The 57,671-nt window shown below is 68.2% G+C and carries 49 protein-coding genes and 1 riboswitch (1 of these 50 running past the window's edge); of the genes, 23 read left to right on the top strand and 26 right to left on the bottom strand.

Going from position 1 to position 57,671, the window contains the following annotated elements:
- The 8 genes from IEW15_RS11295 to IEW15_RS11260 all read left to right on the top strand — a co-directional run.
- Positions 1-83, top strand: partial view of a B12-binding domain-containing radical SAM protein gene (locus IEW15_RS11295; protein WP_188577879.1) — the 3' portion only. 1,288 nt of this gene lie to the left of the window's left edge; only the last 83 of its 1,371 coding nucleotides appear in the window; its start codon lies beyond the left edge, outside the window; it ends in the stop codon at positions 81-83.
- A gap of 130 nt (positions 84-213) precedes the next feature.
- Positions 214-1,746, top strand: coding sequence for a B12-binding domain-containing radical SAM protein (locus IEW15_RS11290; RefSeq protein WP_188577878.1), 1,533 nt, complete (start codon positions 214-216; stop codon positions 1,744-1,746).
- A gap of 37 nt (positions 1,747-1,783) precedes the next feature.
- Positions 1,784-3,622, top strand: a complete 1,839-nt coding sequence (locus tag IEW15_RS11285) for an AMP-binding protein (RefSeq protein WP_188577876.1) — start codon at positions 1,784-1,786, stop codon at positions 3,620-3,622.
- A complete protein-coding gene (locus IEW15_RS11280; RefSeq protein WP_188577874.1) occupies positions 3,619-11,325 on the top strand; it encodes a type I polyketide synthase in 7,707 nt (2,568 codons plus the stop codon). The genes IEW15_RS11285 and IEW15_RS11280 overlap by 4 nt, the downstream gene beginning before the upstream one ends.
- A 36-nt stretch (positions 11,326-11,361) precedes the next feature.
- Complete coding sequence (locus IEW15_RS11275) at positions 11,362-11,796, top strand: PaaI family thioesterase (RefSeq protein ID WP_188577872.1); 435 nt, start codon at positions 11,362-11,364, stop codon at positions 11,794-11,796.
- Positions 11,797-11,868: 72 nt separating this feature from the next.
- Complete coding sequence (locus IEW15_RS11270; protein ID WP_188577871.1) at positions 11,869-12,123, top strand: acyl carrier protein; 255 nt, start codon at positions 11,869-11,871, stop codon at positions 12,121-12,123.
- A 16-nt stretch (positions 12,124-12,139) separates the two neighbouring features.
- Entirely contained in the window at positions 12,140-13,402 is a 1,263-nt protein-coding gene (locus tag IEW15_RS11265) for a beta-ketoacyl-[acyl-carrier-protein] synthase family protein (RefSeq protein ID WP_188577869.1), read from the top strand.
- 133 nt (positions 13,403-13,535) lie between these two features.
- Entirely contained in the window at positions 13,536-13,685 is a 150-nt protein-coding gene (locus tag IEW15_RS11260) for a hypothetical protein (RefSeq protein WP_188577867.1), read from the top strand.
- A gap of 328 nt (positions 13,686-14,013) precedes the next feature.
- On the opposite strand, the gene IEW15_RS11255 is transcribed toward IEW15_RS11260, so the two are convergent.
- The 11 genes from IEW15_RS11255 to dctP all read right to left on the bottom strand — a co-directional run bounded on the left by IEW15_RS11255 (position 14,014) and on the right by dctP (position 24,693).
- The gene (locus tag IEW15_RS11255; RefSeq protein ID WP_188577899.1) at positions 14,014-15,189 is read right to left on the bottom strand and encodes an MFS transporter; all 1,176 of its coding nucleotides are present in this window, start codon (positions 15,187-15,189) and stop codon (positions 14,014-14,016) included.
- Positions 15,190-15,201: 12 nt separating this feature from the next.
- Positions 15,202-15,954, bottom strand: coding sequence for an IclR family transcriptional regulator (locus tag IEW15_RS11250; RefSeq protein WP_188577863.1), 753 nt, complete (start codon positions 15,952-15,954; stop codon positions 15,202-15,204).
- A 77-nt stretch (positions 15,955-16,031) separates the two neighbouring features.
- Entirely contained in the window at positions 16,032-16,955 is a 924-nt protein-coding gene (locus IEW15_RS11245) for an HpcH/HpaI aldolase/citrate lyase family protein (RefSeq protein ID WP_188577862.1), read from the bottom strand.
- 66 nt (positions 16,956-17,021) lie between these two features.
- Complete coding sequence (locus IEW15_RS11240) at positions 17,022-18,209, bottom strand: CaiB/BaiF CoA transferase family protein (RefSeq protein ID WP_188577860.1); 1,188 nt, start codon at positions 18,207-18,209, stop codon at positions 17,022-17,024.
- A complete protein-coding gene (locus IEW15_RS11235; protein ID WP_188577858.1) occupies positions 18,206-18,685 on the bottom strand; it encodes a MaoC family dehydratase in 480 nt (159 codons plus the stop codon). Before IEW15_RS11235 ends, IEW15_RS11240 begins: the two co-directional genes overlap by 4 nt.
- A 10-nt stretch (positions 18,686-18,695) precedes the next feature.
- Complete coding sequence (locus tag IEW15_RS11230; protein WP_188577897.1) at positions 18,696-19,841, bottom strand: acyl-CoA dehydrogenase family protein; 1,146 nt, start codon at positions 19,839-19,841, stop codon at positions 18,696-18,698.
- A gap of 26 nt (positions 19,842-19,867) precedes the next feature.
- Complete coding sequence (locus tag IEW15_RS11225; RefSeq protein ID WP_188577857.1) at positions 19,868-20,350, bottom strand: MaoC family dehydratase; 483 nt, start codon at positions 20,348-20,350, stop codon at positions 19,868-19,870.
- 25 nt (positions 20,351-20,375) lie between these two features.
- Entirely contained in the window at positions 20,376-21,773 is a 1,398-nt protein-coding gene (locus IEW15_RS11220) for an MmgE/PrpD family protein (protein ID WP_229708023.1), read from the bottom strand.
- 26 nt (positions 21,774-21,799) lie between these two features.
- Positions 21,800-23,077, bottom strand: coding sequence for a TRAP transporter large permease (locus IEW15_RS11215; protein WP_188577855.1), 1,278 nt, complete (start codon positions 23,075-23,077; stop codon positions 21,800-21,802).
- Positions 23,074-23,580: a TRAP transporter small permease gene (locus tag IEW15_RS11210; RefSeq protein WP_188577853.1), complete on the bottom strand. Its 507-nt coding sequence runs from the start codon at positions 23,578-23,580 to the stop codon at positions 23,074-23,076. Before IEW15_RS11210 ends, IEW15_RS11215 begins: the two co-directional genes overlap by 4 nt.
- Before the next feature lie 90 nt (positions 23,581-23,670).
- Positions 23,671-24,693 carry a TRAP transporter substrate-binding protein DctP gene (gene dctP, locus IEW15_RS11205; protein WP_229708022.1) on the bottom strand — a complete coding sequence of 341 codons (1,023 nt, stop codon included), beginning with the start codon at positions 24,691-24,693 and terminating at the stop codon, positions 23,671-23,673.
- 426 nt (positions 24,694-25,119) lie between these two features.
- On the opposite strand from dctP, the gene IEW15_RS11200 reads away from it, so the two are divergent.
- Positions 25,120-26,307, top strand: coding sequence for a YbfB/YjiJ family MFS transporter (locus IEW15_RS11200; RefSeq protein ID WP_188577850.1), 1,188 nt, complete (start codon positions 25,120-25,122; stop codon positions 26,305-26,307).
- 10 nt (positions 26,308-26,317) lie between these two features.
- On the opposite strand, the gene IEW15_RS11195 is transcribed toward IEW15_RS11200, so the two are convergent.
- Positions 26,318-26,971, bottom strand: a complete 654-nt coding sequence (locus tag IEW15_RS11195) for an exopolysaccharide biosynthesis protein (RefSeq protein ID WP_188577848.1) — start codon at positions 26,969-26,971, stop codon at positions 26,318-26,320.
- A gap of 345 nt (positions 26,972-27,316) precedes the next feature.
- Here IEW15_RS11195 and IEW15_RS11190 point away from each other — a divergent pair, with 345 nt between their 5' ends.
- The 6 genes from IEW15_RS11190 to IEW15_RS11165 all read left to right on the top strand — a co-directional run bounded on the left by IEW15_RS11190 (position 27,317) and on the right by IEW15_RS11165 (position 32,869).
- On the top strand, positions 27,317-27,946 hold the full coding sequence (locus tag IEW15_RS11190; protein WP_188577846.1) for a DUF1007 family protein: 630 nt from the start codon (positions 27,317-27,319) through the stop codon (positions 27,944-27,946).
- 82 nt (positions 27,947-28,028) lie between these two features.
- The gene (locus IEW15_RS11185; RefSeq protein ID WP_188577843.1) at positions 28,029-29,030 is read left to right on the top strand and encodes a nickel/cobalt transporter; all 1,002 of its coding nucleotides are present in this window, start codon (positions 28,029-28,031) and stop codon (positions 29,028-29,030) included.
- Between the two features lie 198 nt (positions 29,031-29,228).
- Positions 29,229-29,843 (top strand): histidine phosphatase family protein, encoded by a 615-nt coding sequence (locus IEW15_RS11180; RefSeq protein WP_229708021.1) that lies wholly within the window; start codon positions 29,229-29,231, stop codon positions 29,841-29,843.
- 42 nt (positions 29,844-29,885) lie between these two features.
- Positions 29,886-30,407 carry a TspO/MBR family protein gene (locus IEW15_RS11175; protein WP_229708020.1) on the top strand — a complete coding sequence of 174 codons (522 nt, stop codon included), beginning with the start codon at positions 29,886-29,888 and terminating at the stop codon, positions 30,405-30,407.
- 150 nt (positions 30,408-30,557) lie between these two features.
- Positions 30,558-32,066, top strand: coding sequence for a sensor histidine kinase (locus tag IEW15_RS11170; protein WP_188577842.1), 1,509 nt, complete (start codon positions 30,558-30,560; stop codon positions 32,064-32,066).
- 155 nt (positions 32,067-32,221) lie between these two features.
- Positions 32,222-32,869: a nitroreductase family protein gene (locus tag IEW15_RS11165; protein WP_229708019.1), complete on the top strand. Its 648-nt coding sequence runs from the start codon at positions 32,222-32,224 to the stop codon at positions 32,867-32,869.
- Between the two features lie 4 nt (positions 32,870-32,873).
- Here the strand turns inward: IEW15_RS11165 and IEW15_RS11160 are convergent, their stop codons facing one another.
- The 7 genes from IEW15_RS11160 to IEW15_RS11130 all read right to left on the bottom strand — a co-directional run bounded on the left by IEW15_RS11160 (position 32,874) and on the right by IEW15_RS11130 (position 41,309).
- The gene (locus tag IEW15_RS11160) at positions 32,874-33,947 is read right to left on the bottom strand and encodes a glutathione S-transferase C-terminal domain-containing protein (RefSeq protein WP_188577840.1); all 1,074 of its coding nucleotides are present in this window, start codon (positions 33,945-33,947) and stop codon (positions 32,874-32,876) included.
- 37 nt (positions 33,948-33,984) lie between these two features.
- The gene (locus IEW15_RS11155) at positions 33,985-35,544 is read right to left on the bottom strand and encodes a 4-hydroxyphenylacetate 3-hydroxylase N-terminal domain-containing protein (RefSeq protein WP_188577838.1); all 1,560 of its coding nucleotides are present in this window, start codon (positions 35,542-35,544) and stop codon (positions 33,985-33,987) included.
- A gap of 56 nt (positions 35,545-35,600) precedes the next feature.
- A complete protein-coding gene (gene ilvE, locus IEW15_RS11150; RefSeq protein ID WP_188577836.1) occupies positions 35,601-36,560 on the bottom strand; it encodes a branched-chain-amino-acid transaminase in 960 nt (319 codons plus the stop codon).
- A gap of 25 nt (positions 36,561-36,585) precedes the next feature.
- Positions 36,586-37,254, bottom strand: coding sequence for a LysE family translocator (locus tag IEW15_RS11145; RefSeq protein WP_268237156.1), 669 nt, complete (start codon positions 37,252-37,254; stop codon positions 36,586-36,588).
- 55 nt (positions 37,255-37,309) lie between these two features.
- Positions 37,310-38,473: a 4-hydroxyphenylpyruvate dioxygenase gene (hppD, locus tag IEW15_RS11140; protein WP_188577833.1), complete on the bottom strand. Its 1,164-nt coding sequence runs from the start codon at positions 38,471-38,473 to the stop codon at positions 37,310-37,312.
- Between the two features lie 76 nt (positions 38,474-38,549).
- On the bottom strand, positions 38,550-40,319 hold the full coding sequence (locus IEW15_RS11135; RefSeq protein WP_188577831.1) for an FAD-dependent oxidoreductase: 1,770 nt from the start codon (positions 40,317-40,319) through the stop codon (positions 38,550-38,552).
- Positions 40,320-40,736: 417 nt separating this feature from the next.
- The gene (locus tag IEW15_RS11130; RefSeq protein ID WP_188577829.1) at positions 40,737-41,309 is read right to left on the bottom strand and encodes a D-glycero-alpha-D-manno-heptose-1,7-bisphosphate 7-phosphatase; all 573 of its coding nucleotides are present in this window, start codon (positions 41,307-41,309) and stop codon (positions 40,737-40,739) included.
- A gap of 148 nt (positions 41,310-41,457) precedes the next feature.
- Positions 41,458-41,630: riboswitch (FMN riboswitch) on the top strand.
- Between the two features lie 139 nt (positions 41,631-41,769).
- Between IEW15_RS11130 and IEW15_RS11125 the strand changes: the two genes are divergently transcribed.
- Together IEW15_RS11125 and IEW15_RS11120 are read left to right on the top strand one after the other, a co-directional pair.
- Entirely contained in the window at positions 41,770-42,345 is a 576-nt protein-coding gene (locus IEW15_RS11125) for a 6,7-dimethyl-8-ribityllumazine synthase (protein WP_188577827.1), read from the top strand.
- A gap of 93 nt (positions 42,346-42,438) precedes the next feature.
- On the top strand, positions 42,439-42,855 hold the full coding sequence (locus tag IEW15_RS11120) for a hypothetical protein (protein ID WP_188577825.1): 417 nt from the start codon (positions 42,439-42,441) through the stop codon (positions 42,853-42,855).
- Positions 42,856-42,864: 9 nt separating this feature from the next.
- Here IEW15_RS11120 and IEW15_RS11115 read toward each other — a convergent pair whose 3' ends face one another.
- Complete coding sequence (locus tag IEW15_RS11115; protein ID WP_188577823.1) at positions 42,865-44,160, bottom strand: MFS transporter; 1,296 nt, start codon at positions 44,158-44,160, stop codon at positions 42,865-42,867.
- Between the two features lie 257 nt (positions 44,161-44,417).
- Between IEW15_RS11115 and panC the strand changes: the two genes are divergently transcribed.
- The 3 genes from panC to IEW15_RS11100 all read left to right on the top strand — a co-directional run bounded on the left by panC (position 44,418) and on the right by IEW15_RS11100 (position 47,742).
- The gene (gene panC, locus IEW15_RS11110) at positions 44,418-45,365 is read left to right on the top strand and encodes a pantoate--beta-alanine ligase (RefSeq protein WP_188577821.1); all 948 of its coding nucleotides are present in this window, start codon (positions 44,418-44,420) and stop codon (positions 45,363-45,365) included.
- A gap of 220 nt (positions 45,366-45,585) precedes the next feature.
- Entirely contained in the window at positions 45,586-46,998 is a 1,413-nt protein-coding gene (locus tag IEW15_RS11105) for a hypothetical protein (RefSeq protein ID WP_188577819.1), read from the top strand.
- 42 nt (positions 46,999-47,040) lie between these two features.
- Positions 47,041-47,742, top strand: coding sequence for an extensin-like domain-containing protein (locus IEW15_RS11100; RefSeq protein WP_188577817.1), 702 nt, complete (start codon positions 47,041-47,043; stop codon positions 47,740-47,742).
- A gap of 19 nt (positions 47,743-47,761) precedes the next feature.
- Here IEW15_RS11100 and IEW15_RS11095 read toward each other — a convergent pair whose 3' ends face one another.
- Positions 47,762-48,313, bottom strand: coding sequence for a MarR family winged helix-turn-helix transcriptional regulator (locus IEW15_RS11095; protein WP_188577816.1), 552 nt, complete (start codon positions 48,311-48,313; stop codon positions 47,762-47,764).
- 225 nt (positions 48,314-48,538) lie between these two features.
- Between IEW15_RS11095 and IEW15_RS11090 the strand changes: the two genes are divergently transcribed.
- Together IEW15_RS11090 and IEW15_RS11085 are read left to right on the top strand one after the other, a co-directional pair.
- Positions 48,539-49,768: an ABC transporter substrate-binding protein gene (locus IEW15_RS11090; RefSeq protein WP_188577814.1), complete on the top strand. Its 1,230-nt coding sequence runs from the start codon at positions 48,539-48,541 to the stop codon at positions 49,766-49,768.
- An 83-nt stretch (positions 49,769-49,851) separates the two neighbouring features.
- Entirely contained in the window at positions 49,852-51,423 is a 1,572-nt protein-coding gene (locus IEW15_RS11085; RefSeq protein ID WP_188577812.1) for a class I adenylate-forming enzyme family protein, read from the top strand.
- Between the two features lie 103 nt (positions 51,424-51,526).
- Here IEW15_RS11085 and IEW15_RS11080 read toward each other — a convergent pair whose 3' ends face one another.
- The 3 genes from IEW15_RS11080 to aguB form a co-directional block, all read right to left on the bottom strand.
- Positions 51,527-51,892 (bottom strand): hypothetical protein, encoded by a 366-nt coding sequence (locus IEW15_RS11080; RefSeq protein WP_188577810.1) that lies wholly within the window; start codon positions 51,890-51,892, stop codon positions 51,527-51,529.
- A gap of 107 nt (positions 51,893-51,999) precedes the next feature.
- Positions 52,000-52,908 carry an EipB family protein gene (locus IEW15_RS11075; RefSeq protein ID WP_188577808.1) on the bottom strand — a complete coding sequence of 303 codons (909 nt, stop codon included), beginning with the start codon at positions 52,906-52,908 and terminating at the stop codon, positions 52,000-52,002.
- A 184-nt stretch (positions 52,909-53,092) separates the two neighbouring features.
- Positions 53,093-53,986 (bottom strand): N-carbamoylputrescine amidase, encoded by an 894-nt coding sequence (gene aguB / locus IEW15_RS11070; protein ID WP_188577806.1) that lies wholly within the window; start codon positions 53,984-53,986, stop codon positions 53,093-53,095.
- Positions 53,987-54,292: 306 nt separating this feature from the next.
- On the opposite strand from aguB, the gene IEW15_RS11065 reads away from it, so the two are divergent.
- Positions 54,293-55,675 (top strand): OmpP1/FadL family transporter, encoded by a 1,383-nt coding sequence (locus IEW15_RS11065; RefSeq protein ID WP_188577804.1) that lies wholly within the window; start codon positions 54,293-54,295, stop codon positions 55,673-55,675.
- 52 nt (positions 55,676-55,727) lie between these two features.
- Here IEW15_RS11065 and IEW15_RS11060 read toward each other — a convergent pair whose 3' ends face one another.
- Both IEW15_RS11060 and IEW15_RS11055 read right to left on the bottom strand, forming a co-directional pair.
- Positions 55,728-56,840 (bottom strand): agmatine deiminase family protein, encoded by a 1,113-nt coding sequence (locus IEW15_RS11060; protein ID WP_188577802.1) that lies wholly within the window; start codon positions 56,838-56,840, stop codon positions 55,728-55,730.
- A 272-nt stretch (positions 56,841-57,112) separates the two neighbouring features.
- Positions 57,113-57,583 carry an ISAs1 family transposase gene (locus tag IEW15_RS11055; protein WP_268237158.1) on the bottom strand — a complete coding sequence of 157 codons (471 nt, stop codon included), beginning with the start codon at positions 57,581-57,583 and terminating at the stop codon, positions 57,113-57,115.
- Between the last annotated feature and the right edge of the window lie 88 nt (positions 57,584-57,671).

Raw genomic sequence — 57,671 nt, 5'->3', positions numbered from 1 at the left:
GCCGGCCGTCGCGGCTGGGCCTTGGTGGCGGTGCCACCAGCGGAGGCATGGCGGCGGGCGCTTTCGGGTCACCCGACCGCTGATCTGAAGCCGGCCGCATTGGCCGATCACCCTGTTTTCCAGACAGCACGGCAACCTGCCGGCGGGATCGTGCCGACGCGGGCTCCTGGCGGAGACCCGCGCGCACATCCCCGCCCGTCCGAGGGACCGCTGATGAGTGCGCTTAAAGTCCTGGCCATCCAGCTTGGCTTTCATCCTGACTATCCGGATGTGTCGACCCTGGCCACCACCTATAATGACGGTATCTATTACGTCGCCTCGTTCATCGCCGATCAGCTTCCAGAAGCCGAGATCGAGATGTGCCAGATGTTCTGGGGCGAGAAGCCGGCGGATTTTCCGCTGGAAGACTATGACGTCATCCTGATCTCGGCGCTCGCCACCCATTTCTGGTCGAACATCCCAACCCTGGAGACGATCAGCCGCAGGCGGCGGCGGGATGCGCTGGTGATCATGGGCGGACCGCATGCCGCCTTCGCCCCGCATGAGGCGCTGAAATACGCCGACGTCGCGGTTCTGGGCGAGGGCGAGTTGCCGACACTGGAGTTGATCGCGCGTCGCGCATCCGGCGCGACGCTCGATCTGGACGGCATCCCCAACATCGCCTGGATCGGCACCGATGGCCGGCTCCGGGTCAACGATATCAAGCGGTTCGACAAGATCTCGACCAGCATCCGCCCGCAGCTTCTGGCCCGCGCGCCCAAGTTGCACTGGGCGACGGTGTCGATGTCGCGCGGCTGCCCGTTCGACTGTTCGTTCTGCTATGCGATCCGGCTGCTGGGCCGCAAGTTCCGCACCAAGACCATCCCCGACATCGTGGCCGAGCTGGACGGCATCCATGCCCAGACCGGCTGCACCCGGTTCTATGTCACCGACCTGAATTTCACCACCCGCCGCGATTTCTGCGAGCAGGTGGCGCGCGCGGTGCGTGACCGGCCCTATAAATTCATCTCGATGAGCCGCATCAACCACGCCGATGATGAGGATCTGGTGCTGGAGATGAAGGCATCGGGGTTCGATGAATACTGCCTGGGGGTCGAATCCGAGGATCCCGGCGTGCTGAAGGCCTTCAACAAGAAGGTCGATGCCACCGAGCAGACCCAGCGGCTGTGGAAGTTCGCCGAGAACGACATCTACATCCATTCGGCGATCATCTATGGCCTGGACGAACAGGACCGCGCGGCGATCGAGCGCACGGCGCGCTGGTGCGCCGATGCCCGCATCGTTCATCCGACCTTCGTCTGCCTTGCGGAATATCCGTTCCAGAATCTGCTGTTCGGCGCCCGGCAGGATGTGGAAGACCACCGGATCATCATGGAAGTGCCGACATACCAGCACTACTCGTTTGTCGGCATCTTCCCCCGCCACATGCGTCCGTCGGCATTGCAGCAGGCGATCCTCGACAGCTACGACATCTTCTTCGAACGGGCCTTCGAGGTGGAAACCCGCCCACAGCGCCGGATGCGTTTGAAGTCGTACCAGCGCAGCGTGGCGCTGGGGCGCGCGGGCATGGAGCGCCACATCGCCTTTCTGGAAAAGCTGGAGCAGCCCTATTACACCCGCGAGGGCAGCCTGCGCGAGGATCTGATCCGGTCCGATTTCGAGGACCGTCACGGCGCCACCCGCGACTGGCTGGCCGGCACCGCCCGCGGCGCCGAACCCGCCTTCGCCAAGGCCTATGCCAGATAGGCCGGCACGTCATGCCAACGAGGCCGGGGCCCGCCTGATGACTGCTGCAACTGCCATCCCGTCCCATCCCGACGACGCGGGCCGCCGCTTCGCGGGCTTCCTCGACGCTCTGCCCGCGCGCACCGCCTGGGCCGCCGTCGCCCGCATGGCCGAGACACATCCCCATGCGGCCGGCTTGCGCGTGATCGAGCGTGGCGGCGGCGAGGCGGTGCTGACCCGCGCCGATCTGGCGACGCTGGCCACCGCCGGCGCCCGGGCGCTCGCGGCGGCGGGGATCGTCGCCGGCGACCGGGTGGTCCTGGCACTGCCCGCCTCACGGTTGTTCCTGGCGTTCTATCTGGGCGCCGGCGCATCGGGCGTTCTGCCGGTGGTGGTGGCACCGCCACCGGTGCCTGTGCCGGCAGCCGCGCGCCAGCATCTGGCCGATATCGCGCGGCGGGCCGACGCCCGGTCGATCATCGCCGAGGCCGCCACCACGGCGGCCCTGGCGGCCGATGGCGACGGCGCGCTCGCCGACGCACCCGGCGCCCGGCTTGCCGCCGCCGATGCCCTGCTTTCAGCCGGCCTGAAGGCGCCGATGCCGGTGCTGGGGCATGATCCGCATGGCATCGCCCATCTTCAGCAGACATCCGGATCGACCGGCAGTCCGAAGCTCGCCGTGGTTCACCACGACCGGCTGGCGGCCAATCTGGCCCAGATCGGCGCCGCGATCTGTGCGACGCCCGCGGATGTGTCCGGCGACGTGCTGGTCTCGTGGCTGCCGCTGTCGCACGATATGGGGCTGGTGGGGCTGAATTATGCCCTGCATTGGGGCATCGGCATGGTGCTGGCCGACACGGCCGAATTCCTGCGCAACCCGATGAACTGGCCGGGCTGGATGTCGCGCCATCGCGGCACGCTGTCGCCGGCGCCCAACAGCGCCTTCCAGATGTGCGCGCGGCTGGCCCGGTTGCGGCCGCCGCGCGGGCTGGATCTCAGCGGCTGGCGGGTGGCGCTGTGCGGGGCCGAGCCGGTCCATGCCCGCACCCTGAACGGCTTCGCCCAGGCTTTTGGCGACCACGGTTTCGCGCCGGCGGCGCTGCGCCCGGTCTATGGGCTGGCCGAGGCGACGCTGGCCGTGGCGATTCCGCCCGTGGGCGGCTGTGTGGTCGACCGGATCGATGCCGATCGGCTGGCCGAGGGCGGCCGCGCGGTCGCCGCCGGCGACACGGTCGCGCGCCATCTGGACGCCGTGACCCTGGGGCCGGCGGTGCCGGGGGCGGGGCTCCGGATCACCGGCACCGATGGTCGCGATCTACCCGACCGGCAGGTGGGTGAGATCGAGATCTTCAGCCCGGCCGCGGTTCAGGGTTATTGGCTGGACCCGGCCGAAAGCGCCCGGCTGTATCGGCCCGACGGCTGGCTGCGCACCGGCGACCTCGGCTATCTGGCCAACGGACAACTCCATGTCACCGGCCGGGCCAAGGATCTGCTGATCTTAGGCGGGCGCAACTTCACCCCCGCCCAGATCGAGGATGTGGCCGAGGCCGCGGCCGATGCCGCGGTCACGCCGTCGGTGATCGCGGTCGGCCTGACGGATGAGACCATCGGCACCGAGGCACTGCACCTGCTGCTCGACACACGCCTCGGGCCCGAAGACGCGCGACCCGTGATCGCCCAGGCGATCCGCGATGCGCTGCACGAGGCCTTCGGCCTGACCGGCATCGGCACCCACTGGATCGCTGCCGGCCTGATCCCGCGCACCCCCAGCGGCAAGATCCAGCGCTTCCGCTGCCGCGAGATCGTCGCCGCCCGCCTTGCGGACCGTCAGCAATCGACACCCGCCAGAACGCCCCCCACGAAGACTGCCCCCACGAACGGGAGGATCACCGGATGAACGCGCCCAAAGACCCCACCTTCAAGGCCGAGCCGCTGATTCCTGCCGATGCCGGCGCCACCCCGCTTGAGCCGATCGCCATTCTGGGCATCGGCTGCCGCCTGCCCGGCGGTGCCGACGGCCCGGCCGCCTTCTGGCAGATGCTGCGCAACCGGGTGGATGCCGTGTGCGAGGTGCCCGCCGACCGCTGGAACGCGGCGCTGTTCCATCATCCCGACCCGGCATCACGCCCCGGTACCATCGGCACCCGCATGGGCGGTTTCATGGCCGATATCGACAAGTTCGATCCCGGCTTCTTCGGCATCTCACCGCGCGAGGCGCAGTTGATGGACCCCCAGCAGCGCCTGCTGCTGGAAGCGGCGGTCGATGCGATCGAGGATGCCGGGCTGGGGCTTGAGCGGCTGGACGGGTCGGAGACCGGCGTGTTCATCGGCATCGCCGCCTATGATTATGCCGAGATCCAGCACGGGATGAACAATCGCGAGCTGATTTCCGGCCACACCAATACCGGCCTCGCGCTGTCGATCGCCGCCAACCGGATCAGCTATCTGCTGAACCTGAAAGGCCCCAGCGTCGCGGTCGACACCGCCTGCTCGTCATCGCTGGTGGCGCTGCATCTGGCCTGTCAGTCGCTGCGCAGCGGTGAAAGCCGGGTGGCGATCGTCGGCGGTGTCAACGCGATCCTGAAGCCCGAGCCGACCATCGGCTTCAGCCGCGCGTCGATGCTGTCGCCCGATGGCCGCTGCAAGACCTTCGACGCCCGCGCCAATGGCTATACCCGTGGCGAGGGCGCCGGCATCGTGGTGCTGAAGCCGCTATCGGCGGCGCTGGCCGATGGCGACCCGGTCTATGCGGTGATCCGGGCGACCGTGGTCAATCAGGATGGCCATACCAACGGTATGACCGTGCCGGGTGAGGACTCCCAGGCGCGGATGCTGGAGACGGCCTATGCCCGCGCCGGGGTCATACCCGGCCATATCCAGTATATGGAGGCCCATGGCACCGGCACGCCCGTGGGTGACCCGATCGAGGCCCGGGCGCTTGGCCGGGTGCTGGCCCAGGGCCGCCCCGCCGGCACCGCCTGCGTGGTCGGATCGGTGAAGACCAATATCGGCCATCTTGAGGCCGCCGCCGGTATCGCCGGCCTGATCAAGGCGACGCTGGCGCTGCATCACCGGCGGATACCGTCGAATCTGAACTTCCAGAGCCCCAATCCGGCGATCGATTTCGATGGCCTGATGCTGAAGGTGGCGACCGAGGACCAGCCCTGGCCCGAGAATGGTCATACCGCCCGCGCGGGCGTGAATTCATTCGGCTTCGGCGGCACCAATGCCCATGCGGTGCTGGAGGCGGCCCCGCCCGAGGCGGTGATGGCGGTGCGGTTCGACGATGCGGCAACACCCCTGCCCGACGCGGCCGAGGCGCGGCCGGTGCTGCTGCCGGTATCGGCCCGTGGCGCCGAGGCCCTGTCGGGTGCGGCAACCGCCCTGGCCGACGCCCTGGCGACGCCGGCCCTGGCCGCACGGCCGCTGACCGCGATCGCCGCCTGGGCCGGTGCCCGGCGCAGCCAACATGATCACCGTCTGGCGGTGATTGCCAGCGACCATGGCGAAGCGGCGGAGCGGCTGCGCGATGCCGCCGCCGGCACGGCTGGCCCCGGCATCATCGCCGGACGCGGCCGCGCCGCCAACCGGCCCGGCGACCCGGTATTCGTGTTCTCTGGCATGGGCCCGCAATGGTGGGCGATGGGCCGGCAATTGATCGCGGGCGAGCCGTTGTTCCGGGCCACGATCGAGGCATGCGATGCGCATCTGAAGGCCGCCGGCGCCCCCTGGTCGCTGATGGACGAGATGCTGCGCCCGGAAGCGCAGAGCCTGATGGCCGAGACCTATATCTCGCAACCGTCGAATTTCGCGCTGCAGGTGGGGCTGGCCCGGCTGTGGCGGCATTGGGGGATCAGGCCATCGGCGATCGTCGGTCATTCGACCGGTGAAGCCGCCGCCGCCCATATCGCCGGACAACTGGATCTGGCCACCGCCTGCACGGTGATCTATCACCGGTCGCGCGTGCAGCAGCGGGCCAGCGGCAAGGGCCGGATGCTGGCCGCGGCCCTGACCGAGGCCGAGGCGCTGGAGCGGATCGCCCCGGTCGCCGACCGGGTGTCGATCGCGGCCATGAACGGCCCCGGTATCCTGACCCTGGCCGGCGATGCCGAGCCGCTGGAGGCGATCGCGGCCGGGCTTGCCGAGGACGGCCGGTTCAACCGCTTCCTGACCGTGGCGGTGCCGTTCCACAGCCACCACATGGACCCGCTGCGCGAGGATCTGGAGGCATCGCTGGCGGCAATACGCCCGACGGCGGCGACCACCCCGCTCTATTCAACCGTCACCGGCGCACGTGCCGACGATCTGCCCTATGACGCCGCTTATTGGTGGCGCAATGTCCGCCAGCCGGTGCGCTTCGCCGACGCGATCCGCGCCCTGATCGCCGACGGCCATGACAGCTTCCTTGAGATCGGCCCGCATCCGGTGATTTCTTCGTCGATCGACGACACCGCCGGCGAGACCGGCACCAAGGTGCGCACCGCCCATTCACTGCGCCGCCAGACAGATGAACGCAGCGTGCTGCTGACCAATCTGGCCCAGTTGTACACGGCCGGCCATGACATCGACTGGCTGGCGGTCAATGGCCACGACCAGGCCGGCGCCGAGAGCGGCCGTCGGCCGGCGCCGGTGCCCCTGCCCGCCTATCCCTGGCAGCACAAGCGGTACTGGCAGGAAGCGGCGGAAAGCCTGGATGGTCGCGTGGGTGTGCCGCCGCATCCGTTCATCGGCCGCAAGCTGGCGAGCGGCCTGCCGCTGCGCGAGATCCGCGTCGATCTGGACCGCCTGCCCTTCCTGGCCGATCACGCGGTTGGCGGATCGGTGCTGTTCCCCGGCGCCGGCTTCATCGAAGCCGGCATCGCCGCCTGGACCGCCGAGACCGGCAGCCGGCCCGGTTCGGTCGAGGATATCCGCTTTCTGAAGGCCCTGATCCTGGGCGCCGACCGGGCGGTGAAGCTGCAGGTGGCGCTGGACCCCTCAACCGGCGGCGCGCGCATCCTGTCGCGGCCGCTGGGCGAAGACGATGCCCCGTGGGCGCTGCATGCCACCATGACCCTGAAGCCGCAGACCGCCGCCCATGGCCATGCCCAGGCGGTGGATCTGGCGGCGGCCGCCGCGCGCTGCGACCAGGGCGTTGCCGATCGCGGCTATGGTGCCTTCATGGCGCGCGGGCTTGCCTATGGCCCGGCCTTTCAGGGTATCGCGGCGCTGAACCGGGGCGCCGGCGAGGCGCTGGCCCGGATCGTGCTGCCCGATGCCGCGCGCGGCCAGGATGGCGCCGGCGACGCCACTGGTGGCTATACCTTGCATCCATCGGTGCTGGACGCCTGCTTCCAGGCGGTGCTGGGCGCCATTGAGGGCACGGCCGCCGCATCGGGCGCCTATCTGCCGGTGGCCGTGGAGCGGCTGCGGCTGCTGGCCCCGGTCGCCACAGATCCCGACATGGTCCTGAACGCCCATGCCCGGCTGCTGACGCTGAATTCGAAACAGCTTGATGCCGATATCCGCCTGACCGACGCCACCGGCCGGGTGCTGGTCGAGGTGCAGGGCTTCACCTGCATGGCGCTCGATCAGGCCGGCGCCGGCGGGCGCGGCGAGGCGGCACAGCTCGACCGCCGGCTGTTCGCCGAACACTGGGTGGAACAGGCCGCCGGCGTGGTGGCGACCGACCTGCCCGCCCCGGCCGATCTGGTGGGCGAGGTGACCCCGCTGCTGCCGCCGATGGTCGAGCGGCTGGGCCGTGCCGGATACTACGCCGATGCCCAGCCGCTGCTGGACCGGCTGACGGCGGCCTATGCCAATGCCGCTTTCGCCGAGTTGGGCGCCGAACTGGGCGCCGATCCCGCATCGCCGGACGTGGCCGCCGCTTTGGCGGACACCATCGACCCGCTCCATCACCGGCTGCTGGCCCGGCTGGCGGCCGTGGCCCGCACCGAAGGCGATGCCGCACGCGTGCCGCCCGAGAGTGTGCTGGCCCTGATCGAGCAGCGCCATCCCGAGCTTGAACCCGAACTGGTGCTGATCCGGCGCTGTGGGGCGGCGCTGGCCCGGGTGCTGACCGGGGCACAGGATCCACTGGACCTGATCTTCCCCGACGGCGCCCAGACCGATGCCGAGCGGGTCTATCGCGACAGCCGCAGCTTCGGCACCTATAACCTGATTCTGGAACAGGCCGTGCGGGCGCTGGTCGACCGGCTGCCCGCCGACCGGGCGATCCGCGTGCTGGAGATCGGCGCCGGCACCGGCGCCACCGCCGCCCATCTTCTGCCGGCCCTGCCGTCGGCGCGCACCGATTATGTCTTCACCGACATCTCGACCGCCTTCACCGCCAAGGCCGAGCAGAAATTCCGCGACCACGGCTTCGTCCGCTATCGGCTGCTCGACATCGAGAAGGATCCGGTGGCGCAGGGCTTCGCGCCGGCCAGCTTCGATCTGGTGATCGCCACCGACAGCCTGCATGCCACCCGCGCCATCGACCGCACCCTTGGCCACGCGACCGGCCTGCTGCGCCCCGGCGGCCTGATGGCGCTGGTGGAACTGACCGCACCGCCGCCCTGGTTCGATCTGGTGTTCGGCATGCTGAAGGGCTGGTGGGCGTTCGACGATGCCGAGGCCCGCCCGGCTCATGCCTGCATGGCGCTGCCGGCCTGGGAAGCGGCCCTTGCCCGCGCCGGATGCGACACGGTGGCGGCGCTCAGCGACCGCGCCGATGGCGGCCCCACGGTGCACAGCGTGATCCTGGCCCGCCGGTCGACCACCGCGCAGGCGCTGCCAGTCGGCACCGACCCGATCGGCGCCGAGGACGATGGCGGCGACGCGCTCGACAGCCTGCTGGGGCTGAGCACCATGACCCGGGCGAAACCCGGCTGGCTGGTGCTGGGCGACGGGCGCGGCGTCGGCGCGGCGCTGGCCCGGTCGCTTGAGGAACGCGGCCATCCGGTGCTGCTGGCCGGTGGAGAGGACGCCCGTCGGATTCCGTCGCTGATCGACCGGGCGATGGCGGCGCTGCCCGAGATCGGCGGCATCGTTCATCTGTGGTCGCTGGATGCCGGGCCGACCGAGGCCGCCGATATGGTGGCGGTGGAGGCCGCCGGCGCCGGCGCCCTGCTCGACCTCGTCAAATCGGTCACCGATCCCAGCTTCGGCAACCCGCCGCGCCTGGTGGTGGTAACGGCCGGCGCCAGACGCGCCACCCCGGCCGATCCGGCGCCGGAGGCCGCACAGGCCCCGGCCTGGGGCTTCGCGCGGGTGCTGACCAACGAGCATCCGGAACTGGGCACGGTGATGGTCGACCTGTCGGCGGGAACCGATGGCGGGAGCGGACCGGAGGTCGAGGCCCTGGCCGCGATCTGCGCCGAGGGTGCCGGGGCTGAAACCGAGATCGCCCTGCGCGGCGATCGCAGCCTTGTCGCCCGCATCCGCCCCGAGACCGTCGACAGCCTGCGCCGCCGGGCGCTGGACCCGCGCCCCGTGCAGGCCGACACCGCCTTCCGGCTGAACGCGCTGAAGTTGGGCGCGCTCGACAATCTGATGCTGACCCAGATCACGGTGCCCGAGCCCGGGCCCGACGAGGTCGAGATCGAGGTCGCCTTCACCGGCCTGAATTTCCGCGACGTCATGAAGGTGATGGGCATCTATCCCACCGAGGGCGACGAGCCGCTGGTTCTGGGCGATGAGATCGCGGGCCATGTGGTCCGCACCGGCCCCGGCATCACCGATCTGGCCCCCGGCGACCGGGTGATCGCGATCGCGCCGGGCTTCGCCAGCCGCACCGTGGTCAAGCGCGGTTTCGTGGCCAGGCTGCCCGACGGCGTGGCCCTGGATGGCGGCGCCACCATTCCGATCACCTTCGTGACGGTGTGGTATGCGCTGCATCATCTGGCCCGCGCCGAGGCGGGGGAACGCATCCTGATCCATGCCGCCGCCGGCGGTGTGGGGTTGACCGCCATTCAGGTGGCGAAGCGCGCGGGGCTGGAAATTCATGCCACCGCCGGGTCGCCCGAGAAGCGCGATTTCATCCGCGGCCTGGGTGTCACCCATATCTATGACAGCCGCAGCCTGGATTTCGCCGACCAGATCATGGAGGCCACCGGCGGCGAAGGCGTCGACATGGTGCTGAACTCGCTGGCCGGCGAGGCGATCCCCAAATCGCTGGGGGTTCTGCGCGCCTATGGCCGGTTCCTGGAAATCGGCAAGACCGACATCTATGGCAACAGCCGCATCGGGCTTCGGCCGTTCCGCAACAACCTGTCCTATTTCGCCATCGACCTGGACCGGGTGTTCCGGGAGCGCCCGAAACTGGCCGCCCGGCTGATGACCGAGGTGGCGGCGGCCTTCGCGCAAGGCACAGATGGCGGGCCGGCGCTGGAGCCGTTGCCGCGCCGGGTCTGGCCGGTCTCACGCGCCGAACAGGCCTTCCGGCACATGGCGCAGGCCCGGCATATCGGCAAGATCGTGCTGGAGATGGCGGATGCGGAGGCCCGCATCGCGCGGCCGCTGCCCCGGCCGCTGCCGCTGAAGGCCGATGGCACCTATCTGCTGACCGGCGGGTTGGGTGGCTTCGGTCTGGCGGTCGCCGAATGGCTGGTGGCGCGCGGCGCCGGCACTGTGGTGCTGGCCGGCCGGTCGGGTGCCGCGACGCCCGAGGCGCAGGCCGGGGTGGACCGGCTCCGCTCGGGTGGCGCGCGGGTGCGGGTTGAGCGCTGCGACATCACCGACCGCGCCGCCGTCGATGCCATGCTGGGCCGGATCAGGGCCGAGTTGCCACCGCTGCGGGGCGTGCTGCACGCCGCCATGGTGCTGGACGACGACCATGTGCTGACCCTGGATCGTGACCGGCTGGCGCGGGTGACCGCGCCAAAGGTCAAGGGCGCCCTGAACCTGCATCTGGCGACCCGCGACGACCCGATCGAGCTGTTCATGATGTTCAGCTCGTTCGCAGCCATGGTCGGCAATCCGGGTCAGGCCAATTACGTCGCCGCCAACCAGTATCTGGTCGCGCTGGCCGAGCGCCGCCGCGTGCAGGGTCTGCCGGCGCTGGTGGTGGATTGGGGCGCGATCGGCGGGGTCGGCTATGTGGCGGCCCATGACGAGATCGCCCGGCATTTCGAACGCCATGGCCTGACCCCGGTTCAGGCACCGGATGCGCTGGCGGCCATTGAGACGCTGCTTGGCGCTGGCGCCGTCGCCACCGGCGTGATCGACATCGATTGGGCGAAATGGGCGCGTTACCTGCCCGAGATCGCCCGCAACCCGCGCTATGGCGACCTGCCGATGACCGAGGGTGCCGGCGCTGGCCAGGGTGGTGGCGACAGCGGCGAGCAGATTCTGGCACAGATCCTGGACGCTGCCGGTGAAGACCGACCGGCACTGCTGCAGGCGGCGCTGGCCGACCGTCTGGCCACCGTGCTTGGCACCAGCGCCGATGCGCTGGACACCGGTCAGCCACTGGCCGATCTGGGCCTGGACAGCCTGATGGCGGTGGAGTTGAGCTGCCTGATCGAGGATGACCTGGGCGTGAAGACCCCCGCGATCGAATTGACCCAGAGCCCGTCTCTCTCCAAGCTAACGGAACGGTTGCTGACTGCGATCGCACCCTGAACCAGAAGCTTCACGAACAGCCGGAGAGAGACGCCCATGTTCGAGCCCCGCAATCCCGCCTATGCCGACGCCGCCCGCGCGATCTTCGGCAATGCCGGCTTCATCACCGATATCGGCATCGAGCCGCAGGCCGTGGAGCCGGGCCTGGTGCTGTCGCGGGTGCTGATCCAGCCCCGCCACATGCAGCATGACGGCGTGATCCATGCGGGAGTGCAGATGACCATGGCCGATCACACCGCGGGGGCGGCCGCCTTCACGGTGATCGGCGCCGACGAATTCGTGCTGACCACCAGCTTCACCACCAATCTGCTGAAGGCGGCGCTGGGCACGGAACTACGCTGCCGATCGACCGTGCTTCAGGCCGGGCGCCGGCTGGTGGTGTGCGAGTCGGAAGTGTTCGCCGTCCGCGACGACGTGGAAACCCGCGTGTCGAAGGCGGTGGTATCGCTGGCGGTGCTGCAACGGCGCTGAGCGCCGAGGCCGCCCGCTCCACAAGGCTGCCGCGTGCCCCCCGGCCCGCGGCCAAGGGGAGAGACCACATCCATGACTGATACCGCACTGTTCAATGACGTGCTGGTCCGCATCGGCGAGTATCTGGAAACCGATGTCAGCGACCTGACCCCGGAGTCCAAGCTCTCGACCTCGATCGAGGGGCTGAATTCGCTGAAGATGTTCGAGATGATCCTGTATCTGGAGGATTGCTTCGGCGTCGAGTTCGACGAGGCGGTGATGGACAAGGTGGAAACCCTGGGCGGCCTGGTCGATCATATCCAGGAGCGGCAGGCGGCCGCGGCCTGAGCGGAGGCCCCGGTCGATGACGCCCAACTCGGCCATCACCGATGCCGCGGCGATCGTCAGCGGCATCGGCATCGTCACCGGCCATGGCATCGGCAGCACAGCGCTTGATGACGCGCTTGCAGCCGGCCGGTCGGCCGCGGGCCCGGTGACCCGGTTCGATGCCGGCCGCTTCGCCTGCCGGGTGGCGGTCGAGGTGCCCGAGCCGGCGCTGCGCTTCGCCCGTGGCCCCCTGTCGCATGAACTGGCCCGGATGAGCCTGTTCGTGCGACTGGCGGTCCATGCCGGGTTGCAGGCGCTCGACCAGGATCCGGCAACCACGGAAACACCCCGCCTGCCGCCGGGGCGCGGCATGATCGTGGCTGGTGTGGCCATGGGCGGCCTGCCGCATATCGAAGCCGGCGTGATGCGCCAGGAACGCGCAGGCCCACGCAAGACCACCCCCTTCCTGATCCCGTCGCTGATCCCCAACATGGCCGCCAGCATGCTGGCGCTGCGGCTGGGTTTCGAGGGGCCGCAGGCAACCATGGCCGGTGCCTGTGCCAGCGGCACCCAGGCGATCGGGTATGCGCTGGCCGAACTGCGCGCCGGCCGCATCGACTGGGCACTGGCCGGCGGCAGCGAGGCCGTGACCACGCCGATCACCTGGTCGGGGTTCGAGGCCATGCATGCCCTGGCACGCGGCGATGGCGACGCGGCCCCACCCGTCGCCCGCCCCTTCGACGCCCGCCGCGACGGCATGATCTGTGGCGAGGGGGCGGCGATGCTGCTGCTGGAACGCCCTGCCGCCGCCGCCCGCCGCGACGCGCCGGTTCTGGGCCGGATCATCGGCTATGCCACCAATTCAGGCGCCCCCGACCTGACCGCTATTCCCGACCGCCAGGGTCTGGCCTGCATGCGGGCGGCACTCGACGATGCCGGCATCCGGCCGGGCGAGCTTGGCGCGGTGATCGCCCAGGCGTCGGGCATGATCACCGGCGACGCGATCGAGGCCCAGGCCATCGCCCGGCTCTGCGACGGCCCGACCCCGCCGGTCACCTCGATCAAGGGCTCGACCGGCTATCTGTTCGCGGCCAACGGCCCGGTCAGCACCGTGGCGGCACTGGGCGCGCTGGCCCGGGGGCAGTTGCCGCCGGTCACCGGGCTGGATCAGCCATCCGACGACACCGCGATGATCGATGCCGTGCGCCAGCGGCCACGCGCCATCGACCGTGACGCGCCGATCCTGGTCAACAGCTTCGGCTTCGGTGGTATCAATGCCTCGCTGGTGGTCGCGGGGTAGCCGCCCGCCAGCACGACAGGCCACCATGATTGACAGGTCACCATGATTGATGGATGGCCATCGAGCCGCTATACAGATGAAAGTTAGCCTGGTCGCGGTTCGTCGGCCGACTTCATCGTAGAAGGACGCCGCAATGCGGAATCAAGAGATGCGCTCGGGTGAACGGCTGAATGCGGGTGGCGCGGAACCCGTCTGGCGCAAGCCGGTGCTGGGGGTGCTGTCTGCCGACAAAACCGCGTTTGGCTCCGCCGTCGACACAGATGGCTACGAACCGGACTCCTGAACGGCTGTGCGAGCCGGCGCCCGTCTGGGGGCCTGCCTCGGTCGGACACGAGCGATGACGATGGCCGGCCGTGCGACAGCTTGTCGCCGGCAGGCTATCGTTTATTCAGCCGCCTGACCCGCCGCCCCACGGACACGAAGCACCTCGGCGAGCAGTGGCGCCAGCGCCTCGGTGCCGGCATCGGTGTCATGACCATAGACATGACCGAAAAGGTCACGCCGCCCTGTACCGTCGAAGGCCTGGGAGGCGCCGAGCAGCAGGACATGCCGTGTCGCCTGTTCCGGCCTGTCCGCATGCGTATGCAGCCGCTCGCCGCCGGCACTAATGGTTAAGCCCTGCGCAGAATGACCACAGCGGTGATCGCGGCGATGACGGCCACAACGCCGAAGGCGGCGGCGAACCCGGCCGCTTCCAGCACCACGGCGAACAGCGCCGGCCCCGCCACCGCGCCGCTATAGGCGACGGCGGTGGAGGCGCCGGCGATGTCCGATGCCCGTTCACGCGGCGCCGCCTGGGCCAGCGCCGCCAGCACCACGCCGTTCCAGCCAAGCGACGCGGCGCCATAGAGGACGACGGCGGCGGTGATGGCCGCCATCGACCAGCCCGGTTCCATCATCGCCATCGATGCGGCGGCGATCGCGATGACCAGCCCGATCACCCCCACCATCATCAGTCGTGATGGCATCAGCCGCGACGGCGCCAGGTCGGATGCGGTGCCAAGCACCAGCCGCGCGCCGATGCCCACAGTCTGGGCCAGGGCGAGCAGGCCGCCGGCCTCGATCGCGCCCATCCCCATATGGCCGATCAGGAAGACCACCAGAAAGGCCGCAAGGCAGTTCTGGGCGCCAAGGAACACGATCGAGGCCAGCGACAACGGCCCGATCGTGCGGTCGGTGAGGACATGAACCAGATTGGCGACAAGTGACCGCCCCAGCCGCCGACCGGAGGGGGGCGGGCGGCGGATGGGACGGTCGAGGTGCCGCCCCGCCTGAAGGGCAAGGGCGGCGGCCAGGGCGACGGCGGCGATACCGGCCAGCGATGGATGCCAGCCATAGGCTTGACTGGTCCGGGGAAGGATGAGACCGGCCAGTGCGATGCCGCCCGGGACTCCGGTGCGGTTGATCGAGAAGGCGAGCCCGAAGCGGCGGACGGGAATGGTGAAGGTCAGCAGCAGCGAGCCCGCCGGCGTCACCGGCCCATAGGCCAGTCCGACCAGAACCGCGCCGCCGATCAGTGCCGGCGCCGTTCCGATCTGGCAGACCAGCATGCCGGCGGTACAGGCAAGCAATGCCAGTTGCAGGGTGCGCACCGGCCCCAGCCGGGGGATCAGATGCGACAGGCACAGCGACGTCGCCGCCGCCGTGGCATAGACCACGGCGGTGAAGATGCCGATCAGCACCGCGGCATCGGCACCGGCGATGGTCGGCATCAGCACCGGAACAGACGCCGCCGACAGCGACAGCACGGTATGCGCGATCAGGGTCACCAGCAGCGGCGGCAGCATCGCGCCCACGTTTCAACTCCCCAGATATTGAGCGATCAGCCGGCGCATCTCGGCCAGGATGACATCATGGCCGCGCACCAGCCGGTCGGTCGGGCCGCCGACGCCGATCGCCATCGGCTTATAGCCGGCCGGGGTCGGCATCGGCAGGGCGATGACGCTGGCGCCGCTGGATATCAGGTTGTGCGAGAAGGAATGCCCCTCGCCGCGGATGGCGCGGATCGCCCGCATCGTCCCGGCCATGTCGAAGCGATGGTCGGTCTCGGCCGCCTCAGCATTGATCCGGCGCACGATCCGCTCGATCTCGTCATCGGGCTTCAGCGACAGCAGCACCCGGCCGATATTGGTGGCCGGCAGCGGCCGCCGGGTGCCTGGCCGCAAGGCATAGCGCAGATCCTGTTCCGACTGCACGACATGGATATATTCCGAGAACACCCCGCTCTCGACGCCCAGGATGACCATGTCCCGTGTGGCCCGCGCCATCGCGACCATCATCTCGTCGACGCTGCCCTCACGGGCGAATTCGTCGTTGAGCCAGGCGCCGAGCAGGGTGACGCGCAGGGTGGGCCTGAACGCCTTGGCTTCGGCATCGAAGCTGACATAGCCCATGGCGGTCAGGGTTTTCAGCAGCATCGAGGTGCTGGATTGCGGGATGCCCAGCGCCTGGGCGATTTCGGACACCCGCATCGCCCGGCGGTGCTCGGCGAAGATCTGAAGCAGGCCCAGAACCCGCCCCGCCGATTTGACCACCCCCTCGCCCTCGGCCATGGATGGATGCCCCCCTTCTGTTTCACCCGGCGTGATCAGGGCGGGATGGCGATGGCCGCCGCCCCGCCACGCCGCCATCACATCCCGATCAGCGCCGCCTTATCGACGACGTTCTGAAGGATGCGGATCGAGGCGACATCGACCATCACCCCGTCGACCTGCACGGCACCCTCGCCGCGCGCCTGGGCCTCGGCATAGGCGGCGGCGAGCTTGCGGGCACGGGCCACCTGTTCGGCCGAGGGCGAGAACACCTCAAGCGCCGGCTCGATCTGGGCCGGATGGATCGCCCATTTGCCGACGCAACCCAGGGTCATCGCCCGGCGGCATTCCTCGCGATAGGCATCGGGGTCGCGGAAATCGGCGAAGGGACCGTCGACCGCGTCGAGACCATTGGCGCGCGCGGCGATCGCCAGCCGATAGCGCGGATAATGCCAGATATCGCCCGGATAGCCGGCCGGCCCGAAGCCGCCGCCGAGATCGATGCCCTGCGAGGCCGAATAATCTCCCATGCCGAAGATCAGGCATTCCAGCCGCGGCGAGGCAGCGGCGATGGCATCGATGTTCATCATGCCTTCCACCTCCTCGATCAGCACCTCGACGCCGATCCGGCGGTCGAGGCCGAGCTTGCGCTCGATCTGGCCGAGCAGGATGTCGATCCACATCACGTCATGGGCGGTCTTCACCTTCGGCACCATGATGGTGTCGAGATGCGCGCCGGCACCCTCGACCACCGTGATCACGTCCTCATACGCATACTGGGTGCCGAGGTCGTTGATGCGCACGCAGCGCGTCTTGCGGCCCCAGTCGTGATCGCGCAGCGCCGCGACGATTTTGGATCGCGCCGCCACCTTGGCGTTCGGCGCGACCGCGTCCTCAAGATCGAGGAAGACATGATCAGCGGCCGAGGCCGCGGCCTTGGCCATCATCTTTTCGCTGCTGCCGGGCACGCTCAACTGGCTGCGGCGCAGGCGGCGCGGGCGGGAGATCGGGGTATTGGTCATGATGTCTGGTCCTGGTTCGATGGCCCGGCCGAATGGCCCGGCCCGATGATCCGGTTCACGAGATCGTCAGCCGGCGGCATCGATGCCGAATTCGGCGCGGATCGCATCGGCGTGCTCGTCGAGCAGCGGCGCGCGGTGCCGTACCCGGCCCTGGGTGCGGGTCATGCGCACCGGCACGCCGGCAATGATGGCGGCTTGTGTCGAGCCCGGATGCTCGACCGGCTGGAGCATCTCGCGCACCGCCACATGGGGGTCGGCAAAGATGTCGGCGGCGTCGTTCACCGGTCCGAAGGGCACCTGACCGCCCAGCGCCGCGCTGACGTCGGCCTTGGTCAGGGTTTCTGTCCAGGCGGTGACGGCCGCGATCACATCGGCCTTGTGCGCGACACGGTCGTTGTTCAGGGCATAGCGCGGATCCTGCCCCAGTTCCGGCCGGCCCATCGCCACACAGAGGTCGCGCCAGAACCGGTCCTGCGGGCAGGCGATCGCCACCCAGCCGTCGGCCGCCCGAAACAGACCGAAGGGGCAGAGCAGCGGATGGCCATTGCCTTCCGGATGCGGCACCACGCCGGTATAGGAATGCTGAAAGGCGATCCGTTCGCACAGCGCCAGGATGCTGTCATACATGGCGATGTCGACGAACTGCCCCTCGCCGGTGCGGTCGGCATGACGGACGGCGGCCAGGATGCCGAAGGCCAGCATGGTCGCCGGCACCGTGTCGCCGATGCCGGGCCCCACCTTCAGCGGCTGGTCCGGGGTCGGGCCGGTGATGCCCATCACCCCGCCCATCGCCTGGGCCACCACGTCATAGGCCGGCCAGTCGACATAGGGGCTGGCACCGGTGCGCGGATCGCCGAAACCGCGCAGGCAGGCATAGACCAGTCGCGGGTTGATGGCGCGCAGGTGTTCGTAGCCAAGCCCCAGCCGGTCCATCACCCCGGCGCGGAAATTCTCGACCACAACATCGGCGCCGGCCACCAGCCGTTCGAACACCGCCCGCCCCTCGGCGCTTTTCAGGTCGAGCGCAATGCTGCGCTTGTTGCGGTTGACGCTTTGGAAATAGCCACCGAAGATGTGCCGCTCGTCATCCGCCATGTAGGGGCCGAACCGTCGGGTGTTATCGCCCCCGGGCGGCTCGACCTTGATCACGTCGGCGCCCTGATCGGCCAGCAGCATGGTGCAGAACGGACCCGCCAGCATCACCGTCAGGTCGATCACCTTCAGCCCGGCCAAGGCGCCCGGGGGCGGGTTCATTTCGCCCCCCAATGGCTGCGGCGCTTGACCAGCACCCGACGCTCGCCCTGAAAGACCAGCTTGTCATCCTGATTGACGCCCCAATGGCGGAAGGTCACCACACCCGCATCCTCGCGCTCGCCATCCACCGCCGACAGCACCTCGCTATAGGCGTAGAGCGTGTCGCCATGGACGACCGGGTGGCGCAGCCGGATCTTGTCCATGCCAAGCTCGGCCAGGGCATTGGCGGCGGTGTCCTGGGCGGCGAGGCCGACGACCATCGAGATGTTGATGCCGCCGAAGACGACACGCTGGCCGAAGATCTCGTTGCCCTTCATCAGATGTTCGTTGAAATGGCCTTCAGCGGTGTTCATCACCATGTTGGTGATCATCACGTTGTCCATCTCGGTGACGGTCTTGCCGCGGGCATGGCGATAGACATCGCCGGGGGTGAAGTCCTCGAAATATTTCGATGACGCGGTGAGCGTGCTCAACATGTCCGCCTCCTCAGCGTCCGAGCAGATGGTCGGAAATGATGCGCTGCTGGATCTCGGAGGTGCCCTCGAAGATCTTGGTCAGGCGCGCGTCGCGCCAGTGGCGCTCCATGGCATGCAGCTTGGTGTAGCCGGCGCCGCCCAGGATCTGCAGGCCCTGGCTGGTCACCCGCTCGGCCATTTCCGAGGCGAAATACTTGACCATCGCCGCCTCCTTGTCGCAGCGCCGGCCGCTGTCGATCTCGGTGCAGACGAAATACATCAGTTGCCGGGCAGCCTCGATCTCGGTCGCCATAGTGGCGAGCTTGAAGCGGATCGACTGGAAATCGGCGATCGGCCGGCCGAACTGGATGCGCTCCTGCGCATAGGCGGTCGCATCCTCCAGCGCCGCGCGGGCAAGGCCGATGGCGCGGGCGGCGGTATGGGCGCGGGCCTTCTCCAGCCCGTGGGTGACGGCATAGAAGGCGCGCCCCTCTTCACCCACCATGGCCGATGCCGGCACCCGGCAGTCGTCGAAGGCCAGTTCCCAGGTCTTCCAGCCGAAATAGCCGATCTTGGGGATCGGGCTGCCCTGGCAGCCGGGCGGCAACTCGCCGCGCGGCTTGTCGACGATGAAGATCGACAGGCCCTTGTGGCGCGCCTTGGGGTCGGTCGTGGTGCCGGTGCGGGCGATGACGATGATGTAATCGGCGCCATCGGCGAAGGTGCACCAGTATTTATTGCCGGTGATCAGCCAGTCATCGCCATCCCGCCGCGCCCGGCAGGTGATGTTGGCGACGTCCGAGCCGGCATTCGGCTCCGACATCGAGAACGCGCCAAGATACTGCCCCGAGGCGACGCGCGGCATGATCTCCGCCCGCTGCGCCTCGCTCATGGCATCGAAGCCGATCATGCCATTGCCACGGGCGATGATGCTGGCGACGCTCATCCAGGCGCGCGCCAGTTCCTCGGCGACCAGACAATATTCGAAGCAGCCGAGGCCCAGCCCGCCATATGTCTCGTCGATGGTGATGCCGAAATAGCCCATCTCGGCCATCTTGTCGCGCAGCGCCATCGGGATGTCGCCCTGTTCGGGATCGAGCCGGTTGGCCACCGGCAGCACCTCGCGCATCGCGAAGTCGCGGGCCGATTGCTGAATCATCCGGCGGTCCTCGGTCATGTAGCCCGAGCTTTCAGGATGCGTGGTCACTGCCGGTACCTCACGAGATTGGACCGCTGGAAGGTGACGACGGTCTCGCCCTCAGGCGTGAAGCCCTCGGTCGCCCAGGTCACGATGCCGTAATCCTTGAATTTGTCGGATGTCCGCCGGTCGAGCACCCGGCTGCGGGCAAGCAGGGTTTCCCCAACCTGGACGGGTCGCAGATAGGTGAGCTGGTCGACCCCCAGGAACGGCCCGCCACCCTCGCTCAGATCCTCGACCGACAGGCCGAAGACGATGTTGAACACCAGCAGCGGATTGGCGACCAAACCGTCATGGCCATGGCCACGGGCATGGGCCACGTTGAAGTAGAGCGGGTTGTAATGCAGGGTCAGCGTGGTGAAGGCGATGTTGTCGCCCTCGGTCAGCGTGCGGCCCAGATGATGCTCGAAGACCCGGCCGGGCTCGAAATCCTCATAGCGGTTGCCACGGGCCAGCAATTGCGCCCGGGTCCGGAAATCGTCGGTCATGTCCGGTGAACCTCCTTGGGGTGGATCAATTGGCCATAGGCGGCGGGGCGGCGGCGCAAAGTCGGGCAAGGTCGGCAAGATCCGAACCCGCATCCAGCCCGCGCACCCGCTCCAGCACCGCCTGTGCGCCGGCGGCGCCGAGCACCGGCCCGGCAAGGCCGAGAAATTTCGCGGACAGCCGCTGCCATTGGCGGTCCAGGTCCGGTGCCGGAACACCGACATCGAACGCGGCCCGCCGGACGGTGCCGTCGGCCAGCGTGATCTCGACCTCGGACAGCGTGGCGCTGGATGCCTCGCGCGGTTCGACCGTGACCATGTCGCGCAGCGCCACGAGATCGGGCCGCGCGGCGGTCGCATCCGAATAGAGCGCGTCCCGCGATGTATCCTCGCCGGCCAGCGCCAGCGCTGTGGTCATGCGCAGCGAGAACTTGATCTCAAGACCGGTCCGGGGTTCCGGGATATTGCAGACCCTGAGATGCCCGGGATCGACCCGCACCACCACCCGCCGCACCGATTGTGGATCCAGCGGCGCCGCATCGGTCAGCGACCGCACCGCCTCGATCGACGAATGGGTCAGGTAGCAGGCGGCGTGATATTTGAAGAGCGTCGCGCGGATATGGCCGCCATCCACGCCCCCGACCATCGGCGCCGGCGCGAAGGCGCCTTCAGGGTCGGCGCAGTCGGATTGGGTATCGGTGAAGCCCTGGGCCACCCCAAGGATATCGGGATGGGCGGTGAAACCACGGGCGGCGAGCCTGGCGGCAAACAGCCCGTTCATGGCGGCGCGCCCGGCATGCAACGGCTTGCTCATGGTGCCGAACACGGCCTTCAGACCAGCGGCCTGGGTGCCGGCGATGCCGAAGGCCTGGGCGATACGCGCCTCGTCGAGCTTGAGCAGCACGGCAGATGCCGCCATCGCCCCGAAGGTGCCGACGGTGCCGGTGGCATGCCAGCCGCGCCGGTAATGCGACGGCCCGACATAGCGCCCCAAACGGCAGGCGATGTCGTAGCCGGCGATCACCGCCCGCAGAAACGCCGCGCCGTCATGCCCGCCGGCAATGGCGAGCCCCCAGGCGGCGGGGATCACCGCCACCCCCGGATGGCCTTGCATGGCCAGATGCACATCGTCGTAATCCAGCGCATGCGACATGGCGCCGGTGATCAGAACCGCCTGTGACAGGGGCAGCCGTTCCGGCCGGCCGATCAGCGGCAACACGCCCCCGGCGCCGTCGTCCAGCGCCTCGTCGACCAGAATGTCGACCAGCGGTTCATGGCGCCCGGCAAGGGACACGCCGATCCAGTCGAGCAGGCAGTGACGGGCGGCGACCAGCGCCTCCTCCGGCAGCGGCTCGCGCCCAAGCCGGGCCAGCGCCGCTGCGAAACCGCCCGTGACGCCCGCGGATGTCGCGTCGATATCAGTCATGATGCAGATGTCTCCTCCGGGACGGGTCAGTTGCCGTAGACGAGGTTCGGCAGCCAGAGCGAGAGTTCAGGGATGTAGGTGATCAGCGCCAGATAGACCGCGAACAGGCCGATGAATGGCCAGACACCGCGGATCACCTCGCTGACCGGTACCTTCGAGATACTGGACAGCACATAGAGGTTGAGCCCGACCGGCGGGGTCAGCAGCGCGATCTCCATGTTGACCACGATCACGATCGCGAAATGGATCGGGTCGATCCCGAGCGCCGTCACCACCGGCAGCAGGATCGGCACCGCGATCAGGATGATCGAGGCAACTTCCAGGAACATGCCGAGGATCAGCAGCAGCAGGTTGATCGCCAGCAGGAACTGCCAGGGTTCAAGCTCGTTCGCGGTCACGAAATCGACCACCGCCGCAGGCACGCCGCTTTCGGTGACCCAGTGGCCGAAGGCGAGCGCCATGGCGATGATCACCATGATGCTGGCCGCTGAGCGCACCGCGTGGCCCATCACACCCGGCGCCTGACGCAGACCGAAGCCGCGATAGACCAGCATGCCGACCAGCATCGCGACCAGTGCCGCCAGCACCGCGGCTTCGGTGACGGTGACGAAACCGCCATAGATGCCGACCGCGACGATCACCGGCACCGAGAATGCCGGCAGGGCGCGCAGATTGACCTGGATGAACGCGGCCCGGCTCATCGGCGGCTCGGGCGGATAGCCCTTGCGGCGTGCGGTCCAGATCACGAAGGCGATCAGCAGCAGCGCCTGAAGCACCCCCGGCACCACACCGGCCAGGAACAGGCGCGGCACCGATTGCTCGGCGATGATCGCGAACAGGATCAGCGGCAGGCTGGGCGGAATGAGAATGCCGAGCGTGCCACCGGTGCCGATCAGGGCTGTGGAGAACGAGGCCGGATAGCCGCGCGCCACCATCGCCGGCACCAGAATGGTGCCCATGGCCAGCGCGGTCGCGACGCTGGATCCGGCGATGGCCGCGAAGATCGTGCAGCCGGCCACCGCCACCACACCCAGCCCGCCGGGCAGCCGCCCCATCCAGGCGGCCGAGACGTCGATCAGCGCATTCGCGATACCGCCGCGCTGCATGAACACCGCCGCCATGCCGAAGAAGGGCAGCGCCATCAGCAGTTCGGAGTTGAGTTCGTCCAGCACCTTCTGTGCCAGCAGCAGCAGCGAACTGCCATCGGCGGCCAGCAGGACGGCGGCGGTGAGGCCCAGCACCACGAAGATCGGCATGCCGGCGGCCAGGAAGACGAAGAAGAGACCGAAAAGCGCCTGGCTCACAGGTGACCTCCCCCATCGAGCACGTCCTGCCCGCCGATGCGGCCCGAGACGAGGCCGGCCAGCCGGGCCAGATAGCGCAGCGCCATCAGCCCGCCCGCCACCGGCAGGGCCAGGTAATAGACCCACATCGGGAACTGAAGCTCGCTGATGCTGGTCTCACCGATATCCCAGGCGTCGAACACGATCCGGCCGCCGAACCAGACCAGCAGACCGCAGAGCGCGAGTGCCGCCAGGGTGTTGACCATTTCCACCCGCCGCTGCAATCGCTGCGGCAGCATGCGCAACACCAGGTCGGCGCGGACATGGGCATTGCCCGCCACCAGGCCACTGAAGCTGAGGCACGACGCCCAGATGATCAGGTAGATCACCACCTCGTCGATCCAGTGGGTCGAGGCCGGCGGATAGAGGTAACGACTGAGCAGCTGATAGGTCGCAAGCAGCATCGCGACGGTCGCGACGACACCCACAAGCTCGTGTTCAACGAGCGTCAGGACGCGGTTCAACGGCGTCTCCACCTGTGACGGGAGCCTGTCTTCTGCGGGCCTAGCTGTCTTCTGCGGACCCAGGCGGGCATGCGCTTGTGGGGACCGGCATCAATCGGGTGGAAGCGCCGCTTTCACGATCTCGACGAAATCGGCCGGGATACCGATGGCCTTGGCGGTCTCGTCCTGGCGCTCCATCATCCGCTGGCGCACGGCCGTGCGCTGCTCCGGCGTCGGCGTCACGAACACGACGCCCTGGCGCTTTGCCTCCTCGCCCGCATCCTGCTGGGCTGCCAGGGCCGCCACGCGCTCTTCGGTCGCGACCTCGTCCCACAGCGCGGTCATCAACTGCTGCTGATCGGGTGTGAGCTTTTTCCAGAAATCGCCCGCGACCATCGGGATGTACTGACCGAAGATCTGATAGTCCTCGAACACGTATTTGAGGCCGCTTTCCCAGAGCTTCGCGCTTTTGACGCTTTCATTGGTGGTGATCAGCCCATCGAAATTGCCCCGTGACATCGCCAGCGGCACGTCGGGCCAAGGCACCAGAACCGGCGTCGCCCCCAGATATTCAAGACGCGCCGACAGACCGGCGCCACCGGGGAAGCGCACCTTGGCGCCCTTCATGTCGTCATAGGTCTCGACCTTGCGGCTGGCGAAATAGGTGTGGCTGGCGCCCAGGTCGAACCACTTGCCAAGCACCTTGACGTCGAGCTTCTCTTCAAGCGCCGCGCCGATGATCCGGCCGGGCTCGCCATCAGACACGGCATAATACTCGTCTGGACCATGGCCATAGAGCATCGGCAGGTTCCATGCATCCAGCCGGCGTTCGAAGCCCCCCAGAACCCAGCTGCCGGGCACGGCCATCTCGACGCTGCCCTGACGCAGCGCCTTGGCGACGTTCACGTCCTTGAACAACTGACCGCTGTGATAGACGGTGGCATCGAGCACGCCATCGGACCGGGCCTTCAGCCGCTCGGCAAATTCTTCGACCCAGACCGTCCGGACATGAGTGGGTGAGGTGTCGACCGAAATCCGGAAGGTGACGGTCTCTGCCGCTCCGGCGATCCCGACCGACAGCGTCAGAGCCAGCACGGTCCCGAGACCGGCACTCCCCCAGCGTAAGATACTCATTGTTTCCTCCTGGCAAGACCGCGCCGTGAACCGGCGTCTGCGTCGATCAGATGAACCGCATGCCAAGGCATGACTTTCCCTTGCCCGACCGTTGGCGCGACCGGAGATAGCCATCAGAATTTTCAAGGGCATGCGTGGCGGTGCCGACCGGTGTCGGCACCTCTGTGGTCGGGATCAACTGTAGGAGAGACCGCATGCGGCCGTCCAGATCATCAACGCATATGTGAATGCAGTATCAGATATGTGATGCGATAGCCGGATGACCGTCGTGCCCCCGCATGGCAGCCATGCGGCCGGGCCGCAATCTCCGGCTCGACAGAACGCACCGCATCATGAGGATGATCACCGCGTCACCGAATGCCCGCGGCAGACGCTGCAAGGTCCGCGGCAGACTGGACCGTTCACGACAGGGGGAGCGAGACGGCCATGGCGATATCGACGCAGACCGCAGACGATGACGACCGCATTCCGTGGCGCACCGCTGCCGCCGCATTTGCCGCCGTGCTGATCGGGCTGGGGCTGGCCCGCTTCGCCTATACGCCGATGATCCCGGCCCTGGTCGAGGGCGGCTGGTACCCGGCCGCCGATGCCGCCACGCTGGGGGCGATCAATCTGGCGGGCTATCTGCTGGGTGCGCTGGCCGCGGCGCCATTGGCGCGGGCGGTGCCGGGTGTGCTGCTGATCCGCCTGGCGGTGGCGCTGACCGTCATCTCGTTCGCCGCCTCGATCCTCAATCTGGGCTTTGGCTGGCTGGCGCTCTGGCGGGCCACAGGCGGCATCACCGGTGCCATCCTGATGATCGTGGCAGTGCCGATGGCGCTGACCGCCACCCCACCCCGCCGCCGCGGCCGGGTGGCGGGCATGGTGTTCACCGGGGTGGGGCTCGGCGTGGTGATTTCGGGCCAGTTGGTGCCGGTCGCCGCCGGTTACGGCGTCGTCGAAGCCTGGGTGATGCTGACAGTCTTCGCCTTCGTGCTGGGCATCGTCGCCTGGAACGGCTGGCCGCGCGGCATGCCCATGGCATCCGCCAATGCCGGCCATCTGGGCGTGCCGCCGGCGGCAACCGGCATCGCGCTGGCGCTGGTCGGCCTCGCCTATGCGCTCGACGCCTTCGGCTTCGTGCCCCACACCCTGTTCTGGGCCGACTACGTTGCCCGGACATTGGGGTTGGGGCTCGCCGCCGCCGGCACGTCGTGGAGCCTGTTCGGCGCAGGCGCCGCGCTGGGGCCGATCACCGTGGGCCTGATCGCCGAGCGGATCGGCTTCGGCCCGACCCTGGTGGCGGGGCTGGTGCTGAAGGGGCTGGCGATCGGGCTCGCCGCCTTCACCGCCACCCCGTGGGCGCTGGCCGCATCGGCGATGGTGGTGGGGTTGCTGACGCCGGGCATGGGCACGATGATCGCCGGCCGGATCACCGAAATCGCCAGCCCGCACCGCCAGCACCAGGCCTGGGCGGCGATGACCGTCAGCTTCGCGGTGGCACAGAGCATCGCCGGTTTCGCGATGACCCGCTGGTATGCGGTGATGGGGGAACATCGCCCGCTGTTCATCGCCGGCGCCCTGGCGTTGATGGCCGGCGCCGTGGCCGCCGCCTGCACGCTGCGGCGGCGCTGACCCGCGCGCCTCAGCTGAACATGTGCAGCAGGAAGAAGACCACCGCCTTGAACAGCGCCAGCACCACCGCCGATGCCACGATGACGCTGAGCAGCCCCAGAAGATAACCGACGATCACGGTCAACCCGTCACGCTCGATCAGGCCCAGGGCGATCACGGCGATGGCGATCGCCGGCGGATTGTTGCCGAACGGGATCGGCAGCACCAGCACGACCGACAGGATCAGGATCAGAAAGCCCATCACCCGCTCCGCCCGGCCATCGACCAGAAAGGTCATGCGCGGGCGCAACAGCCGTTCGGCGCGCTCAAGCCAGGGCAGGGCCCGGTCGAACACCCGCATGAAGTCCGTCTTGCGGAACGATCGCCGGCCCAGAAAGGCGGGCAGCCAGGGGCTGCGCTGTCCCAGCATCAGCCCGATGGCAAAGGGCACGATCGGCGCGCCCAGCACCGCCGACAGTCCGGGAATGCCCAGAGGCAGGCAGTTGGGCAACGCGAACAACAGGATCAGCGCGCCGAAGGCACGCTCGCCCATAACGGCGGTCAGATCCTGAAGGCTGATCCGCTCGCCCGGCCAGTCGCGGATCAGACGTCGCAGAATATCGGAAGTGCGCTCAGGACCGGGCTTACGCCCACCGCCGGCCGCGGTGTCCTTGGCTATCGTCATTGCCCCGTCCGTCACCGGCTGGTCCCGTCACGTCGCTGGTCGGCGCCGCATGTTTATCTGCGGTCGCATCGGTTGCCGTCAGGGGCGTCATGCTCCGGTGACGGGCCGCCGGCATCTTACCGAAATGACAGGCCACCCGGCAGTATCAGAATTTAAGAAAATTGCGCCGACAGCCACTCGTCATCGACGCCGGCAGTGTCCATGTTCTGAAATCGCGATCCATGAAACGACGGAGACCGTTGCGACAGTCCGCCCGCCGCTGCTACCGTCGGTCGCCGGATGATCCCCGTCTGCGCCACCAGACCCTCCGTTCCCGATCGTCGTCGCCCGAGGACAGCCCCGCCGATGCCCTCACCCTTTCCGGCCATCCGCCGCGCCATACTGTTTGCCGGTATTGCCGGCCTGATGTCGACCGCCGTCTCGACGCGCCCCGCCCAGGCGCACCCGCATGTCTGGATCACCGCCGCGGCGACGCCGGTCATGGCTGCCGACGGCCGCATGGTGCAGGGCTTCAAGATGCGCTGGACCTTCGACGCCATGCTGTCATCGGTGCTGGTCGAGGATTTCGACACCGACAAGAACAGCGCCTTCGATGCAGCCGAACAGGCGGCCCTGACCGCCGAACTGCTGAAGAACATGCAGGATTACGGCTATTTCACCCATGTTCAGGCGGATGCATCCTTCGTGGAACTGGCCGGGGTGGCCGATCCGGGCGCAGCACTTGACGACAAGGTCGTCACCATGCAGTTCACGGTCAACCTGGCCCGGCCGGTAGATGCCCTGCGCCAGCGCCTGACCGTGGGGGTGTATGATCCTGAATTCTTCATCGCCTTCTCCATGCCGGCCGATGCGCTGGTGCTGACCGGCACCCCGCTGGATGCCTGCCGCACCGCCACCCGCGAAGACACGCTGAATCCGATCTATTTCGGTTATGTGAACCCCGAGGTCGTTGATGTCGTCTGCCCCAGCTCCTGACCACCGGGATAACCGCCGCATCCGCCGCCGGCCGGGGCCTGCGCTCGCGCTGATCTGGCCGGCCCTTCTGATCGGTCCCGTGATGATGATCTGGTCGGCCGCGGCGATGGCCTCGGCCTATCTGGGGCGCGGCGGCGCTGCCGAGGCACCACCCGCCATCGAGACCGCGGCGATCGGCGCCGGCTTTCTGGGGCCAGTGCTGGCACAGATCATCCGTTGGCAGGGCGAGCTGAACGCAATGATTTCAGGCGCGCTGGGCGAGGCCGTGCGCGCCGGCACCATCGGTCCGGCGCTGACCGTGATCGGCCTGGCCTTCGCCTATGGCGTGCTGCACGCCGCCGGCCCCGGCCATGGCAAGGTGGCGGTGGCCGGCTATCTGGCCGGACGGCCGGCGCAGGCCCGCACCAGCCTGGTGATGGGCGTGGCGATCAGCCTGATGCAGGGGCTGGTGGCGATCGTGGCGATCGGCGGGCTGGCCCTGGTGATGGGGCGCCAGGGGTTGGGCCGGATGACCGACCCGCTGGCCCTGGAACTGGCCAGCTATGCGCTGATCGCTGCGATGGGCGGCTGGATGATCGCCAATCTGCTGCGCGGCCGCGCCGCCTGCGGCCATGACCACGGTCATCACGATCACGCGCATCATGGCCATGGGCATCATGAACATCATGAACATCATGAACATCATCACCATGAGGGCCATGAGGGCCATGATCACGATCATGCCGCCTCAGCCCCCCGGCGCCGCCATCCCGATGCCTTCTGGGGCATGATCGCCGCCGCCGGTATCCGGCCCTGTTCGGGCGCCATCCTGCTGCTGCTGTTCTCGATGAGCCAGGGCGCGTTTCTGCTGGGCATGGCCGGGGTGCTGGCGATGAGCCTGGGGTCGGCGATCACCGTGGTGCTGATCGGCCTTGGGGTGATCGGCGTGCGCCGGTCGCTGGTGGCATTGGCGGCAGGGGGTGCCGGGGCACGCGGCGGTTGGCTGATCGATCGCGGCCTCGCCTTCGCGGCGCCGGCGCTGATCCTGATCTTCGGCACGCTGATGGCCTGGGCGACGTGGATCCGGATGTCGGCCGGTCTCTGATCGGCCGTCATTGCACGACGCCCCCTCGTCACGGCCGCAGCCGCCGCTATATCCCCTGACGGCCAAGCGCCGATATGCCGGCGCGCGATCGGAGCGGAGGCGGATCGGTTGGCACGGACACAGGATGGCGCGCCGGCGGCGCTGATGACGCCCAGACCTCTCATGACGGCCGGGCCTCTCATGACGCCCAAGCCTCTCATGACGGCCAGGTTTCTAATTGCGGCCGGGCGTCTGGTCGCGTTGGGGCTTCTGGTTGCCTTCGGGCAGGCCGAGGCCCGCGCACAAGACCGCGCGCAGGAGACGGCCACCACCGATATGGCTGCGATGGCGGCGCTGCTGGCCCGCCCGGCGCATGCGGCGCTGATGCGCCACGCCGCCGCCCCCGGCACCGGCGACCCCGATCATTTCCGGCTGGATGACTGTGCCACCCAACGCAACCTGTCGGATCAGGGCCGAACCGAAGCGGCGGCGACCGGCCGGCGGCTGGCCGCGTCCGGCATCACCACCGCAACCGTGCTGACCAGCCGCTGGTGCCGGGCCACCGATACCGCGCGGCTGCTGGATCTGGGACCGGTGACACCATTTCCACCACTGGACAGTTTTTTCCGCGATCGTGGCCGCGCCGATGCGGCGGCAACCGCGATCCGCGACCGCATCGCCGGCCGGCAGGCGGGCGATCCGCCGCTGATCATGGTCAGCCATCAGGTCAACATCACCGCGGCCACCGGCATCTTTCCCACCTCGGGCGAAATCGTTGTGGTGGAAGTGACGCCCGATGGCGACGCCATCCCACGCGCCCGCATCCGGCCCTGAGCCGGCGCCACCCCATACTGTTCATTTTAAGGAACCGTCATCATGGCCGGACCCGCCATCCCCGCCCGCCGCCAGCCACCATCCCTGTTGTCACGACCGGGGCTTGGCATGCTGATCGGCTTCATTCTGCTGTCGGCGGTGGTATCGGGTATCGGCGGCGCCGTCACCACGCCGGAGATCGATGGCTGGTACCGCCTGCTGCCCAAGCCCGGCTTCACCCCACCCGACTGGCTGTTCGCCCCGGTATGGACAGCGCTCTATCTGATGATGGCGGTTGCCGCCTGGCGGGTGTGGCGGGCATCGGGCATTGCCGGCGCACGCGGTGCGCTGAGCCTGCATCTGATGCAACTGGCGCTGAACCTCGCCTGGTCGGTGCTGTTCTTCGGCCTGCATCTGACCGGTGCCGCGCTGGTCGATATCCTGCTGTTGCTGATCGCGATCGTCCTGACCGCCCGGGCATTCATGGCGCACGACCGGATCGCCGGCCTGCTGATGCTGCCATATATCGCCTGGGTGGGTTACGCCACCGCCCTGAATACCGCCATATGGTTGTCGATGGCCTGACCGGCGAGCATTCAGTAAAGACTGTGGTCCCATTGCATCGCGGGGCAAAAATTTATTGATATGTCATGGCCTTATATTCACATCGACATCCCCCCATGTGGCCCTAGATTTAATATTCAGTAACAATAATCAACGGTGGCTTGCCCGCCCATGGCGATGGACCCGAGCCTTTCGCCCGACAAGGCCCTGTTCGCCGAAATCATCGACGCGACCCATGATGCGATCGTGGTCATCGATGCGGGCGGGGTTGTGCAATTCGCCAACCGCGCGACCGAGCTGATGTTCGGCTACAGCCCCGCGGAGTTGATCGGCAGCAATATCAGCCGGCTGATGCGGCCCGAAGAGGCCGCATCCCACGACCGCTACCTTCTGGACGCCGACCCCAATATGCAACGCCGGATCATCGGCCGTGGCCGGCAGTTGACCGCTCGGCGCCGGGACGGCAGCATCATCCCGATCGACCTTGTGGTCAGCCCGCTGCCGCGCAGCGACACCCGGATGTATATCGGCACCATCCGCGACCTGTCGGACCGCAAACTGGCCGAGGAAAGCCTGCGGTTGTCGTTTGAAAGCGCCGGGGTCGGCCAGGCGATCGTGGGGATGGACGGCCGCTTCCTGAAGGTGAACACCGCGCTGGCGCGCAGCCTGGGCCGCGAGGCCGGATCGATGACCGGGGCGCATCTGCGCGATCTCATTCATCCCGACGACCTGACCGGCCCCGAAAACTGGCTGGCAGCCGGTGGCCGGATCAGCGAGACGATGGAAGCGACCCGCCGCTATATCCACGCCGATGGCCGAACCGTCTGGTTCCGGGTGGCGAGCGTGATCATCCGCAATCATGATGGCGACCCCGCCCATTGCATCGCCCAGTTCGCCGACGTGACCCAGCTGGTCGAGGCGGAACAGCGCCTCACCGGCGCGCTTGCCGCCGCCGAAACCGCAAGCGCCGCCAAAACCGCCTTCCTCGCCCATATGAACCACGAGTTGCGCACGCCGCTGAACGCCGTGATCGGTTTCGCCGAGCTGCTGCTATCGGGAATGCACGGGCCGATGGAGCGGCGCCATTGCGATCATGTCAGCGCCATCCTTCAGGCCGGACGCCGGTTGCTGACCATCGTCGACGACATTCTGGATCTGACCCGGCTCGACGACCCGTCACTGCTGGACCACCAGAATGTCGATATCGACCGGATCGTGACCGAAGCCCTGCGTCGGGCCGCCGCGGCCGAGGGACGCGGTGATGTGACGATCACGGTGACGATCGCGCCCGAGACCACGCTTGCCGGTGACCCGGCCGCCACCGCACGGATCATCGCCAATCTGGCCTCGAACGCGATAAAGTTCTCGCGCAAGAATGGCCAGGTCCGGATCATCGCCGAACGTCGCGACGAAGACGGCCGCTCCGGCGTGCTGATCCGGGTGATCGACGATGGCATCGGCATGTCGGACACGCTGGCCCGCGAGCTGGGCCAGCCCTTCGCGATCGGCGGCGGTGTGCTGTCGCGCAGCTATGGCGGCGCCGGCCTCGGCCTGGCCATCGTGCGGCGGCTGGTGACCCTGATCGGCGGCCAGATCAACTTCGCCACCGCCCCCGGCCAGGGCACCGAGGTGACCGTGGACCTGCCCGACACGCCGGTACAGCCCGTGCCCGCGGCCTGACGGCGCCTCTGCCGCGCATGCTGCATCGCAACCCTTGCAATGCCCGCCCGCATATCGGACCGTCGATGTGCCGACCCCTCTGTACAAGGACCGCGCTCCGACCGGCGCGGTTGACGACATGAGGGTCCGATCACACCCGTTCCGGAGATGACGGCATGACTGACGATCTGATGGCCTATGGCCGCCCGCCGGCCGAATGGGCGCCGGACCTGGCCGATACCAAACGCGCCGCGGCCGACCCGGCGATCATGCCACTGCTGGCCGGCCGATGGAGCCCGCGCGCCTTCACCGACGCCGCCCTGACGCTCGACGATCTGGCGCCGCTGTTCGAGGCGGCACGCTGGGCGCCATCGGCCAACAACATGCAGCCCTGGCAATTCGTGGCCGCGACCCGCGCCGAGGATCCGGAAGGGTTCAAGCGGCTGGCCGACTGCCTGCTGCCGGGCAATCAGCGCTGGGCGCCCGATGCACCGGCACTGGTGCTGGCGGCGGCCAAGACCACCCGCCCCCGCGACGGCCAGCCCAATCCGCTGGCGCTGTACGACCTGGGACAATCGGTGGCGATGATGACCATTCAGGCATTGTCGGCCGGGTTGTGGCTGCACCAGATGGCCGGCTTCAATGCCGAGGTCGCCATCGGCACGCTGGGCCTGCCCGCCGATGTGCAGCCAGCGGCAATGATCGCCATCGGCCCGATCGGCGACCCGGCGGATCTGGCGGAAGACCTGCGCGGCCGTGAAATCTCGGCGCGTGAACGCAATCCGCGGTCGAGCTTCGTGCACCGGGGCCGTTTCGGCGGGTGACCGTTCAACCGGCCAGGATCGCCGCATCATGCCGACCGGCCATGGCGGCGGCCGCCGCCATGGCCGGTCCGTCGCCGCGCGGCCCCAGATGATCGCGGTCATGGGGTGTGTCCAGATCGCTCCCAAGGCCGATCGGGATGGTACCGGTGGGGTTGACGGCAGGGTCGGCATAATAGCCATGCACCGCGCGGTCCAGCCGGCACCACTGGCGGATGCCGGGCGTGGCATACAGGTCGCGCAGATAGCCCGACAGGGCCGGATAGGCGGCAAGCGGCCGCAGATTGCATTTGAACAGGCCGTAATAGATGGCATCGAACCGGAACAGGGTGGGAAACAGCCGCCAGTCCGATCGCCGGGGGATGTTGTCGATCAGGAACCGGCGGGTCTGCAGCCGGGCTTCCAGGTCGTCGAGCATGGCAAACACCCCCCGGGCCGCCGCCTCATAGGCCGCCTGATCGCGGGCATAGCCGGCCAGATAGACGCCGTTGTTCAGCGCGCCATGAATGCGGGCATCCAGGGCCTCGATCTCGGCTTCATGGGCGGCGGGGCACAGATCAGGCGGCGGCGGGCCATCGTCGATGGCCGTATCGGGCCGGCCGAAGCCACGATCGAACATGTCGATGATGTCGGCGCTTTCATTGTTCACCACCCGACATCGGCCGGCATCCCACAGCATCGGCACCGTCGACCGGCCGGTATAGGTTGCGTCCGACAGACAATAGATCTGGTGTAGATGCACCACCTGCGCGTCACTGCCCGGCACCGCCACCGGCCGGCCATCGGCGGCCGGATAGCCCTGAACGCGCGGCCCGTCGATCGGGTGCACGGTCACCCGGTCATGCAGGCGTTTCACGTGGCGGACCAGCAGGGCGCGGTGCGCCCAGGGGCAGCTCCACGACGCATACAGATGATAGCGCCCGGCCACAGGCGGCAGGTCGGTGCCGGCGCCGATCCGGTCGCGGAACAGCGATGCCGCGCGCACGAAGCGTCCGCCATGAAGGCGCGGGTCGCCGGCCGCACCATCCTCCACCCAGTGTCCGTCGATCACCCGGCCACCCATCAGCCTGCCTCCCGTCAACCGCCCGCTTCCGCGCCACCCGTTTCCGCGCCATTGGCTATCCCAGCCGCTGGCCGACGGCATCGCGCGGGTGGGCGCCGATCGCATCCAGCGCCCGTTGCAACCGTGCCACCATCGGCTCGCGGTCGGTCTTGCCATAGAGCCGCGCACGGATCATCTCAGGCGGCCCCATGTGGAACCGCTCATACAACTGCGACCGCGCCCCGAACGCCGATTGCAGCATATCACCGGCCACCGCCATCAACCGAAGATGGTGTCGCGTGTCGGGCGCATTGCCACGAAAGAACTGATCGACCAGCCCGCCGATTTCGGGCGCATCCAGATCCGCCTCGCCCCCGGTCAGGATCAGCGACGAGGTCAGGATGTCTTCAAGCAGGCTTTCCGCCCGGTCCGACGCCCCCACCCCGTGCAGGCGAAAGGCATCGCGCGCCAGCGGCGCCAGATATCCCGCCGGGGTTCTGGCCGCCCCCGCCTCCATGGCATCCAGGCACACGCGATGCACCTCCAGATCGGCTAGCAACTGGCCGATCAGCGCATGGGTCGGGCGGTGGCCGGCCCGGCCGTCCCAGCGCGTCATCAACTCGGCGACAGCCGCGATGCTTTCAAGCTTCACCGCCAGACGGGTCATGGCGACATACCCCGCCCAGGGCGGATTGATCAGCCCCAGCAACCGGTTGACCATTGCCGGGTCGCGATAGACGAAGAACCGCTCCCACGGAACCAGCACATCATCGAAGATGAGCGTCGCGTCGACCTCGTCGAAACAGGACGACAGCGGCAACCGGCTGGCCGGCCCATGGGTGGCGTACAGGTCGCGGCACAGGATGTGCAGGCCGGCTGCGTTCATCGGCAGGGCGAAGGCCAGCGCCCAATCCGCCTCTCCCGCCTCACGCGGGCGATTGGGATAGACCAGCGCCTCATCGGCCAGCGGCGCCAGCGTCACCAGATTGCGCAGGCCCCGGACCACCGCGCCCTCGGGCGTCTCGCGCACCACCCTCAGGATCTGGTCAGGATTGGGCTGGGCTGCGGCGGGTTTGGTGCGGTCATAGAACTGGTCGTTCAGGGCGTGGGTCAACGCCAGATCGCGGGTGGCGGCAAAGCGGTGATAGGCGATGGCATTGGCGCCGCAGTCGAGCGCCACCCGCCCGGCCATCGCCGGATCCTTGAACACCACCCCGGCCCCGCGCAGATCCTCGGCCGCATTCAGCAGCCCAACCACCAGATTCGAGCAGAAATCCGGCAGCCGGCCCATGAACCCCATAGTGGCCCGTGACTGGATGTCGGCGTTGCGGCGTTTCAGGCGCAACTGCTCGATCGTCACCGGCGGCAGGTAGCTGGCGGAAATGAAGGCCCCCTCCCAGGGCGCGGTCATCTGGCCGGCATAGGCCGGATCGCTTTGCAGATCGTAGATGCCGGCGATGGTCTGGGCGGCGGGTGCAAAACCCGGGTGACGGGTGACATCGGCAATCAGCCGGCCGGCGTGATAGACCTGCCGGCCGTCGGCCAGACCCGCCAGATAGGCGGCGCCATCGCGGGCGCCTTCACCGGCGGTCATCGGCGCCGGCGGCGCCACAGGTGCATGGACTGCAAGGGTCATCGGTCTGCGTCCCTCCTGATCGGCCGCGATCATGGCCGGTTGGCGGTGTTCGGGGATCAGGCCGTGCGGCGCAAGGCGGCGGCGTCATAAACCGGTGTCAGCCAATGCTCGTATCCTGGCAGGTCGCCGATCAGCGCGCGGAAATACAGGTCGCGCAGCGCGGTCGCCACCGGCCCCACCGTGCCGCGCCCGACCGGCAGCCGGTCGACCGAGATCACCGGCGTCACCTCGGCGATCGATCCGCACATCAGCACCTCGTCGGCGGCATAAAGCTCGGTGCGGTCGATGGACCGTTCCACGACCTCGATGCCCAGAATGTCGCGGGCAAAGACGATCAACGTGTCGCGGGTGATGCTCTCAAGGATACCGTCTGTAACGGCCGGCGTGTGCAATCGCCCCTCTCTCAGCATGAACAGGCAGCTTCCCGGCCCCTCGGCGATGGTGCCGCGCTCGTTCAGGATGATCGGCATGTCATAGCCGTTGATCCGGGCCTCGTTGGCCGCCAGACGGCTGTTCTGATAATTGGCGCCCACCTTCACCCGCGGCGGCACCGTGCTGTCCGAGATCCGCCGCCATGACGGGATGCAGGCATGGATGCCGGCCTCGGTCTTCGGGCTGCGCGGAAACCGGATCGCCGTGATGTGCACGCCGGTATTGCTGGTCGGGTACAGGGGATCCTGATCGAGATTGAGCCCGAAATGGGCGACCACATTGCATTGCAGATGCTCGCGGAAACCGTTGGCGCGGATGGTCTCGATCACCCCCGCCAGCATGTCGTCGGCCGTGTACCCCACCTCAAGCCGCATGACCTTCATCGACAGGGCCAGCCGCTCGAAATGCGTGTCCATGCGGAACAGGTACAACTGCTCGCGATCGTCGCTCCAGTAGCCACGCACACCTTCGAACACGTTGGCGCCGAAGAAGCCGGCCTGGCTGCGGACATGCACGGTGCAATCGTCCCAGGCGATCAGATGCCCGTCCTTCCAGGCGAATTCCGGCGGATGTTTGGCGGTCATGGATCAGCACTCCTTGGATGACAGGTCAGTTGGCGGCGAGCAGGGCGCCGATCGATCGCCAGGCGAACCACAGCAGCAGCACGCCGGTGGCGGCGCGGGTGAAGACGTCCCACCACGGACTGGTGAAACGATGGCGGGCCAGCACCACCGCCGATGACAGAATGAACGACCAGGTGGCGGCGCCGGCGATCACCGCCAGAGCCAGCACCAGCGCGCCGGCGACGCCTGCCTGGGCCGTGTCCTCACGGCCCATCACCGCCAGCCAGAACGCGATGCTCCACGGGCTGGTCAAGGTGAGGGTGACACCAAGCAGATAGCCGCTGCGGGCGGATTCAAATCGGCTGCCCGATCCGAAATCCATCGGCCTGCCGTCACGATGGGTCCAGGCGGTGACGGCCGCGCCCCGCAGATACACAACACCCAGCACCACCAGCAACCCGCTCGACGCCCATAGCAGAACGTCACGCGTGGCATCGGCCGCCAGCAGCACGCCGGCGCCCAGTGCCACGGCCAGCGCCCAGACGGCATCCCCCGTGCAGCCGCCCAATGCCAGCCCCCAGGCGGGCCAGAAGCCGCGCGTGAGCCCCCGGCGCACGATTTCCGCGTTCACCGGCCCTGGCGGCCAGGCCACCGACCAGCCAAGCACAAAACCGGTGACTGCCAGAGATAGAAATAAAGTGCTTTCCGGTTGCATATTTATCCGCACTTTCCCCTTGATGCGTGGATGGCCTTGATGCGTGGATGGCGACTCAGCCAACCGTCGCCTTATGAGCCCGTGACAGGGCGGCCGTGATCTCCGGATCGATCAGCCCGCGCGCATCGGTCCCGGCGGCGCCATCTTCGGGACGGCCGCCCCGGCTCAACTGTTCAGCCTCGACCGCCCGGAACAGAGCGCGGATATTGCCGCTGCCAAAGCCGGTTGCCCCGCGCCGCTCGACAAACTCCATGAAAAAGGTCGGTCGGGCACCGATCGGCTTGGTGAAGGCCTGCATCAGCAGGCCGCCTCGGTCGCGATCGGCCAGAACCCGCGCCGCGCGCAGCCGCTCCAACGGTTCGGGCAGGCCGCCAAGCCGGTCTTCCAGCACGTCATAATAGCTGCCCGGCACCTCAAGGAAGGGCACGCCCCGCCCGCGCAGGGCATGGCCGGTCGCGATGATATCGCGCACCTGAAAGGCCAGATGCTGCACGCCCGGGCCATGGTTGCGGTCGATGAAATCGGCGATCTGGCTGGGCTTCAATCCCGGTGCCGGCTCCATGAACACCAGCTTCACCGCCGCATCCGGGCTTTCCACCACAGTTGAGCGCATGGCGCTGAATTCTGTTTCAACCGCTTCCTGGTGCCCGCGGTGAAAGCCATGGACAGTGATGTAGTGATCGACCACCGCATCCAGCTGGCCACGATCCACACAGATCGCCGCATGATCCAGGGCCAGGATGCCCGCCGGATCATCGGCTTCACCCTCCGCCGCCCCCTCACTGGTTGTGAAATGCTCAGGCCAGAAATCGGTGCCCCGGCGTTCAACCAGCCGGTGAACGATCCCGGGCACAGGTGCGGCGATGTCGGCCACCACCACCGATGCATCACCGGCGCCGTAACGCCGTGGGGACGAGAGCGCCCGCCCGCCCTGCGCCACGATCGCACGAACGGCGCCGACCGCATCGGTCACGCGAAAGGCGATCACCGACAAGGCCGAGCCGTGTCGCTTCAGTGCCTCGGCACCGGCACTGTCGGGATCAAGCGGCGTCTCCAGCACCAGCCGGGCCGAGCCTGCGGCCAGCACTGTGGCGGCGGCGTCACCGCGCCGCCCGGACGCGATGGTCCTGAAGCCGAACCGGGACGCGAAGAACGGCGCGGCGAACGAGACATCACCGGTTCTGTAAACCACATGGTCCACACACTGAATGACGGTCATCGATGCATACTCCCGGCTTTCGGCATGTCATCCCGGTGCCCGCGGCACCGGTTGGAATGGCGCGCATGGGGCGGTTTCAGGCGGCCGCGGCCGACCCGTCCGCTCCACCCCCCTCTGTCGTGCCATCCGCCCCGATCGAGCGGCCCGCATTTCCATGGTCCACGGCGCCATGGTCCACGGCCATCTGATCGTTCAATGCCAGCACCCGCATGATCAGTGCGATCACCGTCGCCGCGTCGGGCTGTGTCACAACGCCGCCGACATAGCCATCGGGCCGCAGAGCAAACAGGGTGGGATCGCGCCCCGCATAAGCGACGGTCGCCATGCCCTGGCGATCATCGACATGAAGCACGCCATCCGGCAGGCCGTGCAGAGCTGCGCCGGTGGGTGGCATGCAGGCGACCCTGATGGTCGGCGCCATACCCGGCGCGATGCCCGACACCTGAGGCAGTGTCGCATCCAGCGCGCGTTGAACGGCGGTGGCCGCGGTCACCAGTTCCGCCCCGTCCGGCCCCACCAGCAAAAGTAGCAGCACCGCATCCGCCATCACCTGCCGCAGCCGCGTGGCATGCCCCGCCACCAGCACCGGCGCGTCGGGTGCCGGCAGCCCCGGTTGCGGCCGCCCGGAACCAGCGCGGCCGGCGCCAGCCACCAGCACGCCATCATCGGTCACCGGATACCGGTTGGGCTCGGACATCCGGCCGCTGTTCACCCAGGCCCGCGCCGGCGGCCAGTGCCGCGCCAGAGTCAACAACCCGTTGCGCCAGGCCCGCCTTGCACGATCGGGCGGCACCATGAAGCGGATCGTGGCCTCTGTGATTGCCAGATTGTCGCGCGCGGCGGCGCCGCGCTCGACGTCATAGCTGTCGAGCAACCGTGGCGCCGCGTGCCCGTCCAGCACCAGTTTCAGCTTCCAGGCCAGATTGTCGGCGTCCTGGATGCCACTGTTCATGCCACGGGCGCCAAAAGGCGGAAACGCATGGGCGGCATCCCCCGCCAGCAGCACCCGGCCTTTGCGCATCGCCGCCGCCCGGCGCTGGTGAAATCGATAAGTCGACAGCCATTCGATCCGCCACGGCCGATCGCCGGCGATCGCGCGGATCCGCGCATCCAAGCGGCCATCGGCCTGTTCGGCCTCGACATCGGCATCGGGAGGCAACTGCCAGTCGAACCGCCACATCGTGCCCGGTTGTGGGTGTATGACGATCTGCCGGCCCGGATTGCTGGGGGCATCGAACAGAAACTGGCGCTCATGGGGCAGGTCCGCGCCGACATCGATGTCGACGATCAGAAACCGGTCGGCGTGGCTGTAACCCAGCCAGGGGATGCCGGCCGCCTCGCGCACCTGGCTGCGGATGCCATCGGCACCGATCACATAGCGCGCCCGCAGGTGTTCGGGCCCGTCCGGGCCATCGATCATCAGGGTCACGGCCTGGTCGGACTGGACCAGCCCGGTGACCCGCCGGCTCCATAATTCCCGGGTGCGGCCGGTACGGCGCACCCGATCGAGCAGCAATTCCTCGGTTCGCCATTGCTGGATGTTCAGAAATGGCGGCAGAGGGCTTGCATCCGGGGCCTGAAACCGTTTCAGCGCCACATCGATATCCCGGATGCGGGTGCGCGACACATACCAGGGCCGGCCTTCTGCAACCAGATCATCGGCAGCACCCAACTGGTCCAGGATGGTCAGCGCCGCATGCTGCACGCACAGAGCCTTCGAACCCTGGCGCAGCGGGCCGGACCGCGCCTCGATCAGTGTCGTGTCGATGCCGAGCCGGGCCAGACGCAGCGCCAGCGTCAACCCCACCGGGCCGGCACCGACAATGGCAACCGCTGCGTCCGTCATCCGCCCGTGGCGTCCCGGCCCGCCGACCGCGAGGCCGCCCGGCTGGTGGCCACCAGATCGGGGCGTGTCGTGCCCGCGGTGATCTCTCTGCATTCTATCGTCTGCCACAATCATCTCCCCTGATTGTTGGCCCGCAATCGCCTCGGGTATGTTGCGCTGCACTTGCCACGCGCTGCCGCCCCGCCGCAGCACGTGTTCTGCATCGTCAACCTTATGTAGCGATTGCGTCTCGGCCTCAGATTTATATCAAAGGTAGAATCATTTTTCGATCACTTAATCAAAGGTTGATGATTTTGTGAGATTTTCCCGTGAAACGCTGTATGCCACTTGTGCGGTGCACACAGCCTTTCACCGACCGGATCATGCGAGGCGCCCACCGCTCACATGCCCGTGTCGCGCTATATGAAACAGATGATCTCATACTTCCGAATGCAGAATAAGCTGCACGGCCCGGTCGAGATCGGGAGCGGTCAGATCCGGGGCGGGATCGCAGGCGGCGCCGGCAGCCGTGTCACCGATCAACACGGCGCGCGCGCCCACCGCCCGCGCCAGTCCGATATCCGATGGCTTGTCGCCAAACAGGATCGCATCGCGAGGATTGAAACCCAGCCGGGCCGCTGCCCGCCACACCATGCCGGGCAGTGGTTTGCGGCAGTCGCAGCCGTCATCGGGGCCATGGGGACAGATTTCAATCGCGTCGATGGTGATGCCATGGGCGGCCAGCATCGCCCGCATCCGCTGGTGGATCGCTGTCAGCGCATCGGGCCGGATCAGGCCGCGGGCGATGCCCGACTGGTTGGTGACGACCACCAGACCAAAACCCGCATCGACCAGCCGCCGCAACCCCGCCACCGCCCCCGGCAGCAGTTCGAACCGGTCCGGTTCGGCCAGATAGCCGGTGTCGAGGTTGATCGTGCCGTCGCGGTCGAGCAGTGCCATGCGGCGTGGCGCGACCTGAAGGCCGCCGGCGGGCGTTTCTGTCCGGGTCATGTGCGGCTTGGGGCTCCGGTTCGGATGACGATGACGGAATGCGGGCGACAGTCGACAAGCATGGCCGGGCGCGGGTATGGTGAGCGCGTCCGGCCGTCGGTTTCGGGCGGTCCCGCGATGCGGGCCTGCCCGACACCGTCATCGGATAACACGTTCTCGGGGCGGGGTGGAAATCCCCACCGGCGGTATGTGGTCCCGGCGATCCGGAACCGCGAGCCCGCGAGCGCCCGGACGGCTGCGGCGACGCCAGCCCGTCCGGGGTCAGCAGATCCGGTGCGATGCCGGAGCCGACGGTCATAGTCCGGATGGAAGAGAACGGGCAAGGCGCACCCCCGCATCCGGGGCTGCGTGGACCGTGGCGCATGGCGCCGGGGTCTGCGCCGCCACCATCATGCATGGGTGCATCCCCCGTCGCGCCCTGATTCTGGCAAACCGGTATCCTGGATTGATGAGGACCGCCATGAATCAGAGTTCCCGCCTGGGCGGTACGCCCGGTACTATCGCGCATTCGGGCAGCACGCCCGGTACTTTCGCGCATTCGGGCGGCACGCCCGGTACTATCGCACACCCGCGCATCGCCGTTCTGCGTGCCCGCTGGCATGCTGATCTGGTGGATCGCGCCGCCGACGGCTTCATCGCCCGCATGGCCGAGCTTGGCATCGACAAGGACCGGATCGACCTGATCGATCTGCCCGGCGCCTTCGAAATCCCGCTGGAAGCCCAGCGCCTGGCCAAAGCCGGCCGCCATGCCGCCGTGGTCGCCATGGCGCTGGTTGTGGATGGCGGCATCTATCGCCACGATTTCGTGGCCGCCACCGTGGTTCAGGCGCTGATGCGGGTGCAACTCGACGCCGGCATGCCGGTGTTCTCGGTGGTGCTGACCCCCCACCATTTCCACGAACACGACACCCATCAAGGCTTCTTCGCAGAACATCTGGTCACCAAGGGCCGCGAGGCCGCCGATGCCTGCATGGCGACACCGGCGGCACGCGAGCGACTGTCGGCGCCCGCCCCCACAATGGTCGACGTTGCCTGACAGGACATGTAAAACGGCTGCCGGTTGCTATAGCGACCGGCAGCCGCACATCATCGGACATCCAATATCGTTTGGTCGGAAAGCCACCGCGTGATGATCAGCCAGACCATGTTTCAGCCGGCCATGCGGGCCGTGGCCGCCCTCGTACTCGCCGGCGCGGCCGTGCTGGCGGGCACCGGGCAGGGCGTCGCAGCGGCGCCGCCGGTATGCTGGGTGGATGTCGACCGCACCAACGCGCTCGCCACCCGCGCCGCCGCCCAGGATGGCGATTTCGCCGCCGCCGTGCGCAAGCTGCTGGCGCGGACCTGCAAGGCCGGCGACAGCGTGCGCGGCTATGTGCCCTATGCCGCCAATGCCCCGGCCGGCACCGCCAAGGCCGATCGCAGCCTGAACGCCTATCCCGACTGGACGGCCACCGGCAACATCGCCGCCGCCGCCTGCGACACCGCTGCCAGCATCGCCTTCACCCCCAATGTGCCCGGTTTCGTCTGCCGCTATGCCGGCGATTGACGCCCGGCGTCACGGCGCCGCCGGATGTGGGGTCGCCGGTACCGGGGGCCGGCCGAACAGGCCGCGCCAGCCGGTGAACATGGCCACGACCAATGCCAGCAGCGCCACCCCGAAGGGCAGCATCTCGCCCGCCGGATAAAGTCCGCCGATGGCCGATCCCAGGGCATAGCCACCGGTCTGAGCCGAATTCAGCAAGCCTGCCCGCGCGCCGCGATTGCGCGGATCGGCCGTGATCTTTGCAAACAGCGCCGCCACGATCACCGCCATGGCCGAGCCGGTGAGCACCGCCGAGGCCAGGAATGCCCACCAGCCGGCCCCCCACCAGCCGATCGCGATCGAGGCCGGCATCAGCACCAGCGCGACACGCCACGCCGTGGCGGTGGCGGCCGGCCGGCCCGACAATCGCGGCAGCAGCCGGGTCTGCACCACCAGCATCGCCACCGCCGCCACCGCCATGGTGATCGCCACCAGCCGCGATGCGGTATCAGCCGCCATATCCAGCCGGGCCATGGCATGCAGGCCGAAGATGAACTGCATCAGCCCCATGGCGAAGGATCCGATGCCGGCCACCACGAACGGCGCCAGCCGGATGCGCCGGGCCGTGAAGCCCCGCACCCGCACCGGCGACGGTGGCGTCGGCCCGGCATTGGCGGCATGCGATGCCTGCCCCGCCGCCGCCGCGGCACCGCCCAGCCCCACGGCCACGGTGACCGCCGCCGCGGCGCCGATACCCGCCAGCCCCCACAGCGGCGCCACCGGCCCGACCAGCAGCAGGCCCAGAGCCAGCGCCGGCCCGCCAAGCCGGCCGGCGCTGAGGCCGGCGGCCAGAGCCCCCGCCGCCGCCAGCCGGCGATCGGGGCCGGCCAGATCGGCCGCCCAGGCCTGCCCCACCGGATAGATCGCCGATCCCGCCAGGCCGAACATCAGCCGCGAGACCACCATCACGGCGATCGCGGTGTCGTGATCGATCATGCTCCGCGCCAGCAGGTCGGCGGCGGCGGCGAAGACTGCATGCCCCGCCGAGGCACCGGCGAGCCCGATCATCAGCACCGGCCGGCGCCCCAGCCGGTCGCTGACCCGGCCCCAGAGCGGCGCCCCCACCAGGAACGGCGCCACGCCCAGCGCCACCAGCAGCCCCAGCGTGCCGGCATCGAGCCCGGTTGCGGCGATCAGCGCCGGGATCACCGAGACCTGGATCGCCTGACCGGCGCCGATCACCGCCACCGCCGCCGCCAGCAGCCAGAGCGCGCGGCGCGGTATGGCCGCCGGATGAGACGAGAGAGGGGGGCCGGATACCGCGGACATGGGGCAGCGCCTTCACGCAAGGGACTTGATGACGAACGGCCGGACGCAGGCGGGGTGGGTCCATCGGCTAACGGTCTTTTTCGGAGACCATCATAAAGAACAAACAACCCATGGTTAAGATGTTCTGTGCGGTCGCCATGGCATGGGCAATGAACCATGCTGGACATGATTTCCATCATCACGGATTTTTTGCTGTCACCGCATCGCGGGAGCGGCTAGCGTGCGTCGCAGCAAGCACCGACCGTGAGGTTCCCCCGATGTCACCCACCCCGATCGATGTTGTCCACGACCGCGCCGACCTGCGCGGCCGCGTCGGCCGCTGGCGCCGGCGCGACCAGCGTGTCGCCCTGGTACCCACCATGGGTGCGCTGCATGACGGGCATCTGTCGCTGGTGGATCTGGCGCGCGGGGCCGCCGACCGGGTGGTGGTGAGCATCTTCGTCAACCCCACCCAGTTCGGACCGGGGGAGGATTTCGAGCGCTATCCGCGCGACGACGCCGGCGACATTGCCAAACTGGCGCGGGCCGGTGCCGATCTGGTGTGGATGCCACGCGTGACCGACATGTACCGGCCCGACGCCGCGACCACCGTGCATGTCGACGGTCTGACCGACGGCTTGTGCGGCCCGTTGCGGCCGGGGCATTTCGATGGCGTCGCCACCGTGGTGGCCAAGCTGCTGATCGGTTGCGCACCGGATGTGGCGGTGTTCGGCGAGAAGGACTGGCAGCAATTGCAGGTCATCCGCCGGATGGCGGCCGATCTGGACCTGCCGGTCACGATCATCGGCGCACCGACCAGCCGCGAGCCATCGGGTCTGGCGCGGTCATCGCGCAATGTCTATCTGAGCGCCGGCGAGCGCCCGGCCGCCGAGGCGCTGAACCAGGTGCTGACCGACGTGGCCGGTCGCCTGACCGCCGCCGACATTGATGATACCGCCGCCGTTCCGGCCGCCATCGCCGCCGGCATTGCCCGGCTTCAGGCGCTTGGATATCAACAGATTCAGTATCTTCAGCTCGTCGATGCCACCACGCTCGTGCCGCTGACCCTGCCCCCGCCGGCCGGCCGGCCGGCGCGGCTGCTGGTGGCGGCGATCCTGGGGACCACGCGGTTGATCGACAACATACCGGTCGTCCGCGAAGAACTGCCTGGATACCAGGACAGGTCTGTGCGCAGCACCGCAGCGCCCAGTCACACCATTTCATGACATTCGCCGCAGATTGTTTACATCTTCCTGTTCAAGGTTCATGGCCAATGGCGCTACACTTGCCCTTGAAACACGCGCTGCAGATGCAGCTTATAAGAAGCACCGTCGTTCACGACGAGAAAGTGTCAGCATGCCAATGCGGGGTTTGGTGGAGTTTGCCCAGAAGTTAAGGCTGCGCATCGCATCATCGGCCGGCTCCGATGACCGGGAGGCGGAGACTTTGCCCGCTGACGCCACAATCACTGACGCATCATCGGCCGACCATACGGCGACCGCTGATATCCTGACCCGTGAACTGACGGCTCTGGTGGCGCGGGGCGGCCGGACAATGGCGGCCCGGGTGCTGCGCCTGGATCTGAGCCCGATCCGCCTGCGCCTTGGGAACAACTGGCCGGAACGCGCCGAGCGCATCCACCTGGCCACCGAAACCACCCTGCGCCGGTTCATGGGCGACGGCGCGCTGGTGGCGCCATATGGCCCCGATGCCTTTCTGGTGGTGGCGGCGCGGCTGACGCCGGATGCGGCCGCGCTGGCACTGCGGCAGGCTGCCGCCGACCTGACCCGCTTCGTGTTCGGCAATGACATCGATGCCGCGCTGCCCCAGATCGACCGTTTGTTGGGCACCGGCCCCAGCGGTATCCTGTTCGAGCGGATCGATGACGAGCCGGCACCGGATCCGGCGATGACGATCGCCGCCGGGCAGCAGCGGCAACAGCGCGCCACCACGGCCTGGCAGACCGCGCCCGCACGCCGGCATGCCGCAGCGGCGGCCGGGGCCGCCCTGCCACCCATCTCCCCCGCCGCGCCGGAGCATGGCCGGCTGCCGGTGTTCGACACCTTCAACATGCCCGACCTGCCGGATATCCAGCCGGTGGTCCGCTATCTGCCGATCGCGACCCTGAAGACCATGACCATCGCCGCCGGCGCGGTGATGCTGGAACACAAGGATATACTGGGCACCCAGCGCAATCACCAGCTGCTGGGAGATGATCCCGAGCCAGCCCTTCTGGCGGAATTCGACAATCGGGTTCTGGACCGGGCCGCCCGCGATGTGGCGCTGCGCCTGCATCACGGGCTGATCTCGCTGGTGGTGTCGTCAGTGCATTTCAACCTGTTGGCCAGCGGCAGCCGGCGTGCCCAGTATGTGGGCCACCTGCACCGCCTGCCCGCCTCGGTGCGCCGGGCGCTGGTGATCAATCTGGTCGATTGCCCGGGCGACGTGTCGCCGGCGCTGCTGGCAGAGATGATCGCCGGGCTGAAATCCGGCGCGCGCGGCGTGGTCGTGAACCTGCCCATCGGCAATGTCGCCGGGCCCACAGGCGGTGTGACCACCATCGCCAACCTTCAGCCCTTTGCCGATAGCGGCGTCATGGGCCTGTGCCACCTGTTCGACACCCGCATGCCGGAGGCGCCACTGGCGGCGTTGGCCGCCCGGATCCAGCGGGCGCGGCTGTCGCTGATGCTGACCGCCCTGCGTGAGCCTGAACAACTCGACATCGCCCGACGCCTGAATGCCCAGACGGTGACCGGCCGGATCATCGGTCGTGGTGACCCGGAACCACCCATCATTGGCACACCGGTGACACCCGACAGCCGGCGTCGAGCCACGACCCCGCAGCCGGCCAACTCCTGACCGGCCTTGGGTCGCGCCACGACGATCCCCATCTGACCGGTCATGTCTGTGTTTCGTCTGATCCTGATCGTGCTGGCCACGGCCATCGCCGGCGCCGCCGCGGCCCTGTATGCCGGGCTGATCACCATCCCGTCGCGCTATGACCCGTTCGCACCACCGGTGATCGCCGACCCGCCCAATCTGCTGACCGACTGGAAGCTCGGCCGGCTGAAGGACGACCCGTCACAATGCCTGGCCGTGCTCAGCGCAAGCCCGCTCGGCACCAGCCCGGTGCCCGATCGGCAGACCGGCGACAATTGCGGCTTTCAGAACGCCGTCCGGGTCAGCGACGGCGGCGATATCCGGTTCTCGTCGGGATTTACCGCATCCTGTCCGCTGATGGTGGCGTGGTCGATGTTCACGCGTCATCGCCTGCAACCGGCGGCGGACCGGCATTTCGGGTCGCCCGTCGCCCACATCCGCCATCTTGGCACCTATGCCTGCCGGCCGGTGCGCGGCGGCACCACGCCCAGCCAGCACGCCACCGCGAATGCCATCGACATCGCCGGCTTCACTCTGGCCGATGGCACCACGATCTCGGTCGCCCGCGACTGGTCGGGCGACGACCCGGCCAAGGCCGCCTTTCTGCGCGATGTCCGCGATGGCGCCTGCGACCTGTTCCGCAGCGTGCTGAGCCCGGATTACAACGCCGCCCATCACGATCATTTTCATCTCGACATGGGGCGCTGGGGGATCTGCCGGTGACCGGCTTATCTGCCGGCGATCACGTCTGAGGCTCACCCCCGCCCGTCGCGGCCCCCAGCCGGTCCAGGATCACCCGGTCGTCGGCGCTGATCAGCGCCATCATCATTGCCGCGAAGCCAGCCTGCGCGCCGGCGCCGGCTGCAGCGATGGCGGCATCGATGATCACCGCCTGACGGGCGAAGACATCGCGTTCCAGTCTGGCGCCGGCCTCGGTCACATACAGCCGGCGGCGGCGGCGGTCGCCACGGTCGGTTTCCTGGCGCAGATAGCCTTCGTCCAGCAACCGGTTCAACACCCGCGCCACCCCCTGGGCTGTGATGTCCAGAATGTCCAGCATCTCACCCACCGTGACACCCGGCAGGCGGGCCGCGAAATACAGCACCCGGTAATGCGCCCGGCCAAGCCCGAGATCGCGCAGATAGGCATTGGCATCGCCGGTCAATCCGCGATGGGCCAGGAAGAACAGCTGGGCCACGCGATGGGCCGCAGCCTGATTGTCCACCGGATCGCCAGCCGAGCCGGCCATGCGGGCATCGTGGTGAACGGTCGGCAGGCGTGGTGGCTGTGACATCGGATCTCCGGCTGAAGGCAGGGGCGGTGGGTGCCGGGCGGGCCGCAAGAAGACGTCACATGATCCTGCGGTGTGAGATACCGGCTGGTCAAGCGCCGATCGGTGCCAGCCAAATAGAACAATGGAGTTGTGTTACACATAGAAGATGGTAATCTCACTGTTCGGAACACCGCCCTCGATCATGCGGCAGCCAAGACCGCACCATTCCATGGGAGACCCCTCAAGATGACCGCCATCGGCACACCAATCTGCCGCCTGCTCTCGGCGGCCCTGCTCGCCGGCACCGCCAGCCTCGCCATGACCGGCGGCGCGCTGGCCGGCGCCGACGGCGCCGTCAAGATCGGCATCCTGAACGATCGCTCCGGCCCCTATTCCGACGCCACCGGCCAGGGGGGTGTGGTCGCAGCCGAGATGGCTGTCGCGGATTTCGGCGGCAAGGCGCTGGGCAAGCCGGTCGAGATCGTCTCAGCCGATCACCAGAACAAGGCCGATATCGGCTCGTCGACGGTCAATCGCTGGCTGGATATCGACGGCGTCGACGCGATCTTCGACGTGCCCAATTCCGGCATTCTGCTGGCGTTGCAGGAAATCGTCCGCGAGAAGGATGGCATCCTCGTGTCATCGGGCGGGGGCGTGTCCACCTTCAGTGGCAAGGCCTGCTCGCCCTATGGCTTCCAGTGGACCTATGACACCTATTCGGTCGCCAATGCGCTGGGCCGGGCCACCGTCGCCCAGGGCGGCGACAACTGGTATCTGATCCAGGTCGATTATGCCTTCGGCGAGGCCCTGGCCAATGATCTGACCAAGGCGATCACGGAATCGGGCGGCAAGATCGCCGGCTCGGTCAAGCACCCGCTGAACACGCCGGATTTCTCGTCCTATCTGCTGCAGGCGCAGGGCTCGGGCGCCAACACGGTGGCGCTGATCAATGCCGGCGGCGACACGGTCAACGCGCTGAAGCAGGCCAAGGAATTCGGTCTGGCCGAATCGGGCCAGAAGATGGTGGCGATGCTGTTCTTCAACACCGACGTGCTGGCGATCGGCGCCGATACGCTGGTGGGCCTGAACGCGATCAACGGCTATGAGGCCAGCCTGAACGCCGAGACCCAGGCCTTCGGCGAGCGCTTCGCCAAGGCCCATGGCACCTGGCCGACCTCGCTGCAGATCGGCGTGTATTCGGCGGTGAACCACTATCTGAAGGCGGTCGATGCCGCCGGCACCGATGCCCGCGACGCGGTGGCCGCCAAGATGCGCGAACTGCCGGTTCAGGACATCTTCGTCAAGGACGGCAAGGTTCGCGCTGACGGGCTGATGATCCACGACATGCTGCTGACCGAGGTGAAGCCCGCATCCGAGGCCAAGGCGCGCGGCGACGTGTTCAAGGTGGTCAGCGCCATCCCCGGCGATCAGGCCTTCCGGCCGCTGGATCAGGGTGGTTGCCCGCTGGTGAAGTGATCGCAGCGCCATAGCGCCGACACCGCGACAAGAGACAAGAAAAGACCCCGAGGCAGACAACCGGGAAGGAAGCGCCGCCCCCCATGCGTGTGATCGATTTTTTCGACCGGGGGGCGGCCATCGCTCCCGACCGTGAGGCCCTGGTCTCAGCGGAACACCGCCTGACCTATCGCGAGGTCCGGCGCCTGACCCTGCGCATCGCCGCAAGCCTTGCGGCGCGTGCCGGCGGCAACCCCGATGCCGTCGGCACGGTCGCGGTGTGGAGCCCCAACCACGCCATGGCTTTCGCCTGCCTGCTGGGGGGCTTGCGCGCCGGCGGCATCTGGGCGCCGATCAACGCCCGCAGCCATGCCGACGACAATATCGATTTCCTGGCCACGGCTGATTGCCAGCGGCTGTTCATCCATTCCAGCTTCGCGCAGCACCTGCCCGCCATCCGCGCCGGCGTGCCGACGCTTCAGGACGTGGTGTGCATCGATCAGCGCCTTGATGGCGTGCCGTCTCTGGATGACGTGCTGGCCGGTGCCGCCGATGCCGAGGCCCGCGCGCCCGATCTGCGCCCCGACCCGCAGCGCATCGCCGCCTATTTCCCGACCGGCGGTACCACCGGCCGGTCGAAAGCCGTGACGCTGACCGAACAGGTCTGGTCGGCGCTGGTGGCGATCACCCATGCGGCGATGCCGCCGGTCGACCATCCGGTCTATCTGGTCGCGGCACCGATGACCCATGCCGCCGGCGCCATGGCGCTGCCGATGCTGGCCGCCGGCGCCAAGGTGGTGATCATCGACCGCGCAGATCCGCTTGAGGTGATGCAGGCGATCGACCGCGAGAAGGTTACCGACCTGTTCCTGCCACCGACGGTGATCTATGGCATGCTGGGCCATCCGCGCCTGCGCGATTTCGACTACAGCTCGCTGAAGCACTTCATCTATGCGGCATCGCCCATGGCCCCCGACAAGCTGGCCGAGGCGATCCGGGTGTTCGGCCCGGTGATGGCCCAGACCTATGGCCAGGCCGAGGCGCCGATGCTGTGCACCTTCCTGTCACCGGCCGATCACGCAGCCGCGGCCGCCGACCCGGCCCTGGCCCACAGGCTGGCCTCGTGCGGCCGCCCCACCCTGCTGGCGCGGGTGGCGATCATGGATGATGACGGCCTGCTGCTGCCGCCGGGCGACCGCGGCGAAATCGTGGTGCGCGGCGATCTGGTCATGGCCGGCTATCACAAGAACCCAGCCGCGACCGAAGAGGTCAGCAGCCATGGCTGGCACCATACCGGCGACGTCGGCTGGATGGACGACGACGGCTATGTCTATATCGTCGACCGCAAGAAGGACATGATCATCACCGGCGGCTTCAACGTCTATTCGGCCGAGGTGGAGAATGTGATCCAGGGCCATGCGGCCGTGCAGAATTGCGTGGTCATCGGCGTGCCCGACCCGAAATGGGGCGAGGCGGTGACCGCGGTGGTCGAGCCGGTCCCCGGCGCCACCGTCACCGAAGACGAACTGATCGCGCTGTGCCGCAGCCGGCTGGGGCCGGTCAAGACGCCGAAATCGGTGCTGTTCGAAGACCATCTGCCGCGCAGCCCGGTGGGCAAGATCCTGAAACGCGCGGTCCGCGACCGGTTCTGGACCGGCCGCGACCGGCTGGTCTGAGACGGCTGGTCTGATACAGACATGCTGCCGTGGCCGGGGCACCGCCCCCACGGCAGCACCACCGGCACCACAAGCCCGGCCGTGGCGGTCAACCCCGTGGCGGTCAACCCCGGGCCGGGGCGTCCGGATCGCCGTCGACGGCGCGTTCGCCGGCTGGCAGGGCGGAAATGCTGGCACCATCGAGCCGCGCGCCGCACAGCGGACAGTCCATCAGCGCCAGGGCCTGTTCGATATGGTCCGGCGTGGCGCCCTGGGCGACCATCGCGGCCCGCACCTCAGCCCGGAAGGCCAGATGCCGGCGCTGTTCCGCCAGCACGCCATCCAGCACCGCGCCGGCGGCCCCGGATGCGGGTTCAACCGTGAAGGCCGCGGCCGGACGGGCACCGGCGAACAGCGCCACCGCGCCGGCGCCACCGGCAATGCCGGTCAGAAAGCGCCGGCGGCCGGTGTCATGCCGCCTGGCACTCATGCCACAGCGCCTTTTGCGGGCGGTTCCTCGTGGATGACCGCGTCGACGCGGTCGGCACTGATCTGTCCGGTCATCTTGACAATCTCGACATCCGATAGAAGAGCCGCTCACTCACAGGCGCCGGTCTCGGCACGGGATTCGATGGAGGTCAGGCGTGCCGAGATTGAGAAACCACCATAGTCGATGTCGAAGCGACGCACGATCCCATTTGGCTGCATCTGATAGATCAGCTCATAGACCGGTGTCTCCGCCGTGTCGCCGGCATCGAAGAAGGCGAGCCGCATCGGATACACCGTTTCGCTGCGCAATGCGCCGATATCGGCATCTGAAGCCGCACCCTCCGGCCAGTCCAGATCCCCGGCGATCGGCCGCGCCTTGCCGATATGGGCGCTGACATAAGACAGGCTGTCGGTGCCGGAGCCGGTCAGCACCATGTCGCGCACGAAGGGCTGGCCCGCGGCGGCGGCGGCCAGCAGTTTCTCGGTATGGGCCGTGGGCAGCAGCGCGCCGGCGGGCACCGTCTCGGTCAGACCGGGCGGGTTGGCGAACCGCAGCCGCGCCGGCTTGTCGACGGCGGCACGATCCAGGTTGGCGATGGCGAGTTCGACGGTGTCGCCATTCTCGCGTTCTTCATACCGGAACCGGAAATGGCGGCCGTCGTCATCCTCCTCGGCATCGAACAGGATGTCCGACACCACCGGCTCGGCCTCGACAAAATCGATCTCCATCCGGCTCGCCTGCAACACCGACCAGCCCTTGCACATCCGGTCGAAGATCACCGTCATGTCGCCGGTCACGGCGGCAATGCCGCTGTCGCCGGTGGCATCGGCAAGCGTCATCGCATAATGCGCGCGGTGCGGCACGGACCGGGGTGCCGGCTCGGCCAGCGCCGGAATGGCCAGCGCCGGAATGGCCACCAGTGCTGCCACCGCCATGGCCATAGCACCCCCGGTCAGCCGGATCAGCGGCATGGGCCGGGCGGAAACGGCAGCGGCGGTACAGGCATGGCGGGTCATGGGCAAGGGCTCCGGGGGGGGGGGCGATGGCGCGGGGACGGAAAATGGCACGGGGATCGCGCGGGCAGCGCAAAGAGGGCTGACATGGCGATCCCTGAGCCGTGCCGTCAACAAGCGGTGCTGCGGCGGGCGAGTGTGCCATGCGCCATCGGGGCTTCCAAGCCCCGCGCGGGCGGCCGGGGCTTCAGCCGCCCCGCTTGCCGCCGATCCCGCCATCCAGTGTTGCAACCGCGCCGTAAAGGTCGGGCCGCCGATCCCGGAACAGGCCCCACGACGCCCGCAAGGCCCGGGCGGCGGCAAGATCGATCTCGGCCACCACCACCGCATCGCCGGTGCGACCGGCCTCGGCGACGATACCGCCGGTGGCGTCGGTGACGAAACTGGATCCATAGAAGGTGAGGGTCGCCTCGCGGCCCACCTCGGTGCCGACCCGGTTGGTGGCCACCACCGGCACGATATTGGCGGCGGCATGGCCCTGCATCACCCGGCGCCAGTGATCGCGGCTGTCCCAGTCGGGCGCCTGCGGCTCCGATCCGATCGCGGTCGGATACAGCAGGATGTCGGCGCCCATCAGCGCCATCGACCGCGCCGCTTCGGGGAACCACTGATCCCAGCAGATCGCGGCCCCCACCCGGCCGATGGCGGTGTCGAACACCATGAAACCAGTGTCGCCGGGCGAGAAATAGAACTTCTCCTGATAGCCCGGCCCGTCGGGAATATGGCTCTTGCGATACAGGCCCAGCACGCGGCCATCGGCGTCGATCATCGCCAGGCTGTTGAAGAAGGCAGGCCCCGCGCGCTCGAAGAAGCTGACCGGAATGACGACGCCCAGTTCTGCCGCCAGCGCCTGCATGCGGATGATCGCGGGATTGTCCCTGAACGGCCGGGCGGTTTCGAACCAGGCCGGATCCTGATCCTTGCAGAAATAGGGCAGTTCAAACAGCTCCTGCGGCAGCACCAGCCGGGCGCCGGCGGCGGCGGCGGCGCGCACCATGTCCTCCACCCGGTCGAGATTGCGGTCGCGGTCGTCCTCCACCTGCATCTGCAAGGCGGCGACGGTCAGGTGACCCTCGGACATGGATCGGCACTCCCTGGCGGTCTGGCTGCGACATCTGGATGTCGTGCATGCAGGCTAGCCGCCCCTGGCCCTCGGCCGCAACCGCCAGTGATGTGACATTCCGGCGGCCCGCGACCGATCCGCCACGCCTGTTTCCAATATGAAATAGAAGACACCTGATCATGGATATTGATCTTGACGCATACGTTAAGCACGTTTAACGATCATAACCATGTACGACATAATCTCAAAAATAAAGAACGTATAGCGCGAAATCTGCCACCGGCCGTCATCACGGCCGGCGCATATGGTTCAGGGAGACCGCCCATGCCCCGCCCCGCCCCCACACCGCCCATACCCCGCCCCGCCCCCACCCTTCGCACCACGCCCGGCACCGCCAGCCTGACCGCCGCCACGGCCACCGCCATCGTCATGATCCTTGCCGCCGGCCCGGTATCGGCCGCCGGCTTCTTCATTCAGGAGCAGAGCGTGCAGGGCGTCGGCCGGGCATTCGCCGGTGACGTCGCCCTTGGCGAAGACGCCTCCACCATCTTCACCAACCCGGCCGGCATGACCCGCCTGAAGGGCCGGCAGGCGCAACTGGGTGGCCATTATCTGATTCTGCGCGCCACGCTGACCGATACCGGGTCGTCCGCCACCACGCTGGGCAGCGGCGGCGCCAGCGTGCCGCTGGGCGGTGGTGACGGCGGCAATCCGTTCGACGACACCCCCGTGCCGAACCTGTACGCGGCGGCACCGGTGGATGACGAAGGCCGGCTGTGGCTGGGCGTCGGCATATCGGCCCCCTTCGGTCTGGTCGCCGATTATCAGGACGACTGGTTCGGGCGCTATGACTCGACCAAGACCGACCTGAAGACCATCGACATCGCCCCCAGCATCGCTTTCAAGGCGGCGCACTGGCTGTCGGTGGGGGCGGGTTTCGACATCCAGTATGCCGATGCCACGCTTGAGAACGCGGTGCCGAACGGGCTGGCTCCCGGCGGCCCCAGCGCCGCCACCGACGGCCATGCGCGGGTCCAGGGTGATGACTGGAGCGTCGGCTATAATCTTGGCGCGCAGTTCACGCTGACGCCTGCGCTGCGGCTGGGCGTGCACTACCGCTCGGCGATCAGCCATGATCTGAAGGGCACCGCGTCGCTCACCGGCCTGACCGGCCCGCTTGCGGTCGCCAATTTCAACACCGATGGCAGCGCCGCCCTCGACCTGCCGGCCATCGCATCGGCCGGCGTCGCCTGGGATGCCACCGACCGGCTGACCCTGCTGGGCCAGGTGAACTGGTATGAATGGAGCCGGTTTCACGAGATCCGGGTCAAGTTCTCCAACGGTCTGCCGGATTCGGTCAAACAGCAGAATTATGAAGACAGCTATGGCGTCAGCCTGGGAGCACAATATCGGTTGAACGAGGCATGGACCCTGCGTGGCGGTGCCCAGTGGGACGAGACCCCCACCGTGAACGGCTTCCGCACCACCCGCACGCCGGATGGCGACCGGCTGTGGCTGTCGACCGGCGCCAGTTGGGCGATCAGCGATGCGGTGTCGCTGGATATGGCCTATGCCCATATCTTCGTCGACGACGCCACGATCGATCTGGACGAGCCGGCCGGCGCCGGCACTGGCCGGGTGCGGGTGAAGGCGGATGTCGAGAGCAGCATCGACATCGTCAGCCTGCAGGCGCGGCTGCGCTTCTGATCGCAGGCGCCGGTGCGCGGCCGGTTGATCGCAGGCGCGGGCGCGCGGCCGGTCAGGCGCCCGGCTGCGGCACCGGCCCGCCGCTGGCGGTCATCGCGGCGGCGATGGCGGCGGCATCCAATGCCGGCGCCTGCGGCAGAGCCACCGCCAGCCGGGCAAGGCCGCCATAGCCGGCCAGCGCCCTGCACGACACCTGCTCGATCGCCGCGGCCGGCAGGGCGCGCGACAGCAGCCGCAGCGCCACATCGTCATTGCCATCGTCAAAGGCCGGCACCACCAGCCGCCGGCCATCGCGCAGCAGGCTCAGATAGCTCGCGGGCAGCAGCCGGCCATCCTCGGAACGCGGCCGCTTGCGCGGCAGCGGCACCGGCACCACGGTCAGAAGCCGGCCATCGGGCTGGGTCGTCACCTCCAGCCGCAGCCGGGTTTCATGCAGGGCCGGCTGATCGGGGTCGCCATCAATGGCGGTGGCCACGGCCACCACGCCCGGCGCCAGGAACCGCACCACGCCATCCAGGCTGCCCGGCCAGTCGTCTTCCGAAAAGCCGCCGGGTACCCAGATCACCCGCTCGGCATCCAGGCTGCGGCATAACAGATCGGCCACCGCCGCGCGGGCATCGGGATCGGCCGTGGCGAGCAGGGCTTCGCTTGCCACCACCATTCCGTGGCCGTCGCCGGCGATCATCTGTGCGCGGCCGGCGACCGGCGCCAGGGCACGCATCGCCGCCGCGGCCTCGCCATGGCCGCCCAGCCCCAGAAGCCGGGCGGTGATGTCGCAATCCGGGTCGTGGTCGATCGCAGCCGCATCGGACGGCGGCGCCCAGTCCAGCGCCTGCGGCCGGCCGTCGGGGCCGTGGCCCATCATGGGCAGACGATCGGCGAAACAGCGCAGGCTGCCGCCCCATGACGACACCCGAACGCCGGCGCCGCACCGCATCGAGGCATCGGCAAGATCGCCCGGCCGCGCGACCACCGCCACGGTCGTGTCGCGGGCCAGCAGGCGCGCCGCCTCGGCAATGGCAAGCCCGGCATCGCGCGGGTCGGTGAAGCCGTCGACGGCCGATGGCCAGACCGCGAGCCAGATCGCGGCCGGACGGTCCGGCGACGGCAGAAGGCAGACCGGGTGCAGATCGATGGCACCCGGCGGAAAAGCACTGTCGGACATATGGCGTCTCCGCTCCGGGTCGCTGGGATCTCAATGCGCGTATCGGTGATCGGAGGGTGCAGATGATGCGGGCCATCGCCGATCCCGCCCCCCCTGTTCGGGGGCGGGTCTGATCTGCCCGTCCCGGGGCATCATCAGGCGTGGCGTTCTGTCCGGTCGCCCAGGCGGCCGGCGTTCCGCTTTGTTGTTGGCGTGTCGCAAGATAGAAGTCTACCGCGCATCGGGCCAACACTGCAATGACCCGCGATTGACGCCAGGGCAACGAGTCCAGGTTAACGCGCTTGCAGAGCCGCCATGAGGTATTGTGTGTCCCACGTGGCAAGTTTGCGCCTGGCCTTGATGGAGAGCTTACCTGGTATGGCGCGGATGAGATTGAGGGCGAGATGTCTGACCATGGCCATGTTCGTGGCGCCGTGCCCGCGTCTGAGCCGGGATTGATCCTCCTTGAACTGAACGTCGAGCACCCAGTGGAGGCCGTTCTCGATGGCCCAATGTGCTCTGGCTGCTTGGGCGAATGCCTCTGCGGAGAGGATCCGTGATGATATGTAGCAGCGGCGCTCGACCTTGATTTCGTCGGCGGTCTCGATGCGTGTCTCGATCATTGCGATGGTTTTGAGCCCTTTGAAGCGGGGCTCGTCGGGATAGCGCCGACTGCCGCTCATCCAGTCGACCCGCTGGGAGACCAGATGGCGGCGGGTTTCGATGCGGCCGTGACCTTTGTCGTGCACGATGAGCGCATCGATCTCATCGGGGGGATGTCCCGGTCATTGTTGAAAAAGGGAGAGCGGCGTTGCTCGCCTTGAGCCGTTAGGCTCGGGGTGTCGAATCCTC

This window comes from Tistrella bauzanensis, from assembly GCF_014636235.1.
Classification (GTDB): Bacteria; Pseudomonadota; Alphaproteobacteria; order Tistrellales; family Tistrellaceae; genus Tistrella; species Tistrella bauzanensis.
The sequence above is the reverse complement of the archived record's forward strand: the minus strand, read 5'-3'. Positions and strand labels throughout refer to the sequence as shown.

Bases quoted from the DNA above. Each gene is read 5' to 3' on its own strand.
- IEW15_RS11290 (WP_188577878.1), top strand. From the start codon at position 214: ATGAGTGCGCTTAAAGTCCTGGCCATCCAGCTTGGCTTTCATCCTGAC.
- IEW15_RS11285 (WP_188577876.1), top strand. From the start codon at position 1,784: ATGACTGCTGCAACTGCCATCCCGTCCCATCCCGACGACGCGGGCCGC.
- IEW15_RS11280 (WP_188577874.1), top strand. From the start codon at position 3,619: ATGAACGCGCCCAAAGACCCCACCTTCAAGGCCGAGCCGCTGATTCCT.
- IEW15_RS11275 (WP_188577872.1), top strand. From the start codon at position 11,362: ATGTTCGAGCCCCGCAATCCCGCCTATGCCGACGCCGCCCGCGCGATC.
- IEW15_RS11270 (WP_188577871.1), top strand. From the start codon at position 11,869: ATGACTGATACCGCACTGTTCAATGACGTGCTGGTCCGCATCGGCGAG.
- IEW15_RS11265 (WP_188577869.1), top strand. From the start codon at position 12,140: ATGACGCCCAACTCGGCCATCACCGATGCCGCGGCGATCGTCAGCGGC.
- IEW15_RS11260 (WP_188577867.1), top strand. From the start codon at position 13,536: ATGCGGAATCAAGAGATGCGCTCGGGTGAACGGCTGAATGCGGGTGGC.
- IEW15_RS11255 (WP_188577899.1), bottom strand. From the start codon at position 15,189: ATGCTGCCGCCGCTGCTGGTGACCCTGATCGCGCATACCGTGCTGTCG.
- IEW15_RS11250 (WP_188577863.1), bottom strand. From the start codon at position 15,954: ATGGCCGAGGGCGAGGGGGTGGTCAAATCGGCGGGGCGGGTTCTGGGC.
- IEW15_RS11245 (WP_188577862.1), bottom strand. From the start codon at position 16,955: ATGACCAATACCCCGATCTCCCGCCCGCGCCGCCTGCGCCGCAGCCAG.
- IEW15_RS11240 (WP_188577860.1), bottom strand. From the start codon at position 18,209: ATGAACCCGCCCCCGGGCGCCTTGGCCGGGCTGAAGGTGATCGACCTG.
- IEW15_RS11235 (WP_188577858.1), bottom strand. From the start codon at position 18,685: ATGTTGAGCACGCTCACCGCGTCATCGAAATATTTCGAGGACTTCACC.
- IEW15_RS11230 (WP_188577897.1), bottom strand. From the start codon at position 19,841: ATGACCGAGGACCGCCGGATGATTCAGCAATCGGCCCGCGACTTCGCG.
- IEW15_RS11225 (WP_188577857.1), bottom strand. From the start codon at position 20,350: ATGACCGACGATTTCCGGACCCGGGCGCAATTGCTGGCCCGTGGCAAC.
- IEW15_RS11220 (WP_229708023.1), bottom strand. From the start codon at position 21,773: ATGACTGATATCGACGCGACATCCGCGGGCGTCACGGGCGGTTTCGCA.
- dctP (WP_229708022.1), bottom strand. From the start codon at position 24,693: ATGAGTATCTTACGCTGGGGGAGTGCCGGTCTCGGGACCGTGCTGGCT.
- IEW15_RS11200 (WP_188577850.1), top strand. From the start codon at position 25,120: ATGGCGATATCGACGCAGACCGCAGACGATGACGACCGCATTCCGTGG.
- IEW15_RS11195 (WP_188577848.1), bottom strand. From the start codon at position 26,971: ATGACGATAGCCAAGGACACCGCGGCCGGCGGTGGGCGTAAGCCCGGT.
- IEW15_RS11190 (WP_188577846.1), top strand. From the start codon at position 27,317: ATGCCCTCACCCTTTCCGGCCATCCGCCGCGCCATACTGTTTGCCGGT.
- IEW15_RS11185 (WP_188577843.1), top strand. From the start codon at position 28,029: ATGATGATCTGGTCGGCCGCGGCGATGGCCTCGGCCTATCTGGGGCGC.
- IEW15_RS11180 (WP_229708021.1), top strand. From the start codon at position 29,229: ATGACGGCCAGGTTTCTAATTGCGGCCGGGCGTCTGGTCGCGTTGGGG.
- IEW15_RS11175 (WP_229708020.1), top strand. From the start codon at position 29,886: ATGGCCGGACCCGCCATCCCCGCCCGCCGCCAGCCACCATCCCTGTTG.
- IEW15_RS11170 (WP_188577842.1), top strand. From the start codon at position 30,558: ATGGCGATGGACCCGAGCCTTTCGCCCGACAAGGCCCTGTTCGCCGAA.
- IEW15_RS11165 (WP_229708019.1), top strand. From the start codon at position 32,222: ATGACTGACGATCTGATGGCCTATGGCCGCCCGCCGGCCGAATGGGCG.
- IEW15_RS11155 (WP_188577838.1), bottom strand. From the start codon at position 35,544: ATGACCCTTGCAGTCCATGCACCTGTGGCGCCGCCGGCGCCGATGACC.
- ilvE (WP_188577836.1), bottom strand. From the start codon at position 36,560: ATGACCGCCAAACATCCGCCGGAATTCGCCTGGAAGGACGGGCATCTG.
- IEW15_RS11145 (WP_268237156.1), bottom strand. From the start codon at position 37,254: ATGCAACCGGAAAGCACTTTATTTCTATCTCTGGCAGTCACCGGTTTT.
- hppD (WP_188577833.1), bottom strand. From the start codon at position 38,473: ATGACCGTCATTCAGTGTGTGGACCATGTGGTTTACAGAACCGGTGAT.
- IEW15_RS11135 (WP_188577831.1), bottom strand. From the start codon at position 40,319: ATGACGGACGCAGCGGTTGCCATTGTCGGTGCCGGCCCGGTGGGGTTG.
- IEW15_RS11130 (WP_188577829.1), bottom strand. From the start codon at position 41,309: ATGACCCGGACAGAAACGCCCGCCGGCGGCCTTCAGGTCGCGCCACGC.
- IEW15_RS11125 (WP_188577827.1), top strand. From the start codon at position 41,770: ATGAATCAGAGTTCCCGCCTGGGCGGTACGCCCGGTACTATCGCGCAT.
- IEW15_RS11120 (WP_188577825.1), top strand. From the start codon at position 42,439: ATGATCAGCCAGACCATGTTTCAGCCGGCCATGCGGGCCGTGGCCGCC.
- IEW15_RS11115 (WP_188577823.1), bottom strand. From the start codon at position 44,160: ATGTCCGCGGTATCCGGCCCCCCTCTCTCGTCTCATCCGGCGGCCATA.
- panC (WP_188577821.1), top strand. From the start codon at position 44,418: ATGTCACCCACCCCGATCGATGTTGTCCACGACCGCGCCGACCTGCGC.
- IEW15_RS11100 (WP_188577817.1), top strand. From the start codon at position 47,041: ATGTCTGTGTTTCGTCTGATCCTGATCGTGCTGGCCACGGCCATCGCC.
- IEW15_RS11095 (WP_188577816.1), bottom strand. From the start codon at position 48,313: ATGTCACAGCCACCACGCCTGCCGACCGTTCACCACGATGCCCGCATG.
- IEW15_RS11090 (WP_188577814.1), top strand. From the start codon at position 48,539: ATGACCGCCATCGGCACACCAATCTGCCGCCTGCTCTCGGCGGCCCTG.
- IEW15_RS11085 (WP_188577812.1), top strand. From the start codon at position 49,852: ATGCGTGTGATCGATTTTTTCGACCGGGGGGCGGCCATCGCTCCCGAC.
- IEW15_RS11080 (WP_188577810.1), bottom strand. From the start codon at position 51,892: ATGAGTGCCAGGCGGCATGACACCGGCCGCCGGCGCTTTCTGACCGGC.
- IEW15_RS11075 (WP_188577808.1), bottom strand. From the start codon at position 52,908: ATGACCCGCCATGCCTGTACCGCCGCTGCCGTTTCCGCCCGGCCCATG.
- aguB (WP_188577806.1), bottom strand. From the start codon at position 53,986: ATGTCCGAGGGTCACCTGACCGTCGCCGCCTTGCAGATGCAGGTGGAG.
- IEW15_RS11065 (WP_188577804.1), top strand. From the start codon at position 54,293: ATGCCCCGCCCCGCCCCCACACCGCCCATACCCCGCCCCGCCCCCACC.
- IEW15_RS11060 (WP_188577802.1), bottom strand. From the start codon at position 56,840: ATGTCCGACAGTGCTTTTCCGCCGGGTGCCATCGATCTGCACCCGGTC.